At 67.9% G+C, this 55,589-nt stretch carries 58 protein-coding genes (2 of these 58 cut by a window edge); 39 read left to right on the top strand and 19 right to left on the bottom strand.

From position 1 onward, the window contains the following. The 5 genes from CDO46_RS22550 to CDO46_RS22530 all read left to right on the top strand — a co-directional run. A protein-coding gene (locus tag CDO46_RS22550) for a tripartite tricarboxylate transporter substrate binding protein (protein WP_087840832.1) crosses the window boundary here: on the top strand, positions 1–888 show its 3' portion. It extends 84 nt beyond the left edge of the window; the window shows 888 of its 972 coding nt (coding positions 85–972); its start codon lies beyond the left edge, outside the window; it ends in the stop codon at positions 886–888. Positions 889–898: 10 nt separating this feature from the next. Next, positions 899–1,924, top strand: a complete 1,026-nt coding sequence (locus CDO46_RS22545; RefSeq protein ID WP_087840831.1) for an alpha-hydroxy acid oxidase — start codon at positions 899–901, stop codon at positions 1,922–1,924. 72 nt (positions 1,925–1,996) lie between these two features. After that, positions 1,997–2,440 (top strand): tripartite tricarboxylate transporter TctB family protein, encoded by a 444-nt coding sequence (locus CDO46_RS22540; RefSeq protein WP_176400824.1) that lies wholly within the window; start codon positions 1,997–1,999, stop codon positions 2,438–2,440. A 12-nt stretch (positions 2,441–2,452) separates the two neighbouring features. After that, a complete protein-coding gene (locus CDO46_RS22535; RefSeq protein WP_087840829.1) occupies positions 2,453–3,970 on the top strand; it encodes a tripartite tricarboxylate transporter permease in 1,518 nt (505 codons plus the stop codon). A gap of 22 nt (positions 3,971–3,992) precedes the next feature. Further along, positions 3,993–4,973: a ketopantoate reductase family protein gene (locus tag CDO46_RS22530; RefSeq protein WP_087840828.1), complete on the top strand. Its 981-nt coding sequence runs from the start codon at positions 3,993–3,995 to the stop codon at positions 4,971–4,973. A gap of 8 nt (positions 4,974–4,981) precedes the next feature. Here the strand turns inward: CDO46_RS22530 and CDO46_RS22525 are convergent, their stop codons facing one another. From CDO46_RS22525 to bla, 3 genes are all read right to left on the bottom strand, one after another. Further along, positions 4,982–6,067, bottom strand: a complete 1,086-nt coding sequence (locus CDO46_RS22525) for an ABC transporter substrate-binding protein (protein ID WP_087840827.1) — start codon at positions 6,065–6,067, stop codon at positions 4,982–4,984. Between the two features lie 24 nt (positions 6,068–6,091). Continuing rightward, entirely contained in the window at positions 6,092–7,063 is a 972-nt protein-coding gene (locus CDO46_RS22520; RefSeq protein ID WP_087840826.1) for a tripartite tricarboxylate transporter substrate binding protein, read from the bottom strand. Positions 7,064–7,144: 81 nt separating this feature from the next. After that, entirely contained in the window at positions 7,145–8,059 is a 915-nt protein-coding gene (gene bla, locus CDO46_RS22515; protein ID WP_242621592.1) for a class A beta-lactamase, read from the bottom strand. Between the two features lie 143 nt (positions 8,060–8,202). Here bla and CDO46_RS22510 point away from each other — a divergent pair, with 143 nt between their 5' ends. From CDO46_RS22510 to CDO46_RS22500, 3 genes are read left to right on the top strand one after another with little or no spacing between them, the layout of a single operon-like run. Beyond that, a complete protein-coding gene (locus CDO46_RS22510) occupies positions 8,203–8,793 on the top strand; it encodes a chromate transporter (protein ID WP_087840825.1) in 591 nt (196 codons plus the stop codon). Next, entirely contained in the window at positions 8,790–9,317 is a 528-nt protein-coding gene (locus CDO46_RS22505; protein WP_087840824.1) for a chromate transporter, read from the top strand. The genes CDO46_RS22510 and CDO46_RS22505 overlap by 4 nt, the downstream gene beginning before the upstream one ends. A 40-nt stretch (positions 9,318–9,357) precedes the next feature. Then, positions 9,358–9,573: a hypothetical protein gene (locus CDO46_RS22500; protein WP_140416900.1), complete on the top strand. Its 216-nt coding sequence runs from the start codon at positions 9,358–9,360 to the stop codon at positions 9,571–9,573. Position 9,574: 1 nt separating this feature from the next. On the opposite strand, the gene CDO46_RS22495 is transcribed toward CDO46_RS22500, so the two are convergent. From CDO46_RS22495 to CDO46_RS22485, 3 genes are all read right to left on the bottom strand, one after another. Then, the gene (locus tag CDO46_RS22495; RefSeq protein WP_087840822.1) at positions 9,575–10,438 is read right to left on the bottom strand and encodes an alpha/beta hydrolase; all 864 of its coding nucleotides are present in this window, start codon (positions 10,436–10,438) and stop codon (positions 9,575–9,577) included. A 49-nt stretch (positions 10,439–10,487) separates the two neighbouring features. Continuing rightward, a complete protein-coding gene (locus CDO46_RS22490; protein ID WP_254914654.1) occupies positions 10,488–11,495 on the bottom strand; it encodes a tripartite tricarboxylate transporter substrate binding protein in 1,008 nt (335 codons plus the stop codon). Between the two features lie 335 nt (positions 11,496–11,830). Continuing rightward, positions 11,831–12,571, bottom strand: a complete 741-nt coding sequence (locus CDO46_RS22485) for an SRPBCC family protein (RefSeq protein ID WP_176400823.1) — start codon at positions 12,569–12,571, stop codon at positions 11,831–11,833. A 198-nt stretch (positions 12,572–12,769) separates the two neighbouring features. Here CDO46_RS22485 and CDO46_RS22480 point away from each other — a divergent pair, with 198 nt between their 5' ends. Beyond that, positions 12,770–13,495, top strand: coding sequence for a DUF2238 domain-containing protein (locus tag CDO46_RS22480; protein WP_087840820.1), 726 nt, complete (start codon positions 12,770–12,772; stop codon positions 13,493–13,495). Between the two features lie 37 nt (positions 13,496–13,532). On the opposite strand, the gene CDO46_RS22475 is transcribed toward CDO46_RS22480, so the two are convergent. The 4 genes from CDO46_RS22475 to prpF form a co-directional block, all read right to left on the bottom strand. Beyond that, complete coding sequence (locus tag CDO46_RS22475; protein WP_087840819.1) at positions 13,533–15,020, bottom strand: tripartite tricarboxylate transporter permease; 1,488 nt, start codon at positions 15,018–15,020, stop codon at positions 13,533–13,535. A 3-nt stretch (positions 15,021–15,023) separates the two neighbouring features. After that, complete coding sequence (locus CDO46_RS22470; protein ID WP_087840818.1) at positions 15,024–15,506, bottom strand: tripartite tricarboxylate transporter TctB family protein; 483 nt, start codon at positions 15,504–15,506, stop codon at positions 15,024–15,026. Positions 15,507–15,570: 64 nt separating this feature from the next. Next, entirely contained in the window at positions 15,571–16,524 is a 954-nt protein-coding gene (locus CDO46_RS22465) for a tripartite tricarboxylate transporter substrate binding protein (protein WP_087840817.1), read from the bottom strand. Positions 16,525–16,635: 111 nt separating this feature from the next. Then, a complete protein-coding gene (gene prpF, locus CDO46_RS22460) occupies positions 16,636–17,802 on the bottom strand; it encodes a 2-methylaconitate cis-trans isomerase PrpF (protein ID WP_087840816.1) in 1,167 nt (388 codons plus the stop codon). Between the two features lie 219 nt (positions 17,803–18,021). On the opposite strand from prpF, the gene fusA reads away from it, so the two are divergent. Beyond that, on the top strand, positions 18,022–20,133 hold the full coding sequence (gene fusA / locus CDO46_RS22455; RefSeq protein ID WP_087840815.1) for an elongation factor G: 2,112 nt from the start codon (positions 18,022–18,024) through the stop codon (positions 20,131–20,133). Between the two features lie 2 nt (positions 20,134–20,135). On the opposite strand, the gene CDO46_RS22450 is transcribed toward fusA, so the two are convergent. From CDO46_RS22450 to CDO46_RS22435, 4 genes are all read right to left on the bottom strand, one after another. Further along, a complete protein-coding gene (locus CDO46_RS22450; RefSeq protein ID WP_087840814.1) occupies positions 20,136–21,203 on the bottom strand; it encodes a mandelate racemase/muconate lactonizing enzyme family protein in 1,068 nt (355 codons plus the stop codon). Between the two features lie 3 nt (positions 21,204–21,206). Next, positions 21,207–22,601, bottom strand: a complete 1,395-nt coding sequence (locus CDO46_RS22445; RefSeq protein WP_176400822.1) for an MmgE/PrpD family protein — start codon at positions 22,599–22,601, stop codon at positions 21,207–21,209. 13 nt (positions 22,602–22,614) lie between these two features. Then, positions 22,615–23,595 carry a tripartite tricarboxylate transporter substrate binding protein gene (locus CDO46_RS22440; protein WP_087840812.1) on the bottom strand — a complete coding sequence of 327 codons (981 nt, stop codon included), beginning with the start codon at positions 23,593–23,595 and terminating at the stop codon, positions 22,615–22,617. A 102-nt stretch (positions 23,596–23,697) separates the two neighbouring features. Then, positions 23,698–24,696, bottom strand: coding sequence for a DUF4105 domain-containing protein (locus CDO46_RS22435; protein ID WP_207958611.1), 999 nt, complete (start codon positions 24,694–24,696; stop codon positions 23,698–23,700). 108 nt (positions 24,697–24,804) lie between these two features. Here CDO46_RS22435 and CDO46_RS22430 point away from each other — a divergent pair, with 108 nt between their 5' ends. Then, entirely contained in the window at positions 24,805–26,016 is a 1,212-nt protein-coding gene (locus CDO46_RS22430; protein WP_087840810.1) for an AI-2E family transporter, read from the top strand. A gap of 197 nt (positions 26,017–26,213) precedes the next feature. Here the strand turns inward: CDO46_RS22430 and gdhA are convergent, their stop codons facing one another. Next, complete coding sequence (gene gdhA, locus CDO46_RS22425) at positions 26,214–27,557, bottom strand: NADP-specific glutamate dehydrogenase (protein WP_207958610.1); 1,344 nt, start codon at positions 27,555–27,557, stop codon at positions 26,214–26,216. A gap of 320 nt (positions 27,558–27,877) precedes the next feature. Here gdhA and sugE point away from each other — a divergent pair, with 320 nt between their 5' ends. From sugE to CDO46_RS22375, 10 genes are all read left to right on the top strand, one after another. Continuing rightward, positions 27,878–28,192: a quaternary ammonium compound efflux SMR transporter SugE gene (gene sugE, locus CDO46_RS22420; protein WP_087840868.1), complete on the top strand. Its 315-nt coding sequence runs from the start codon at positions 27,878–27,880 to the stop codon at positions 28,190–28,192. 15 nt (positions 28,193–28,207) lie between these two features. Then, positions 28,208–29,014 carry a glutamate racemase gene (gene murI, locus CDO46_RS22415; protein WP_087840808.1) on the top strand — a complete coding sequence of 269 codons (807 nt, stop codon included), beginning with the start codon at positions 28,208–28,210 and terminating at the stop codon, positions 29,012–29,014. A gap of 149 nt (positions 29,015–29,163) precedes the next feature. After that, on the top strand, positions 29,164–29,709 hold the full coding sequence (gene folE / locus CDO46_RS22410) for a GTP cyclohydrolase I FolE (RefSeq protein ID WP_087840807.1): 546 nt from the start codon (positions 29,164–29,166) through the stop codon (positions 29,707–29,709). A gap of 370 nt (positions 29,710–30,079) precedes the next feature. Then, on the top strand, positions 30,080–30,865 hold the full coding sequence (locus CDO46_RS22405; RefSeq protein WP_087840806.1) for an ABC transporter ATP-binding protein: 786 nt from the start codon (positions 30,080–30,082) through the stop codon (positions 30,863–30,865). Between the two features lie 62 nt (positions 30,866–30,927). Further along, positions 30,928–31,923 carry an ABC transporter substrate-binding protein gene (locus CDO46_RS22400; RefSeq protein WP_087840805.1) on the top strand — a complete coding sequence of 332 codons (996 nt, stop codon included), beginning with the start codon at positions 30,928–30,930 and terminating at the stop codon, positions 31,921–31,923. Further along, positions 31,923–32,771, top strand: coding sequence for an ABC transporter permease (locus tag CDO46_RS22395; RefSeq protein ID WP_087840804.1), 849 nt, complete (start codon positions 31,923–31,925; stop codon positions 32,769–32,771). Before CDO46_RS22400 ends, CDO46_RS22395 begins: the two co-directional genes overlap by 1 nt. 21 nt (positions 32,772–32,792) lie before the next feature. Next, entirely contained in the window at positions 32,793–33,563 is a 771-nt protein-coding gene (locus CDO46_RS22390; RefSeq protein ID WP_243724445.1) for an SDR family oxidoreductase, read from the top strand. Between the two features lie 83 nt (positions 33,564–33,646). After that, positions 33,647–34,477: an IclR family transcriptional regulator gene (locus CDO46_RS22385; protein ID WP_087840802.1), complete on the top strand. Its 831-nt coding sequence runs from the start codon at positions 33,647–33,649 to the stop codon at positions 34,475–34,477. Positions 34,478–34,496: 19 nt separating this feature from the next. Further along, complete coding sequence (locus CDO46_RS22380) at positions 34,497–35,747, top strand: TIGR03862 family flavoprotein (protein ID WP_087840801.1); 1,251 nt, start codon at positions 34,497–34,499, stop codon at positions 35,745–35,747. A gap of 56 nt (positions 35,748–35,803) precedes the next feature. After that, on the top strand, positions 35,804–36,013 hold the full coding sequence (locus CDO46_RS22375; RefSeq protein WP_087840800.1) for a heavy-metal-associated domain-containing protein: 210 nt from the start codon (positions 35,804–35,806) through the stop codon (positions 36,011–36,013). Here CDO46_RS22375 and dinB read toward each other — a convergent pair. Both dinB and CDO46_RS22365 read right to left on the bottom strand, forming a co-directional pair. Next, positions 35,980–37,056, bottom strand: a complete 1,077-nt coding sequence (dinB, locus tag CDO46_RS22370; RefSeq protein WP_087840799.1) for a DNA polymerase IV — start codon at positions 37,054–37,056, stop codon at positions 35,980–35,982. The two genes, CDO46_RS22375 and dinB, sit on opposite strands and share 34 nt — an antisense overlap. Before the next feature lie 27 nt (positions 37,057–37,083). After that, positions 37,084–37,818 (bottom strand): glycosyltransferase family 2 protein, encoded by a 735-nt coding sequence (locus CDO46_RS22365; protein WP_087840798.1) that lies wholly within the window; start codon positions 37,816–37,818, stop codon positions 37,084–37,086. A gap of 182 nt (positions 37,819–38,000) precedes the next feature. On the opposite strand from CDO46_RS22365, the gene CDO46_RS22360 reads away from it, so the two are divergent. Beyond that, positions 38,001–39,401, top strand: coding sequence for a DEAD/DEAH box helicase (locus CDO46_RS22360; RefSeq protein ID WP_087840797.1), 1,401 nt, complete (start codon positions 38,001–38,003; stop codon positions 39,399–39,401). 43 nt (positions 39,402–39,444) lie between these two features. On the opposite strand, the gene gluQRS is transcribed toward CDO46_RS22360, so the two are convergent. Next, entirely contained in the window at positions 39,445–40,335 is an 891-nt protein-coding gene (gene gluQRS, locus CDO46_RS22355; protein WP_087840796.1) for a tRNA glutamyl-Q(34) synthetase GluQRS, read from the bottom strand. A 256-nt stretch (positions 40,336–40,591) separates the two neighbouring features. On the opposite strand from gluQRS, the gene CDO46_RS22350 reads away from it, so the two are divergent. The 12 genes from CDO46_RS22350 (at position 40,592) to CDO46_RS22295 (ending at position 50,915) form a co-directional block, all read left to right on the top strand. Further along, on the top strand, positions 40,592–41,521 hold the full coding sequence (locus CDO46_RS22350) for a DnaJ C-terminal domain-containing protein (RefSeq protein ID WP_087840795.1): 930 nt from the start codon (positions 40,592–40,594) through the stop codon (positions 41,519–41,521). A 2-nt stretch (positions 41,522–41,523) separates the two neighbouring features. After that, positions 41,524–41,841 carry a chaperone modulator CbpM gene (locus CDO46_RS22345; RefSeq protein WP_087840794.1) on the top strand — a complete coding sequence of 106 codons (318 nt, stop codon included), beginning with the start codon at positions 41,524–41,526 and terminating at the stop codon, positions 41,839–41,841. A gap of 146 nt (positions 41,842–41,987) precedes the next feature. Next, positions 41,988–42,830 carry an IclR family transcriptional regulator gene (locus CDO46_RS22340; RefSeq protein ID WP_087840793.1) on the top strand — a complete coding sequence of 281 codons (843 nt, stop codon included), beginning with the start codon at positions 41,988–41,990 and terminating at the stop codon, positions 42,828–42,830. Beyond that, positions 42,830–43,627: an SDR family oxidoreductase gene (locus CDO46_RS22335; RefSeq protein WP_087840792.1), complete on the top strand. Its 798-nt coding sequence runs from the start codon at positions 42,830–42,832 to the stop codon at positions 43,625–43,627. Before CDO46_RS22340 ends, CDO46_RS22335 begins: the two co-directional genes overlap by 1 nt. Next, positions 43,620–45,299, top strand: coding sequence for a thiamine pyrophosphate-binding protein (locus tag CDO46_RS22330; RefSeq protein WP_087840791.1), 1,680 nt, complete (start codon positions 43,620–43,622; stop codon positions 45,297–45,299). The genes CDO46_RS22335 and CDO46_RS22330 overlap by 8 nt, the downstream gene beginning before the upstream one ends. Before the next feature lie 6 nt (positions 45,300–45,305). After that, positions 45,306–46,781, top strand: coding sequence for an aldehyde dehydrogenase (locus CDO46_RS22325; protein WP_087840867.1), 1,476 nt, complete (start codon positions 45,306–45,308; stop codon positions 46,779–46,781). 129 nt (positions 46,782–46,910) lie between these two features. Continuing rightward, positions 46,911–47,870 (top strand): VOC family protein, encoded by a 960-nt coding sequence (locus tag CDO46_RS22320; protein ID WP_087840790.1) that lies wholly within the window; start codon positions 46,911–46,913, stop codon positions 47,868–47,870. A gap of 9 nt (positions 47,871–47,879) precedes the next feature. Beyond that, a complete protein-coding gene (locus tag CDO46_RS22315; RefSeq protein ID WP_087840789.1) occupies positions 47,880–48,203 on the top strand; it encodes a hypothetical protein in 324 nt (107 codons plus the stop codon). Further along, positions 48,200–48,430 (top strand): recombinase-like helix-turn-helix domain-containing protein, encoded by a 231-nt coding sequence (locus tag CDO46_RS22310; protein WP_207958609.1) that lies wholly within the window; start codon positions 48,200–48,202, stop codon positions 48,428–48,430. The genes CDO46_RS22315 and CDO46_RS22310 overlap by 4 nt, the downstream gene beginning before the upstream one ends. Positions 48,431–48,440: 10 nt before the next feature. Then, the gene (locus tag CDO46_RS22305) at positions 48,441–49,460 is read left to right on the top strand and encodes an aromatic ring-hydroxylating dioxygenase subunit alpha (RefSeq protein ID WP_087840787.1); all 1,020 of its coding nucleotides are present in this window, start codon (positions 48,441–48,443) and stop codon (positions 49,458–49,460) included. Positions 49,461–49,518: 58 nt separating this feature from the next. Continuing rightward, positions 49,519–49,938 (top strand): RidA family protein, encoded by a 420-nt coding sequence (locus tag CDO46_RS22300; protein ID WP_087840786.1) that lies wholly within the window; start codon positions 49,519–49,521, stop codon positions 49,936–49,938. Between the two features lie 20 nt (positions 49,939–49,958). Further along, positions 49,959–50,915 carry a PDR/VanB family oxidoreductase gene (locus tag CDO46_RS22295; protein ID WP_087840785.1) on the top strand — a complete coding sequence of 319 codons (957 nt, stop codon included), beginning with the start codon at positions 49,959–49,961 and terminating at the stop codon, positions 50,913–50,915. 457 nt (positions 50,916–51,372) lie between these two features. On the opposite strand, the gene CDO46_RS22290 is transcribed toward CDO46_RS22295, so the two are convergent. Next, a complete protein-coding gene (locus tag CDO46_RS22290; protein WP_242621595.1) occupies positions 51,373–52,104 on the bottom strand; it encodes a GntR family transcriptional regulator in 732 nt (243 codons plus the stop codon). A gap of 205 nt (positions 52,105–52,309) precedes the next feature. On the opposite strand from CDO46_RS22290, the gene CDO46_RS22285 reads away from it, so the two are divergent. The 5 genes in view from CDO46_RS22285 to CDO46_RS22265 are tightly spaced (at most 38 nt apart) and all read left to right on the top strand, a layout consistent with a single transcriptional unit that may run on beyond the window. Then, entirely contained in the window at positions 52,310–53,173 is an 864-nt protein-coding gene (locus CDO46_RS22285) for a VOC family protein (protein WP_087840783.1), read from the top strand. Beyond that, entirely contained in the window at positions 53,170–53,871 is a 702-nt protein-coding gene (locus CDO46_RS22280) for a class II aldolase/adducin family protein (RefSeq protein WP_207958608.1), read from the top strand. The genes CDO46_RS22285 and CDO46_RS22280 overlap by 4 nt, the downstream gene beginning before the upstream one ends. A gap of 10 nt (positions 53,872–53,881) precedes the next feature. After that, entirely contained in the window at positions 53,882–55,336 is a 1,455-nt protein-coding gene (locus tag CDO46_RS22275) for a 2-hydroxymuconic semialdehyde dehydrogenase (protein ID WP_087840782.1), read from the top strand. Between the two features lie 10 nt (positions 55,337–55,346). Next, positions 55,347–55,538 carry a 2-hydroxymuconate tautomerase gene (locus tag CDO46_RS22270; protein WP_087840781.1) on the top strand — a complete coding sequence of 64 codons (192 nt, stop codon included), beginning with the start codon at positions 55,347–55,349 and terminating at the stop codon, positions 55,536–55,538. Between the two features lie 38 nt (positions 55,539–55,576). Further along, on the top strand, positions 55,577–55,589 hold the 5' portion of the coding sequence (locus CDO46_RS22265; RefSeq protein ID WP_087840865.1) for an ABC transporter substrate-binding protein. 1,148 nt of this gene lie beyond the right edge of the window; only the first 13 of its 1,161 coding nucleotides appear in the window; its start codon is at positions 55,577–55,579; its stop codon lies off the right edge, out of view.

Here is a 55,589-nt window from a genome sequence, read left to right as displayed (position 1 = left end):
GCGCAGGACTATCCGTCCAAGCCCGTCACGCTGGTCATCCCCTACCAGGGCGGCATCACCGAACAATTGGGACGGCTGTACGCCACCGAACTCGAGAAGGTATTGGGCAAGTCCGTCATCGTCGAGGTCAAGCCGGGCGCGGGCGGGGTGATCGGCGGCAAGTACGCGGCGCGCGCGCCGGCCGACGGCTATACGCTGGTCGTGACGTCCGGCCTGACGCAAGAGACCGCGCAGGGGCGGTTCGATACCTTCGCCGAACTGGAGGCGATCACCGCCATCACGTCGCAGGCCTTCCTGCTCTATGTCAAGCCCGACAGTCCGATCACGACGCTCAAGGACTACGTCGAGTACGCCAAGCGCCATCCCGGCAAGCTGTCCTACGGCAGCGTGGGGCCCAACACCTCGGCCCACATCATCGGCCAGACGCTGGAGAAGAGCGCCGGCATCAAGCTGGTCCACGTGCCCTACAAGGGCGGCGGCGCGCAGGCCCTGGCCGTGATGTCGGGTGAACTGGCCTCTGGCTATCTCACGTCGGCCTTCATCAAGCCTTATGTCGAAGGCAAGACCCTGCGGCCCATCGCGATCGTGTCGGACCAGCGCAGCGAGATCTATCCCGACGTGCCGACCATCGTCGAGGCCGGCTATCCCGATCTCGCGCCGGTCGGTTCGTCGTGGTTCGGCATCTTCGCGCCCAAGGGGCTGCCCGCGCCGGTCAAGGATGCGCTGGTCAAGGCGGCCGGCACCATCCACGATGCCGGTCCGGTGGCCGCCTTCGTGCGCAACTCCGGCGGAGTCCTGTTGACCGCCGGCCCGGCCTACGCGACGAAGAAGACCCAGGAGGACATCGACTTCTGGAAAACCTTCTACCGGACGCACGGCACGAAGTGAGTGCGCGGACGTGAACGGGGACCCCGCACCGGATCGCAGCTTCACCGAGGATCGCGCCGAGCGCGCGCGCCGGACGCTGCCCGCCGAACTTTGGGCCTATCTGTCGGGAGGCGCGGAGACCGGCGCGGCATTGCGCCGCAATCGCGACGCGTTGGATGCCGTGGCGCTGGTTCCCCGCGTGCTGGTGGATGTGACGGACATCGCGTGCTCGGCCTCTTTGCTGGGCCGCGAACTGTTGCTGCCGGTCATGTTGGCGCCGGTGGGGTCGCTCCACCTGGTGCATGAGCAGGGCGCGGCGGGCGCACAGCGGGCGGCCGAGTCGGCGGGCATCGCCTATGCGCTCGGCTCGGCCCTGCCCGACGCGGGTGCGCTGCGGGTGCCGCCGCGGGCCTGCGGTTTGTTCCAGCTTTACGTGGACGGCAACCAGGTCTGGCTGGACGAGCAATGCGCGGCGGCCGTCGACCGGGGGTACTCGGGCCTGATCGTCACGGTGGACGCGCCGGTGTTCCCGGTCCGCCCCGCCGATGTGGAAACCGGTAATCATGCCGCGCTGCGCAGCGTACGCGACACCAGCGCGCATCGCCGCTCCTTCGATTGGACCGCGCTGCGGCGGCTGATCGCCGCCCATCCCGGCATTCCGTTCTTCATCAAAGGCATCCAGGATCCCGACGATGCCGTTCGCGCCCGCGACCTGGGCGTGGCGGGCGTCTATGTCTCGAACCACGGGGGCCGGCAGTTCGACCAGGGCGCCGGTACGCTGGCCCTGCTCGGCCCGATCGCGCGGGCGCTGGACGGCAGCGCGACGCTGGTCGTGGACGGGGGCTTCGAGACCGGCAACGACGTGCTCAAGGCGCTGGCGCTGGGAGCGGACGTGGTGGCTCTGGGGCGCGCCTGTCTGTACGCCTATGCCCTGGACGGCGAAACCGGCCTGGCGGCCTATCTGTCCGCGCTGCGGCGGCAGATCCTCACCAATATGGCCCTGCTGGGCACGCCCACGCTGGCGGACCTGCGGGGCCTGAGGGTCCTCAAGCGCTGACGCGGCCGGGCGGCGCGCGGCGATCCAGCCATCACCTTTCAAGGCAGTCGAGTGGAAAGAGTCTATGTAGCGGTGTTTCTGGTCCTCGTGGGGGCGGGGGCCGTTCATTTGTCGATCGGCTACGGCATCGGCGATTCGCTGGAGCCGGGGTCGGGCTACTTCCCGATGATCCTGGGCGTGCTGCTGGCGCTCCTGGGCACGGCCATCGCCGTGCGCGAGTTCCGGGGGCGGCGGGAGGCGGCCGCCATCGGCCGGTGGCCGGTGCGGCCGCTGGCCTGCATCATCGGCGGCCTGGTCGTGTTCGCGGTGCTGCTGGGGGGCGGCGGGTCATCGGGATTCCGGGGCGCTGGGCTGGTGCCCGCCATGTTCGTGCTCGTGTTCATCACGGGGCTTGCCAATCAGCAACTGTCGTTCCGGGAGAATCTGCTGCTCTCGGCGCTGCTGACCGCGATCTCGCTGGTGATTTTCGTCGCTTTGTTCGGCCTGGCCATCCCGCTGTGGCCGTGGTCGTACTGAACCGGACTATCCATGGACCTGCTGCACAACATCGCCACCGGTTTTTCGCTGGCCCTTTCCGCCTCCAATCTGATGTACGCGTTGGCAGGGTGCCTGCTGGGCACGCTGGTGGGCGTGCTGCCGGGGCTGGGGCCCGTGGCCACCGTCGCCATGCTGCTGCCGGCCACCTACGCGCTCGATCCGATTCCCGGACTCATCATGATGGCGGGCATCTACTACGGCGCGCAGTACGGCGGTTCGACCACCGCCATCCTGATCAAGCTTCCCGGCGAGTCGTCGTCGCTGGTCACGACGCTGGACGGCTACGAGATGACGCGCCAGGGCAAGGCCGGAACGGCGCTGGCGCTGGCGGCCGTCGGATCGTTCTTTGCCGGCTGCGTGGGCACGTTGATCCTGGCGGCTTTCTCGCCGCAACTGGCCAAGGTGGCCTTCCACTTCGGGGCGCCCGAATATTTTGCGCTCATGTGCCTGGGCCTGATCGGCGCCATCGCGCTGTCTTCGGGCGACATGCTCAAGGCCCTGGCGATGACGGTGCTGGGCCTGCTGTTCGGCATGGTGGGCAGCGACGTCACCTCGGGCGAGACCCGCTTCACGTTCGGCTTGCTGGATCTCGAGGATGGACTGGAGTTCGCCATCGTCGCGATGGCCTGGTTCGGCTTCGGCGAAATCATCTGGAACCTGCACAATGCCGATCCCTCCCGGCACGTCGCGCCGCAGCGGGTTTCCCGGCTCAGGATCTCTCGGGAGGACATGAAGGCCGCCATGCCCGCCATTTTCCGCGGGTCGGCCATCGGTACGCTGTTCGGCGTGCTGCCCGGTGGCGGCGCCGTGCTGGCGTCCTTCGCGTCCTACACGGTCGAGAAAAAACTCGGCCCCAAGCCGGGCGAGCCCGATTTCGGCAAGGGCAACCTGCGTGGGCTGGCGGGACCGGAGTCCGCCAACAACGCCGGGGCGCAGACGAATTTCATTCCCATGCTGACGCTGGGCATCCCGTCGGGTCCCGTCATGGCGCTGATGATCGCTGCCCTGTCCATCCACGATATCCAGGCCGGGCCGCAGATACTCACCCGCAACGCCGACCTGTTCTGGGCGCTGGTGGCGTCGATGTGGATCGGCAATTTCATGCTGCTGATCCTGAACTACCCGCTGATCGGCATCTGGATACGGCTGCTGACCGTGCCGTACAAATGGCTGTTTCCCGCCATCGTGCTGTTCTGCACGATAGGCGTCTATTGCATCTCGAACAGCGCGTTCGCGGTCCTGTTGCTGGCCTTCTTCATTTTCTTCGGCTATGCCGCACGCAGGCTGCAGTTCGAGGGTGCGCCGCTCATGCTGGGTTTCATCCTGGGCGGCGACATGGAAGAATACCTGCGCAGGTCGTTGACGCTGTCGGGCGGCGACTGGTCGGTGTTCGTCCAGCGCCCGCTGTCGGCGACGTTCCTGGCCATCTGCGCGGGCACGCTTGCGCTGATGAGCCTGTCGTTCATCAAGGCCAGGCGGCGGCAGGTCTTCGTCGAGGCCGAGGCATAGATTCTCTGGATACTTTTTCATCATGAACAAGGTTTGCATCTTCGGCGCCGGGGCGGTGGGCGGATACATGGCGGCTCATCTCGCCCGGGCTGGCGTCGACGTGTCGGTCGTCGCCCGCGGCGAGCACCTGGCGGCCATACGCCGCGACGGTCTGAGGCTCATCGGCCACGACGGCGAGTTCACCGTGCGCGTGGCGGCCAGCGACCGTCCCGCCGACCTGGGGCCGCAGGATCTGGTCATCTCCACGCTCAAGGCCCACGGTCTGCCGCCGGCCGCGTCATCGATGCGGGCCCTGCTGGGACCCGATACGCCCGTGGTCTTCGCGGTGAACGGCATTCCGTGGTGGTACCTGGCGAACCTGCGCGGCGGTGCTCCCTCCGCGTCCAGGCTCGATCCCGACGGCACGCTGGCGCGCGAACTGGGCCTGGCGCGGACGCTGGGCTGCGTGATCCGTTCGCCCAACGAGGTCGTCGCGCCCGGCGTGGTGCGCAACAATTCGCGCGCCAGCAGTTTCGTGGTGGGCGAGCCCGGCGGCGCGCTGTCGCCGCGGCTCGAGCAGGTGGTGGCGCTGATGCGGCGCGGGCTGCCGGGCGCGGCGGCCACCGGGGACATCGGCCGGGAGATCTGGGGCAAGCTCCTGCTCAACGTTCCCAGTTCGCTGCTGTCCAGCCTGACCCACTCGCCATCGTCGGCCCTGTTTGCGGATCCCGCCACGCGCGAACTGTATGCCCGCCTGGCCCGGGAGGCGTGCGCGGTGGCGGCCCGCCATGGCGTCGCCATGGCGTTCGACCTGGAGGGGCAGGTGGCGGCCACGGGATCGAACCCGCATCCGCCCTCCATGTTGCAGGACCTGCTGGCCGGACGTCCGCTGGAGTTGGACGCCCAGCTATTCGCGGTCCAGGACCTGGCCCGGTCGGCCGGCGTGGACACGCCCATGCTGGACGTGATGCTGGCCCTGCTGGCGCACCGCGCGCACGCGCGGTCACCCGCCGCGCACGGATGACGAAGGCCTCAACGCCCGGCGGCCGCCAGCGGTTCGGTCCGGCGCAGCAGTTCGCGTGCCTGGGCGAGCGGCGCCGGATCGATCCAGTCGTCCACGGAAAAATCGTGGCGGATGAATCCGTGGCGATGGAGAAAATCCTTGCGGATCGACAGTGCCTCGATCAGGTCCGGGGCCAGGCTGGGTTCGAGGTTTTCATACAGGCTGGCGTCGAACGCCGCCGGCACCCACTCCTCGACCACGGACACTTCGCGCGCGATGATGCCGGCCGCTTCGGCGCGGTGCTCGCGCGCCCACTGCGCGGCGCGCAGGACCTGGGCGAGGTAGCGCGCCACCAGGTCAGGACGGGTGCGTACCAGTTCGCCGCTGACCGACAGCACGTTGGGCGTGCCGTTGTTGATGGCGACCCGCCGGTCGGCGTGGTGGCCGATGTCGACCACGATGTCGGCGCCGAGGAATTCGCGCAGGGCGGGACCGTGCGCGCCGTAGACGTACAGGGCATCGGCCTGGCCGCGGATCAGCGCCAAGGCCTCGGCCCGCGACTGGCTGGCGGTCTGGCGCGCGTCGAACAGCGGGCCGGACGATGAGGCGGCCTGGTCGCCTATGTACGGCGCCTCGACCGGCAGATCGATGAAACTGACATCGTCGGCGCCCAGGCCCGCCGCGGCCAGAGACTGCAGATAGCCTTGCAGCGCCGAGGCGCGCCAGAAATCGATCTTTTCATTCACCCGCCGCGGCAGCGCCAGGCGCTTGCCCTTCAGGTCGCGGACATCGCGGATGCCGGCGCCGGGCAGGGCCAGGATGGCCTGGTACTGGGGCAGCCAGGTCAGGCCGACGACCACGACGTCCTGGCCTTCCGAGCGCGACCAGATGGGTGGCGCGTTGCCGCCCTGGCGGAAGGAGTTGGCCTGGCGGTGGTTGAAATGCGATTCGCGCACGGCCCGGCTGGGCGAGGCGCGCAGCGACGAGACGGCGATGCCGTCCGGCGCGAATTCGGCATCGATCCAGCCGTGGTGGATGGCGATGCCCGAGGCGCTGGGCACCGGGCAGCGGGTGTACCACAGGCGGTCGATACGGGAGATGTCCGGGCTGGGCATGTTCTTGCTCCTGTCGGCGGTGCGTTACTCGACGCGGATGTCGTGAGCCCGGATGACCTTGCCCCAGTTGACGATTCCGTCGTCGATCACCTTGCGCAGCGCATCGGGAGAGCCGCCGGCCGGATCGAAGGCCTGGGCCTGCAATTGCCTGCGGATCTCTGGTTCCCGCAGGACGGCATTGAAGGCGCGGTTGAGCCGGTCGATGATCTCGGGGCTGGTGCCTGCCGGCGCCACGAAACCCTGCCACGAGTCGAAGACGAAATCGGGCAGGCCCTGTTCGGCGAAGGTGGGCACGTCGGGCAGGGCGGCCGAACGCCTGGCGGTGGAGACGGCCAGCGCGCGTAGCCGGCCTTCGCGGATGAAGGGCAGGGCGGGCGCGATGGTGACGATGATGCCATCGGCGTGGGCGCCCAGCACGTCGGTCAGCGCGGGCTGGGCGCTGCGGTAGACCACCGGCTTGACTTCGATGGCGGCCTGGCTTTGCAGCAGCAGCACGCCCAGCTGGCCGGTGGTGCCGATGGCGGGCGAGGCAAGCGAATACTTGCCTGGCGCGGCCTTCGCCAGTTTCAGGAATTCCTGCACGCTACGCGCGGGTACGGCCGGGTTCACCGCGAAGACCTGGGGCGAAGAGATGGCGTGGACGATGGGCGCGAAACTGGTGCGCGCATCGAACGGCAGTTTGGTGAACAGCGACTGGTTGATCGAGATGATGTCGGTGGCCAACAGCAGCGTGTAGCCGTCCGGCGCGGCGCGCGCCACGTGTTGCGAGGCGATGTTGCCCGCGCCGCCGGGCCGGTTCTCGATGGTGATGGGCTGGCCCAGTTGCGCGGCCAGGGACGGCGCGAGCAGGCGCACGAGAATGTCGGGACTACCGCCCGGCGCCGCCGGGACGACGATCTGTATGGGTTTCGAGGGATAGGTTTGCGCGTGTCCGGCTGCCGGCGCGATCAGGCCGGCGAACGGGACGAGCAGCGGGATGAGCCGCGGGAGATGCATGATGAAGAAAAGCGTGGCGTGGGAAGGGCGCCACTATAGGCATGCACCCCCTGGGCGGGGAACCAATGAATTCGAGTTAGCTTATCTGTTTTCCGGCCGGCCGTAGAGCCGCCCCGCCAGTTCCGCCACCTTGGCGATGACCTGGTCCTTGACCTCGTCCGATACCCGCGTGCTGGCGACGTAGACCGACATCAGGATCGCGGGCCGTGCGGGCGGCCAGGCGAGCCCGATGTCGTTGGCGCCCACCTTGGAGTAGGTGCCGGTCTTCTCGCCGATGCGCCAGCCGGCCGGTATGCCCGCGCGCAGCCGCTTGTCGCCCGTCGTATTGCCGACCAGCCATGCCTGCAGCCGTTCGCGCGACGCGGGCGACAGGGCCTCGCCCACCGTCAGCCTGCCCAGCGTGCGCGTGATGGCGTGGGGCGTGGTGGTGTCGAGCATGCCGGTGGCATGGGGCACGTTCAGCTCGGGTTCGTAGCGGTCGCAGCGCGTGACGCCGTCGCCCAGGCCCCGGATGAAACGCGTCAGCGCCTCCGGGCCGCCGAAGCTGCGCAGGATGAGATTGGCGGCGGTGTTGTCGCTGGTGGTCATGGTGGCATGGCAGAGTTCGGCCAGGGTCATGCCGCGATCGCCCACGTGTTTCCCGGTCACGGGCGACCAATTGACCAGGTCCTGCCGGGTGTAGCGGATCCGCCGGTCCAGCGAATCTTCGCCCCGGTCATGCCGGGCCAGCACGAATCCGGCGGCCAGCAGCTTGAAGGTGCTGAGCATCTGGAAGCGTTCGTCGGCGCGGCGGCCCAGTTCCTCGCCGGAGGCGGTATCGACGATGCACACGCCCAGCCGCCCGTCGATCAGCCGCTCCAGGCGCGCCAGCTCGTCCAGGGCGGCGTTGCGCGCCGCGACCGGCAGGGTGCCCGCCGGCTGGCCGGCCCAGGCGCCGCGTGCGCCGCAGGCGAGGCTGGAAAGGACGAGGGCATGGAACGAGCGGCGAGTGGTCAAGGACGTTTCCTCCTAGGCAGGGAATGGCTGCCCGCGCGAAGGCGGGGCCGTATTCTAGCCTCCGGTGGCGGACCGGTCCGGGCGTTAAGCTATTCGACAACCCGGATCCGTAATATGACGGTACTTCCCGCGATAGGCCCGCCATGCCCCAGACCTTGCCGCCCGTTTCCGTCGACAGTGGTTCCCCGCCTCCTTCCGTGCTCCAGATCTTCCTTGCCTTCGCCAAGATCGGCCTGACCAGCTTCGGCGGCGGGCTGAGCGGCTGGATGCTGCGGGAGTTCGTGCAGCGCCGGAACTGGCTGTCGGAGGCCGAGTTCCTGAGCGGCCTCGCGCTGGCCCAGGCGTTTCCGGGCGTCAACGTGGTCAACCTGGCGATCTGGGTCGGTTTCCGGCTGCGGGGCGGCGTGGGCGCGCTGGCCGGCGCGCTGGGGCTGGTGGTGCCCGCCATGGTGCTGGCGCTGGTCGTGGTGGCCGCGTTCGCGACGATGGCGAAGTCCGACTCGGTGCACCTGGCGCTGGCCGGCGTGGCGGCCGCGGCCGTGGGGCTGTCGCTGCAGACGGGACTGCGGGCGGCGCGCCGGGCCGCGCGGGGTCTGCCCGCCCTGGCCGTGATGGTCGTCACCTTCGTGGCGATCTTCCTTTTGAAGCTGCCCCTGCTGTGGGTGGTCGGCGCGATGGCGCCGCTGTCCATCGGGCTGGCCTATCTGCGCCTGCGCGCGGGCGGGCAGGCATGAGGTTCGCGCAACTGGTGGAAGTGGTCCTGGTCTTCGCTCCGCTGTCCTTCCTGACGGTGGGCGGCGGGCAGAGCATCGTGGCCGACATCCACCGCCAGTCGGTGGACGTCTATGGCTGGGTGACGAATCCGCAGTTCATGGACCTGTATGCCCTGTCGCGCATCATTCCCGGTCCCGGCGCGCTGCTGGTGACGCTGGTGGGCTGGCAGGCGGCGGGGCTGGCGGGCGCGCTGGTGGCGTCGGCCGCGATCTTCATTCCGAGTTCGCTGCTGGTGTACGCCCTGGCGCATCTGTGGACCCGGTTCAAGGGCACGCGGTGCATACGCGCGATCGAGGCGGGCCTGGTGCCGGTGGCGGCGGGCATGGTTCTGGCTGCTTCGTGCACCGTGCTGCGCGCCGCCGAGGGCGGCGCCTGGGCCTGGGGCGTGGCGGCCGCCTCGACGCTGACGCTGATGTACACGAGGCTCAGTCCGTTCCTGATGCTGGGAATAGGTGCCCTGGTGTTCCTGGTGGCGCTGGGTTGACATGGATGAAGGCGGCGGATGCCGCCACAAGGAGTCGAAGGTGGAAGACTGGACGTTGCAGGCAAGAGGCTGGGTCAATGAACGCAATTTCGAGATCGATACTTCGCCGGGCGAGGACGGCTACCGGTTCCAGGTGCGGGTGCTGGGTTTTCCGCTGATGCGGGACAGCGAGGTCTTCGCTTCCGCGGAGCAAGCCCGGGCGGGTGCGGTGGCGTTCCTGGAACGGCAGTTCCAGGCCCCGGTCGAACTGGAATGAATCAGCCCGGATAAGCCTGCCGGACCGAGCGGATGAAGCCGCGCACGGCGTCGTCGTAGGCGGCGCCGCTGCGGCTGGTACCGGAGTGCGAGGCGCCTTCCAGCCAGACCAGCCGCTTGTGCGGCGATTGCCGTGCCGCCGCCAGCAGCGCGTCGCTCATGGCGGGCGGGACGACCCGGTCCCCGGTCCCGTGCAGCAGCAGGAGCGGCGTGCGCAGCTTGCCGATGGCGTCGCGCGAATCGAAGGGCTGCGTGACCAGCAGGCCGAAGCCGGGGATGCCGGCCCAGCGCGTGGTGGCGATCATGTCGCGGATACTGGTGAAGGTCGCTTCGACGATCAGGCCGGCCACCGGTATCGGCGGGTCGAGGCGGGCCATCAGGTCGATCGCGATGGCGCCGCCCAGGCTGTGGCCGTAGACGAAACGGCGGGCGGGATCGGGCTGGAGCCGGGCCAGTTCGCGCAGGGCTGCCTGGGCGTCCTGCCTGACGCTCGCCTGGGACGGCAGGCGAGGCGACGAGGCACCGAAGCCGCGATAGTCGATGGCGAGCATCGAATAGCCCAGCCCCGCCCAATGCTCCATGCGGAACGCGCTGCCGTTCAGGTTCCAGCGCGAGCCGTGCAGATACAGCACCGTGGGGGCGCCGGGATCCGGATGCCGCCAGTACCAGGCACGCAGGGTGTCGCCGCCGGGCAGGGGCAGGTCATAGACCTGGGTGCCGGCCGGCGGGTCGCGCCACCACGAGCGTTCGCCCAGTTCGACCGAGAAGATCATCCCGCGCTGCCAGCGGTCGAGCGCGACATAGCCCGCGCTGGCAAGCGCGAGCACGCAGGCGAGGGCGGCAAGGCGGCGGATCCACATGCTCATTCCGAGCGCCGGACCCGCCGGAGGTTCCCGCATGGGGCGGGCAAGCCGGTCAATCGGCCTGGATGCCGAATTCCTTGACGACCTTGCCGAAGAACGCGTATTCGTCGGCGGTCAGCTTGCCCAGGGCCTCGGGCGTGCTGGCCTTGGCGAAGGCGCCGAAGACGCGCATCTTGGCCACCACGTCGGGCATTTTCAGGATTTCGGCCATGTGCCCGTTCAGCGTGCGCACGACCTCGGCCGGCGTGCCCTTGGGCGCGTACAGGCCCTGCCAGGCGGCGATGTCGATGTTCTTGTATCCCAGTTCGGCCATCGACGGCGCGTCCGGGGCGAGCGGGGTGCGCTCCGCCGCGCCGTTGGCCAGGATGTGGATCTTGCCGGAGGCAAGATACGGTTCGACCGGGCCGTAGGTCATCCAGCTCAGCGCCACGTGCCCGCCCAGCAGGTCGTTCACGGCGGGGGCGACGCCCTTGTAGGGAACGTGGGTGATCTTGACGCCGGCGGCCTGGTTGAAGAGCTCGCCCAGGATGTGCATGGGCGAGCCCGAGCCGGGGCTGGCGTAGGTCAGCGCCTTGCCCGCCTTGGCATCCTTCAGGACCTGGGCGACCGAGGTATAGCCCGAGGCCTGGCCGGCCACCAGCAGCAGGGGCTGGGATGCGGTCTGGGTGATGGGAGCGAAGTCGCGGGCGGGATTGTACGTGTCGGCCGAATTCGTCTTGACCACGTGGGTGGCCATGGAGAAGGTGCTGGGAGCCAGCAGCAGCGTGTAGCCGTCCGGCTTGGCGCGCGCGACGTAGTTGCTGCCGATGATGCCGCTCGCGCCGGCGCGGTTCTCGACGATCACGGGCTGGCCCAGGCGCTGCGTCAGTTTTTCGCCGAACAGGCGGGCCATGGCGTCGGTGTCGCCGCCGGCGCCGTAGGCGACGACGATGGTGATGGGCTTGGCCGGGTAATTGGCCGCCATGGCCGGAAAGGAGGTGGAGAGCGCGCCGGCGGTCGCCAGCGCGGCAGCCAGCGCGAGCGTGGCGCGCCGGCTGGATTGGAGTTGCGTAAACATCATGATGACCATCTGTGTAGAAAGGAGAGTGGCCGACGGGCGGGGACGGGGCTCGTGGCCCAGCCGGGGGGCCGGCCGGCGGCGCATGCGCGTGCATGCGTGGCGAGGTTATACCGCAGCCGTCCGCGGCGCGGCTCCCGGCTTTGTATCTTCCAGGGAAAGCGATAGGTTGGGCGGGAGCAACATGCCAGGGGTGAAACGGCGCTGAAACGCGCGGACCCGGCGCAAGGGCAAAAAGAAGGCGGTCCAGCCATGAAGGCGAGGACCGCCAAGCTGCCGGAAGGCTCGTCCTGGGGGGGAGGCGCGGGCCTGTGTCCGTCCGGCAGCGACCCCGTGGATCAGACCGGGGACAGGGGAATCTCCGCCGCACCCGCTTCCAGGTAGCGCTTGAGCTCGCGCAGGTCCTCGGCCATCTGGCGCGCGGGCTCCTCGCGCGACAGGCGCGCCAGGAGCCGCCCCGCCTGGCCCAGCGGCGGCTGGTAGGCGATCGTCGCGGTCACCACCGTGCCGGTGCTATCGGGCGCGTCGTGGAATTCGACCTGGCCGTGATTGGGCACGTCGGCGGTGGCTTCGGCTTCCCAGGCGATGCGTTCGCCCGGAACGTCGTCGACCACGTGGGCGATCCATTCGACCAGCCGGCCCAGCGGCGCCTTGACGGTCCAGCGCGACCGGCGGTCGTTGATGACGTCGATGGAGACGATGTGGCGCATGAAGCGGGGCAGGTTCGAGAAGTCCCGCCAGAAGCGGTAGATTTCCTGGCGCGGGCGGTCGATGACGATGGCGTGGGTGGCCGCCGCGGCGGACAGCCATCCCTGTTCGCGCGCGATGCGCCGTTCCAGGGGCGAGGGAGCGACTGCGCGCTTGACGGGACAGTCGCCCGTGGCGGCGCGCCACAGCAGTCCGGCGGCGATGGCGCTGGCCAGGTCGCCGGCCAGCCCGCCGCGGCGCAGGCCCCAGAGTAGAAGCAATGATCCGCCGGCCGCCGAGCCCAGCCGCTCGGCGGATCCGAGGTTGCGGTCCGGATCGCGTTGCGCGGCAAGGGAAGAAGAGGCGGGGGGCAGGCTCGTCTGGTCGTCCATGCGGTCCTCCATGGCAGCGTGCTGCCGACCCAGCAAGCGGCGTGCCTCGGCGGTCCGGCCCGCGTCCGCGAGAAGCGGCCGCGCAACGTGTAAAAGTTGCCGCTCCACATCGGTAAAAAGGGGGCGCTCCGGTCCGGGCGTGCCGATGGCGTAGACTGGCTGCTCCGCGTGGCCGCAGGAGGCAAGATGGAGACAGGCATGGGTACGGGGTATCGGCGCTACGTGACGTCGCTGGCGCTGGCGTTCGCGGTGATCTGGGTGGCGCTGGCCATCGATCCGCTCGACCGTTCCGACTGGGCGCTGGAAAACGTGCTGGTGATCGGATTCTGCGCCGGGTTGGCCGCGAGCTGGCGGCATTTCCGGTTCTCGCGCCTGTCGTACACGCTGATTTTCGTTTTCCTGTGCCTCCATGCGATCGGTGCGCACTACACCTATGCGAAAGTGCCCTACGACGCATGGTGGCAGGCGCTGGCCGGCCGCAGCTTCAACAGCCTGTGGGGCTGGGAGCGCAACAATTTCGACCGCGTGGTGCATTTTTCGTACGGGCTGCTGCTGGCCTACCCGATACGCGAAGTGTTCCTGCGGGTGGCCGACGCCCGGGGGTTCTGGGGCTACTTCCTGCCGCTGGAGTTCACGCTGGCGACCTCCGCCATGTTCGAGCTGTTCGAGTGGATCGCGGCCGAGGTCTTCGGCGGCGACCTGGGCGTGGCCTACCTGGGCACGCAGGGCGACGTCTGGGATGCGCACAAGGACATGGCCCTGGCCGCCTGCGGCGCCGTGGTGGCGATGATCGCCACGGCCGCCGTGAACCGCTGGCTGCAGCGGGATTTTTCGCGGGAATGGTCGGACAGCCTGCGGGTCAAGGACCCGCGTCCCTATGGCGAGGAGGAAATCGCCCGCATGATCCGGCAGGGGCAGGACTAGCGGCGCCGCCGCGGGTCTGGGCCCGCGGCGGCCGGACTCAGGCTTCGCGCTTGAGGCGGCGCAGCAGCAGGGGCAGCACCAGCGCGGCCGCGGCCAGGGCGAGCAGCGTGGCCGAGGTCGGGGTCGACACCAGGATCATCGGATTGCCCTCGCCCACGGCCAGGGCGCGCCGCAACTGGGTTTCCGCCATGGGCCCGAGGATCAGCCCGATCAGGACCGGCGCGATGGGGAAGTCATAGACCCGCATGACGTAGCCCATCAGGCCGATGCCGAACATCAGCGCCATGTCGGTCCACGAGGTCGCCACGCCCCAGATCCCCACCATGGCGAAGATCAGGATGCCCGCGTACAGATAGGGCCGGGGAATCAGCAGCAGCCGCACCCACAGGCCGACCAGCGGCAGGTTCAGCACCAGCAGCATCAGGTTGCCGATGTACAGCGAGGCGATCAGGCCCCAGACCAGTTCGCCGCTGTTGGTGAAGAGGAAGGGGCCGGGCTGCAGGCCATAGCTCTGGAACGCGGCCAGCAGCACCGCCGCCGTGGCCGAGGTGGGCAGCCCCAGGGTCAGCAGCGGCACCAGCACGCCGGCGGCCGCGGCGTTGTTGGCGGCTTCGGGGCCGGCCACGCCTTCGATGGCGCCCTTGCCGAATTCCTCGGGATGCTTGCAGAGCTTGCGCTCGATCGTATAGGACAGGAAGGTCGGGATCTCGGTGCCGCCGGTGGGCAGCGCGCCGATGGGAAAGCCCAGCGCGGTGCCGCGCACCCAGGGTTTCCATGACCGCTTCCAGTCCTGGCGCGTCATCCAGGTGCCGCCCGCGAGCGGGTTGATGCGCGGCGGGGCCTTGCTGTAGCGGCTGGCGACATACAGGATCTCGCCCACCGCGAACAGCGACACCAGCACCACCGTCAGTTCGATGCCGTCGAGCAGGTCGGCCGAACCGAAGGCCAGCCGGGCCTGCCCGGTCTGGCCGTCGATGCCCACCACGCCCATGGCCAGGCCCAGGAACAGCGCGATGAAGCCGCGCACGCGCGAGGTGCCCAGCACCACCGAGACGGAGGTGAAGGACAGCACCATCAAGGCGAAGTAGTCGGCCGGGCCGAACACGAAGGCCAGTTCGGCGATGGCCGGCGCCACGAAGCTCAGGGCCAGCGTGGCGATGGTGCCGGCCACGAAGGAGCCGATGGCCGCGGTGGCGAGCGCGGCGGCGCCGCGTCCGGAGCGGGCCATCTTGTTGCCTTCGAGCGCGGTCATCATGGAGCCGCTCTCTCCGGGCGCGTTGAGCAGGATGGAGGTGGTCGAGCCGCCGTACATGGCGCCGTACAGGACGCCGGCGAACATGATGAAGGCGGCGGTGGGGGCGATCTGCACGGTAACCGGCAGCAGCAGCGCGATGGTCAGGGCCGGGCCGATGCCGGGCAGCACGCCGATGGCGGTTCCCAGCACGGAGCCCAGGAAGGCCCAGAACAGGTTCATCGGCTGCAGCGCGACGCCGAAGCCGGACAGCAGGGCGTTGAAGGTATCCATGGATCACCACCCCGCCGGAGGAAAGGCCGGGCCGAGGCCGACGCCCAGCCGGGAGAAGCCGAGCCAGCAGATCACGCCCAGCGCGAGGCCGATGGCACAGTCGAACACCAGGCGCCGCGAGCCGAAGGCCCGGGTGACCAGGGCGAAGGACCCCATGGCGGTCAGGGGAAAGCCGAGCGGCTGCATGGTCAGCAGGGGCAGGGCGGCGCCGGCGGCGGCCCACAGCAGGGCCGGCCAGGAGGCGCCGGCATCGGCCTCGGCGTTTTCCACTTCCTGGGGCGAGAAGGTCTCGCCGCGGGCGATCTGCACCAGCAGCAGGATGCCCAGGACGATCAGCGCCGCGCCGATGGCGCTGACGAAGAAGCCCGGGCCCAGCGCGGCATAGCCGCCGATCTGGGGCAGGGTGCCGCCTTCATAGAGCCAGACCGCGCCTATGGCCATGACGGCCAGGCCCAGCCACCAGGGGCGCCTTGAGGGTGTTGTCATCGTGTCGTCTCCGATGGGCGCCGGCGGCGGCGCCGGTGCCTTCTCGCTGATGTCGGCCTGGGCCTTACTTGACCAGTCCGACGTCCTTGAGCACTTCGGCCTGGCGCGCCTTCTCCTTGGTCAGGAAGGCGGCGAAGTCGTCACCGGCCAGGTAGGCGTCGTCCCAGCCGCGATCGGCCAGCGCCTTCTTCCATTCGGGCGAGGCGTGCAGCTTGGCATAGCGCTGCAGCCACATGTCGCGGCCGGCCTTGCTCATGCCGGGCGCGCCGATGATGCCGCGCCAGTTGCCGATGACGACGTCGTAGCCGCTTTCCTTGAGCGTGGGGGCGTCGATGCCGGGCAGGCGCTTCTCGGAGGAGACCGCGATGATGCGGATGCGGCCCTGGTCGACGAAGGTCTTCAGCTCGGACAGGCCCGAGATGCCGATCTTGGCTTGCCCGCTGGCCAGCGAGGTGACGACTTCCGCGCCGCTGGTGTAGGGCAGGTAGTTGACCTTGGTCGGGTCGAACTTGGCCGCCTTGGCGAGCAGCGCCGCGGTGACGTGGTCGGTGCCGCCTATCGAACCGCCGGCCACGGCGGTGCCGCCAGGGTTGGCCTTCATCGCCTGGACCGCGTCGGCGATGGTCTTGATGGGCGAGTTGGGCGCGACCACGATCGCGCCGGCGTCGTCGGTCAGCCGCACCAGCGGCACGGTCTGGTCCAGCGTTACGGGAGACTTGTTGGTGATGATGGCGCCGACCAGGATGGCGCCCATGGACATGATGGCGTTGTCGTCGCCCTTGCCGGTGCGCACGAACTCGGCCAGGCCGATGGTGCCGCCCGCGCCGCCCTTGTTGGTGACCTGGAAACCGTCGGTGAAGATGCCGGTCTGCTGCATGACCTGCAACGGCACGCGCGCGGCGCCGTCATAGCCGCCGCCGGGGCCGCCGGGGGCCATGACCTTGGCGGGGGCCGCGATGCCGGCCAGCGGCGCGGCGGCGATGGCGAGGGCTGCAACCGTTTTCTTGACGAACTTCATGCATGTCTCCTTGCTGCGAGGGGCGGCGGGCAGGCCGCCTGATAAGAGGGAACGGCAAGGGGCCGTTCCGCTACGAAGACAGTATCCGTCCAAACGCGCGCGGGCGGAAAGTCATTCCCATGGCGGCAACAGCACCACGCCGTCCATCAGCCGGCGCGCCGTGCGGCTCATGGCCACCAGCGCGACGCTCCAGCGCCCGTCCTGGCTGCGTGCCTGGGCGCCCACTTTCAGCGTGCCCGACGGGTGGCCGAAGCGCAGTTCGCCGCGTGGGCCGCCCAGCACGTCGGCCAGCACCGTGCCGGGCACGGCGGCGGTGGCGGCGATCGCGACGGCACCGGTGCCCGTCATGGCGTGGTGCAGCTTGCCCATGGAAAAGATGCGCACGTTCAGGTCGATGTCGCCGGCGGCGACGGCGCGGCCGCTTGAAGCGGTATAGGCCGCGGGCGGGGCGGCGAAGGCGAGCTTGGGCGTGTGCTGGCGGTGCGCGGTGGCATGGGCGGCGTCGGGCGCCAGCCCCATGGCCACGGCGGCATGGGCGCGGATGGCCTCGGCCCGTGCCAGCAGGTCGGCGCGGCTGTTCACATCGGGTTGCAATTCCGTGCCGGCCAGTCCCAGGGACGAGGCGGCGACGAAGACGGTGGGGTTGCCGGCGTTGACCAGCGTCGCGCGGATTTCCCCCACTCCTGGAATGGTCAACACGTCGGCCGTGCGGCCGGTGGGGAACATCGCGCCTTCAGGCCCGTCGCCACCGCCCGGATCCAGGAATTCCAGCCGGACTTCGGCCGCCGGGAAGGTCACGCCGTCCAGTTCGAAGTCGCCCAGTTCCTGGACCTGCCCGCCCCGCACCGGCACGTGGGCGATGATGCGCTTGCCCAGGTTGGCCTGCCAGATGCGGACCACGGCGATGCCGTCGCCGGCCGGCCGTACCAGTGCGCGGTGGATGGCGAAGGGGCCGACGGCGGCGCTGAGGTTGCCGCAGTTGCCGCTCCAGTCGATGACGGGCTGGCCGATGGCGACCTGGCCGAACCAGTAGTCGACGTCGCAGTCGGGGCGGGTGCTGGGGCCGACGATGACCACCTTGCTGGTGCTGGAGGTGGCGCCGCCCATGCCGTCTATCTGCTTCTCGTAGGGGTCGGGGCTGCCGACCACCCGCATCAGGACGCGGTCGCGGGCGGCGGGATCGGCGGGAAGGTCCGAGGGCAGGAAGAACACGCCCTTGCTGGTGCCCCCGCGCATGTAGAGGGCGGGAATGGCACGTTGTCTGTCGAGGGTGGTCATGGCGGATCGGATTGCCAATTTCAGATTGTTTTCAGGAAACGCGCCCATATTTACGAGGTTACTACGAGGCGCGCGGGAATGCCCGGGCTGCCGGCAGGGGTGTGGCGCGTTGGCCCTCCCGGCCCGGCCCGAATCGGTGCAAACTAGCTTCCTTTGCCGTTTCCCCCGGGAACCGGCGCGGCTCGCGTTTCGTTCCCTCAACCTTTCGACGAGATAGCCATGACCCGCAAGACCCCCATCGAGCGCTACCGGAACATCGGCATCAGCGCGCATATCGACGCCGGCAAGACCACGACTACCGAGCGCATCCTGTTCTACACCGGGGTCAATCACAAGATAGGGGAAGTCCATGACGGCAATGCCACCATGGACTGGATGGAGCAGGAGCAGGAGCGCGGCATCACCATCACCTCCGCCGCCACGACGGCGTTCTGGAAGGGGATGGCGGGCAATTATCCCGAGCATCGCATCAACATCATCGACACGCCGGGGCACGTGGACTTCACGATCGAGGTCGAGCGCTCCATGCGCGTGCTCGACGGCGCCTGCATGGTGTACGACTCGGTCGGCGGCGTGCAGCCGCAATCCGAGACGGTCTGGCGCCAGGCCAACAAGTACGGCGTGCCGCGCATCGCGTTCGTCAATAAGATGGACCGCGTCGGCGCGGATTTCTTCCGCGTGCAGCGGCAGATCGTGGATCGCCTGAAAGGGCGGGCCGTCCCCATCCAGATCCCGGTGGGCGCCGAGGACCATTTCGAGGGCGTGGTGGACCTGGTCAAGATGAAGGCGATCATCTGGGACGAGGCCAGCCAGGGCGTGCGCTTCGAATACCGCGACATCCCGGCCGCGCTGCAGGCCACGGCCGCCGAGTGGCACGACAAGATGGTGGCCGAGGCGGCCGAGGCCGACGACGAGCTGATGGACAAGTACCTGAACGGCGACACGCTGACCGAGGACGAGATCAAGCGCGGGCTGCGCAAGCGCACCGTGGCGGGCGAGATCGTACCCATGCTGTGCGGCAGCGCGTTCAAGAACAAGGGCGTGCAGGCCATGCTCGATGCCGTCATCGACTACCTGCCGTCGCCGGTGGACGTCCCGGCCATCAAGGGCGTGGACCAGCACGACCGCGAGATCGAGCGCCACCCCTCGGACGACGAGCCTTTCTCGGCGCTGGCCTTCAAGATCATGACGGATCCCTTCGTGGGCCAGCTCATCTTCTTCCGGGTGTATTCGGGCATCGTGCGCTCGGGCGACACGGTCTTCAACCCGCTCAAGGGCAAGCGCGAGCGGCTGGGCCGCATCGTGCAGATGCATGCCAACGAGCGCCGCGAGATCAAGGAAGTCTACGCGGGCGACATCGCGGCCGCCGTGGGGCTGAAGGAGGCCACCACGGGCGATACGCTGTGCGAGCCCGACCACCCCATCATCCTCGAACGCATGGTGTTTCCCGAGCCGGTCATTTCGCAGGCGGTGGAGCCCAAGACCCAGGCCGACCAGGAAAAGATGGGCCTGGCGCTGAACCGGCTGGCCCAGGAAGATCCGTCCTTCCGCGTGCGCACCGACGAGGAATCGGGCCAGACCATCATCTCCGGCATGGGCGAACTGCACCTGGAGATCCTGGTCGACCGCATGAAGCGCGAGTTCGGCGTCGAGGCCACGGTGGGCAAGCCGCAGGTCGCCTACCGGGAAACGGTGCGTTCCTCGGTGCGCGACGTCGAGGGCAAGTTCATCAAGCAGTCCGGCGGCCGGGGGCAGTACGGCCACGTGGTGATCTCGCTGGAGCCGCAGCCGGCCGGCTCGGGCTACGAGTTCGTCGACGCCATCAAGGGCGGCGTGGTGCCGCGCGAGTTCATTCCCGCGGTCGACAAGGGCATCCAGGACACGCTGGGTTCGGGCGTGCTGGCGGGCTATCCGGTGGTGGACGTGAAGGTCACGCTGACCTTCGGCTCCTATCACGACGTGGACTCGAACGAGAACGCGTTCCGCATGGCCGGCTCGATGGCCTTCAAGGAGGCCATGCGGCGCGCGAATCCGGTGCTGCTGGAGCCCATGATGAGCGTCGAGGTCGAGACACCCGAGGACTTCATGGGCAACGTGATGGGCGACCTGTCGTCGCGGCGGGGCATGGTGCAGGGCATGGAGGACATCGCCGGCGGAGGCGGCAAGCTGGTGCGCGCCGAGGTGCCGCTGGCCGAGATGTTCGGCTATTCCACCACGCTGCGTTCGCTCACGCAGGGGCGTGCCACGTACACCATGGAGTTCAAGCACTACGCCGAGGTGCCGCGCCAGGTAGCCGAGGCCGTGATCGGCGCCCGCAAGCAAGGAGGCTAGGGCTAGGCAGCCAGTTCGACGCCGCAGCCCGGCGTGCCGGGAAGCGTCAGGACGCCGTTTGCGATGCTCAGTCCCGTGCAGGGATCGTCCAGCAATTGCTCGTGTTCGGACAGTTCGCAGGCGTAGGGCAGGGCGCCGATCGTGCTGGCGGCCTGGGCGTTCATGGCCTGCATGAGCGCCGGGCCGAACGCGGCGCCCACGCGGCATGTCACGCAGCCGGCTTCGCAGATGTGGACCGCTTCCATGAAGTGGCGAAAGCCGCCCAGTTTGGTGACCTTGAGGTTGACCGCGTCGACGACCCGGTCGGCGACGAGCCTGTGGATGTCCTGGACGGTGACGGCGCTTTCGTCGGCTTCGATGGCCGTGGGCAGGCTGCGCGCGAGCAGCGAGAGGCCTGCCCAGTCATGTGCCGGAACAGGCTGTTCGATCAGCGCGATGTCGTACCGCTCCATGCGCGCGAACGCGGCCATCATCTGCTTGGCGTGGTATGACTGGTTGGGGTCCAGCGTCAGCACGACCTCGGGCCCGACCGCCCCGCGGACGGCGGCGACGCGCGCGATGTCGAGTTCGGTATCGCCGGACAGCTTGAGCTTGAGTTGCCGGTATCCGCCCGCCACCAATGCGGCGGCGTTGGCCGCCATCTCCGAAGGCGGCTTGATGGAAAGAATGCGGGACAGCCGCAGCTCGGCACGGACCTGCCCGCCGAGCAGGGCGCTGATCGGCACTCCCAGGCGCCTGGCCAGCAGGTCGTGCAGCGCCATGTCGATGGCGGCCTTGGCGCTGTACTGGAAGGCCAGTTTGCGATCGACGTCGTTCATGATCGCGGCGATCTCGCCCAGCCGCCTCCCCGTTACTACGGGTGCCAGCAGCTCGAGCGCGGTACGTACGCCTTCGCCATGGGTGGTGATGGCCGGAATGGCATGGGCGTAGCCCAGTCCGGTCGTGCCGATGTCGTCGGTCAGCGCCAGTAGATAACCCTCTATCGACGGTACCGAGGCGCGGGCGAACTTCCAGGAGGCGTCACGCATGCGCTGGGGGCAGGGTATGACGGATACGTGGGCGACGTGCATGGCTTACTCGGAATGTACGGTTGGCGTTGCAAGGGCGTCGAATACCGCAGCGACGTCATCGATCGCATCGAGCCGCATCAAGCGGTGGATGGCCTCGTCGATTCTGCCGGGAGCGATGACCCCGTCGGCATTCGAGCGGAATTTCCGGATGTAGTCTTCTTCCGAGATGGGGTTGGCGCGCGTGCCGCGCACACTCTCGATGACCTGCTCGAGGCATGAGCCGTCGTTCAGCCGGATGCGGACGTGGGCGCCCGCCTTCTTCGGGTCGGCGCTTTGGGAGGCATGGGCTTCGTACACCACCTTGTCGGCCAGGGCGTTGATGACCGGGTCCGCAAGCGCCTCCGGACTGTAGGCGTGCTTGTCCATGCCGCCGCGCACCAGGGCCTCGGCCAGCGAGTGCTGCAAGCTGATGCGGCCATGCCAGGAGGTCAACGGCCGCAGCTTCTCGGCAGCCGGTTCGCAAAGCGTCGCCACGGAGCTGGGGGCGATCCGGCACCGGATCTCGGCAATGTCGGCGGGCGCTATCGCATGCGCCGCCTTGAGGGCGAGCACCGCGTCGACATAGGGATGAATGGTGAATGCGCTGGGGTAGGGCTTGGAGGCGACGTTGAGCAGTTCCCACCGGCTGCCGAGGCCGTCTGTCGCCAGGGCGTAGCGGAAGGCCGACGGGTCGGCTTTCTGGACGTGCGTCTGGAACCAGCCGAAGCGCCCTTCGAATACCAGGCGCGGACCGCTGATCCCCTCCCGGCCCAGCGCGACCGCGCGCGCGGCCTGGCTCGCCGCCATCCCGACGTGGAGCGTCTTGGTCGACGCGCCGTCTTCCCATGACGCCATCAGGCCGCCGCACATGCTGGCGCAATGGCCGATGGCATCGACGACTTGCCGGCAATCGAGATGTTCCAGCCAGGCGAGCGCGTATACGGCGCCGAACGCACCCATGATCGCGGTCGGGTGTATGCCTACGCTATGAAGGCGCATGGGAGGGACCAAGCCGAGCCGGCAACTGAGTTCGCTGCCGATGATCACCGCCTGCATCAGCCGCGCGCCGGACAGATGCGATGACTGGCAGTAGGGAAGCGCGATCGAGAAGGGAGCCACGGTCGGGTGGACGAAAGACTCGATGTGCGTATCGTCGAATTCCAGCAGCGAAGACATGACGCCATTGACGAACGCGGCACCCGAGAGCGACAGCGATTGATCGAAACCGAGGCTCTTGGCCTGCGAGCCGGCGTCGGTCCGCGCCATGGCGCGGACCGCGGCATGGACGGGCTCCAGCGGCCTGGCCGCGAGCATGACGCCGACCGCATCGAGGATCTGCAGCCGGGCGAGATCCTTGACGTCGCGGGGAATGTCGGTCCATGACAGGTTCGTGGCCCAGTCCGCGAGCCGTTCGCTCATTCCATGCATGGCTCTAGTCCATTTTGATGGTGATGGATTGGCCCAGCCGCGACCATTGGCCGTACTCGGCGCGCAGGAATTCGACGAACTTCGCCCCGCCCAGCGCACTGGGCGTCGAGCCCTGGTTTTCCAGGGTCTGCTTGAAGGCCGTGTCCCGGAATACGCCGTCCACGGCCCGGTCCAGCGCGGACAGGATCGCCGCCGGCGTGCCCCGCGGCGCGAAGATGCCGTACCACCCGGCCAGCTTGACCTTGCCGAGTCCGCTCTCGGCGAGCGTCGGTACGTTGGGCAGCATGGACGAGCGTTGGGACGAGGTGACGGCGAGCGCCGTCGCCTGGCCGGACTGGACGTAGGGAAGTCCCACCTGGAGGTCGGAGAACAGCAGATCGATATGCCCGGCGTGAAGATCGATCAGCGCGGGGCCCGCACCCTTGTACGGTACATGGACCAGATTCGCGCCGGTCTCGTGTTTGATGAGTTCGGCCGCAACGTGAGGGAGCGTACCCGTGCCCGAGGACCCGATGTTCAGGCCGGCGGAGCCGGCTTTCGCGCGCGTGGAGATGTCGCCCAGCGTCCCGATGCCCGATTTCTTGCTGGCCATCAATATCATCGGAGAGGTGGCGATCATCCGTACCGCGATCAGGTCGCGGAACGGATCGTAGGGCACTTTGGTCAGTGCCGGATTGATGGTGATCGGGCCCTGCAGGCCCAACAGCAGGGTATATCCGTCCGGCGCTGCGTTCACGACCGAACTGGCGCCGATGACGCCGCCGGCGCCGGCCTTGTTCTCGACCACGACAGGCTGGCCGAGCTGCCGCGCAAGCGCTGCCGCCAGGGAGCGCCCTACCAGATCGGTGGGGCCGCCAGGCGCGTAGGGAACGACCAGCTTGATCGGCTTGGCAGGGTACCGGGTATCTTCGGCATGGACGCCGGGCGCGCAGCACAGGCCGGCAAACGCCAGGCAGAGCGCGCGGATGCGATAGGTCAACGCCATGAGTCTCCTCGTTTTTTTCGTGCTCTTGAAGCGTGGCACCGGGTGCGAGGATTACATCACAGCGCTGTTTCGCTGGGCGAAAAGTCCGGAAATAAGTGCCGGCTACCGCGCCGCGATGCCTGGCACGCCGCGCCGTATGGCCTGGGAGAAGTCCGGGTCCGCGTCGGCATCCCGCGCCCGCTGGGTGATACGGCCCAGCCGTTTCAGGTCCGCCAGCGTGTGCGAGGTGTCCAGCCCGCGCACATCGTAGATGTAGCCGGGCAGGTAGCCGGCCAGGACCAGTCGGTAGTCCATGGGCAGGCCCGGAATGATCCGGGTCATCATGTGGTAGACGATGGTCGTGCAGTTGGCCGTGATGGTGTGGTAGAAACGCGGCTTCGACACGAGCTTGTTGGCCTCGTCCACGTAGGCCAGGAACAGGGACATCATGGCCTCGCGAGGCATGGACACCCGGTACAGGTAGTCGTCTTCGCCCCGGATGTTGGTGCGTACCCGGACGATGTCGCGCTCGTCCGCCGCCACGACGCTGGTCTCGAACTCCTTGAAGAAACCGCCGATGGACGAGAATTTCTCGTGCCGTTCCTTGCGGATCTCGACCGAGAACACCAGTTGCCGGCCATCCTCGAAGCCGAACGAAACCAGGGTGTGGGCGATGGCCTCGATGGTCCAGTAGGACAGGATCAGGTCCACGCTGGCCAGCCTGGTCAGGTCGTAGCTGCGTGTCTCCCAGCGCGGGGTGTAGTCGTTCGGGCCGCGCCAGTCGAAGTTGCGCACGTTGCGCAGCGTGACCACGTGGCCGTCGACCTGGCCCGTGGTCATCTGCGCGACGTCGTCCGCCCAGACCCTGTCGTTCGACGGCGCGATGCTGTGCCACCAGGCCAGCAGCAGGCCGAAGGCCACGACGTACAGGCCCACGCCCCAGGCGGGGCGACCCGCCAGCGCCAGCCACAGCATGCCCAGGCCGAAGGCCGCGCCGGCCACGGCCGCCGCGATCTTGACGGGCAGCGGACCGGGCACCTGATAGCGCAGGGCGAAGGCCGCCCAGAGCGTGGTGGGAAGAAAGACCAGGACGGCCAGGGCCGACAGTAGAAATGTGCGCATGGGCCGGAACATACCACCGCCGGCCATCCGGCGGCAGTCCCCCGCAATGCGCCTGCCAACTGGTACAGTTGTCGGCGACGTTCCTCGGCTCACCGCTCGCGACCATTCATGACGCTTCCTGTCTTTTCCGCCCGCCTCGTGGCCCGCTGGCTGCTGATCCTGATGCTGCTGGCCGGCGCCTACTTCTTCAGCGGGTTCCTCGTTCCCGGCCTGGCGGCGCTGATCATCGGCCTGGCCAGCTGGCCCCTGTACCGGCGCTGGGTCCGCGTCTGCGGCGGGCGCACGACGCTGGCGGCCTCCGGCGCGCTGCTGGTCATCGTGGTCGGGCTGATCGTGCCCTTCGCCTACGGGCTGTCCTATGCCATCCAGGAGGCCAGCAACCTCATCCGCTGGCTGCTCGAGGCCAATCGCGAAGGCCTGGCCGTTCCGCACTGGGTGACGGGGCTGCCGCTGATCGGCGAGCGCCTGGCGGGATACTGGGAAGAACACCTGTCGCGGCCGCATGCGCTGGGCGCCTGGGTACAACTGATCAGCGGCGAGCACCTGGGCAACATCTACCGCGTGGTGCTGTCCACCACGGGCAATGTCTTCCACCTGGCGCTGACGGTGGTGTTCATGCTGATCATCCTGTTCTTCGTCTACAAGGACGGCGAGCGCATGGTCGGCCAGCTCGATACCGTGGGCGAACGGGTACTGCCGGTGCGCTGGACCCGGCTTTCGCGCGTGGTGCCGGCCACCATCAGCGCGACCGTGACCGGCATGGGCCTGATCGCCATCGGCGAAGCCGTCGTGCTGGGCACGGCCTACTGGATAGCCGGCGTGCCGTCGCCGGCCCTGCTGGGGCTGATCACCGGCTTCATGGCCCTGGTGCCCGGCGGCGCTCCGCTGGCCTTCACCATGGTCTCGCTGTACCTGGTCGGCTCGGGCAAGCTCATCGCCGGCATCGGGTTGTTCGCCTGGGGCACGCTGGAACTCTTCATCGTCGACAAGACCCTGCGCCCCCGCCTGGTGGGCGGCCCCGTCAAGCTTCCCTTCCTGCCTACCTTCATCGGCCTGGTGGGCGGCGTACAAACCATGGGCCTGGTCGGCCTTTTCGTCGGCCCGGTCCTGATGGCCCTGCTGGTCGCGATCTGGCGCGAATGGCTACGAGAGGAAAGCCCCCCTAGAGGAAGCCCCCCCCTACGCGCTTACGCGCGCCCCCCAGGGGGCGGCACTGGCGGACCGGAAGGAAAGCCCACCCCCATGCGGCCTCCGGCCGCTCCCCCTCAAGGGGGCGGCACTGGCGGACCGGCGAAGCCGGATCCGCGGCGCCCTGGGTAGGGGGCAAAACAAAATGGCCTCGCTTTCACAAAGCGAGGCCATTTTTTCTTCATTTCCAACTGCTGGCAGCCAGCGAAGCATCACTGCTCCAAACCAGGATAACCGTACTAGACCCAGGATGCGGAGGATCCGGCTCCGCCGGTCCTCGCGCATCGCCCCCTGGGGGGGCGCCCGTAAGGGCGTAGGGGGGGACTGAATTAATACACCCCTTGCGCCAGCATCGCGTCGGCCACCTTCACGAAGCCGGCGATGTTCGCGCCGTCTACGTAGTTGATGGAGCCGTCGGCGCGGCTGCCGTGGCGCACGCAGTTCTCGTGGATGTCCTTCATGATGGCGCGCAGGCGCTCGTCGACTTCGGCGTGGTGCCACGACAGGCGTTGCGAGTTCTGCGCCATTTCCAGGCCCGACACGGCCACGCCGCCGGCGTTGCTGGCCTTGCCGGGGGCGTACAGGGTGCCGGCCCGGGTGAAGACGTCCACGGCTTCCAGCGTCGAGGGCATGTTCGCGCCTTCGGCCACGCACAGGACGCCGTTGCGGACCAGGGTCTCGGCGTCGTTGTGGTCGAGTTCGTTCTGGGTGGCGCAGGGCAGGGCGATGTCGACCGGGATGTGCCAGGGGCGCTTGCCGGCTTCGAACGACAGCTTGTTGCGCGAGGCGAAGTCGGCCAGGCGGCCGCGTTGGACGTTCTTGAGGTCCATGATCTCCTTGAGCATGTCGACGCCGATGCCGTCCTTCACGTACAGCGTGCCGTCGGAGTCGGACAGGCTCACGACCTTCGCGCCCAGGTCCAGCGCTTTTTCGGCGGCGTACTGCGCGACGTTGCCCGAGCCGGAGATCGACACGGACTTGCCGTCGAAGCTCTGGTTCTTGCGATACAGCATCTGCTCGGCGAAATAGATGGTGCCGTAGCCGGTGGCCTCGGGACGCATCAGGCTGCCGCCGAAGGCCAGGCCCTTGCCGGTGAACACCGCCGACGCGCTGTTGGACAGCTTCTTCATCATGCCGGCCATGAAGCCCACTTCGCGCGCACCCACGCCGATGTCGCCGGCGGGCACGTCGGTGTCGGGGCCGAGGTGGCGGTACAGTTCCGCCATCAGGGCCTGGCAGAAGCGCATGACTTCGCCGTCGCTCTTGCCCTTAGGGTCGAAGTCGGAGCCGCCCTTGCCGCCGCCCATGGGCAGGGTGGTCAGCGAGTTCTTGAAGGTCTGTTCGAATGCCAGGAAGCGCAGGATCGACAGGTTGACCGACGGGTGCAGCCGCATGCCGCCCTTGAACGGGCCGATGGCCGAGTTGTGCTGGATGCGGAAGCCGCGGTTGACCTGGGTCTGGCCCCGGTCATCGACCCAGCAGACGCGGAACTGGATGATGCGCTCGGATTCCACCAACCGCTCCAGCAGGCCATGTTCGGCGTAGCGCGGGTGTTTCTGCAGGAAAGGCCAGAGGCTGGTCATGACCTCCTTGACGGCTTGCAGGAACTCCGGCTGGTGAGGATCGCGCAGGGCGACCTGCGAGAGAAAGCTGTCTAGGCTGGCGTGTTTCAATATCGGCTCCGTTGAATGTCCGGGCGCTTGGGGTCGTCCTGCCGCAGCGAGCTGCGAGCGGCATCGAGGGCTGCACCTTTTGCGTGCGGCAATTGCTCTGATGTGGTGCGTTGCACCGAAAAAACGCGGCATTGTAATCGCGTTTTTCCGTCATCATGTCGGTAAACGACGACTTTATGCACGTATTTAGTGCGATTTTTAAAAAGGGACGGAGCATGGTGCTGAAGCGTTTCCCGGCGTTTAAATAGGGACGGAGCGACGCGGGGACGACCCCGCTGGTCATGACGAATGGGGACGGCCCCGCAACCAGGAAGAAAATGATGGCTTGGACCCTTTTGATCATCGCCGGACTGATGGAGGTCGGCTGGGCGATCGGCTTGAAGTACACGCATGGATTCACGCGGCTGTGGCCGTCGGTGGGCACTGTCACCGCCATCGTCGTCAGCATGGGATTGCTGGGCGTGGCGATGCGCACGCTGCCCGTGGGAACCGCCTATGCCATCTGGGTGGGGGTTGGCGCCGTGGGGACTGCCGCCCTGGGCATCCTGCTGTTCGGCGAGGCTGCCAGCCCGGCGCGCCTGGTCAGCCTGGGGCTGATCGTCGCAGGTATCATAGGGCTGAAACTGGCTTCCTAGCGTGCATTTCATCCCATGACCCTCGCCGTTCACGACGGACCCCTGGGCATCTTCGACTCCGGCGTGGGCGGCATCAGCGTGCTGAGCGCCATCCGGCAGGCGTTGCCCCATGAAGACCTGCTGTACGTGGCCGATAGCGGCCACCTGCCCTATGGAGAGAAGACGCCGGCCTACATCGTGGCGCGCGCCTTGCGCCTGGCGGAGTTCTTCCTTTCGAATGGGGCCAGGGCGGTGGCCATCCCCTGCAACACCGCCACGGCGGTCGCGGTGGATGCCCTGCGCGACCGCTACCCGGAACTGCCCATCGTCGGCATCGAGCCCGCTGTCAAGCCGGCCGTGCGGTTGACCCGTTCCGGGGTGATAGGGGTGCTGGCCACCACGGGCACCCTCCTGAGCGACCGCTTCCACGCGCTGGTCCGGCGCGAGGCGCCCGGCGTGGATGTGCTGCTCAAGCCTTGTCCCGGCTGGGTGTCGCTGGCCGAAGAAGGCTGGACGCCGGACCGCGACCATCTGGTGGCCGAGCCGCTGGCCGAACTGGTCGAGCGCGGCGCCGACGTCCTGGTGCTGGGCTGCACGCACTTTCCCTTCCTGATCGAGCCGATCCGGCGCCACGTGGGGCCGGACGTGGCGGTGCTGGAGACGGGCGTGCCGTTCGCCCGCCAGTTGCAGCGGCAATTGCTGGCCCATGGGTTGGCGCGCGAGGCGGGCGAGGGCGGCGTGGCCTTCATGACCAGCGGGGATCCGGCCGAGGTCGCGCGGCGCATCGCCCGCCTGACCGGGCGGGAGACCACGGTCGAGCGCCTTCCCCTGCAATATTGCTGAGACCGCACGGCGGCCCCGACTCGGGAGCGGGGTAGGGCCTTTCCGGCTCCGTCGCAGGCGATGGGGTATCCTCACGCCTTCCGCGGGCCTTCGCGCCGCGCCCGGCCGGTCCCAGCGCCGCCGTCTTCACGGATACCTCGGGAACCTTCATGTCGCTCGAACAGCACTACACGTCCATACTCGAACAGCTCGGCGAGGATCCGCGCCGGGAGGGCCTGCGCGATACGCCCAAGCGCGCCGCCAAGGCCATGAAATACCTGTGCCAGGGATATACGCAGAACCTCGACGAGATCGTCAACGGCGCCCTGTTCTCGTCCGACACCAATGAAATGGTGCTGGTCAAGAACATCGAACTGTATTCCCTGTGCGAGCACCACTTGCTGCCCTTCATCGGCAAGGCCCACGTGGCCTACCTGCCCAACGGCAAGGTGCTGGGGCTATCCAAGGTCGCGCGCATCGTCGACATGTACGCCCGCCGCCTCCAGATTCAGGAAAATCTGTGTCTGCAGATCGCCGAGGCCGTCCAGCAGGTGACCGATGCCCTGGGCGTGGCCGTGGTCATCGAGGCCCAGCACATGTGCATGATGATGCGTGGCGTCGAGAAGCAGAACTCTTCCATGGTCAGTTCGGTCATGCTGGGCGCATTCCGCGAAAACCCCTCGACGCGCGCCGAATTCCTCGAACTGATCCGCTGACCGGGTCGGCCGGTCCGCCATGGCCGCGCACCGGACGGGTGCGCCCCCACTGTTTCTCTGACCATGGATGGTGCAAGGCCGCACCGCCATGGCGCGTCCTGCTCGGTACAGGGGCCGGTCTTGGACCTGGCCCGGTGTTTGCTAGGCCTTAGGTAGTGGTTTACCCCAGTCGCGCCTCCAAAATCGAGGCGCTATATTTTTGCCACTGTTCCGTATATGAGATGAGGTTTCGTATTTAAGACGACGAACGATGCCGGCCCAGCGATGGAATAACACTATCGCAGTGTCCGGCCCCCCGCAACCGCGGGGGCGGGGCGGTTCCGTTCCCGTTCGCCGCTGAATCGAGACCCGGTTCCTACAGGCCCGCAACATGAATGAAATCGAGTTCCGCAAGGTTGGCAAGCGCTTCATGGACCGCCAGACGGGACAGCCCCGTACCGCGGTCACGGACGTCAATCTCAGCATACGCAGCGGCGAGGTGGTGTCCATCATCGGTCCGTCCGGCTGCGGCAAGAGCACGTTGCTGAACATGGGCGCGGGCCTTTACCTGCCCAGCGAGGGCGAGGTCTACGTGGGCGGCGAGCGCGTCACCAAGCCCGTGCGCAAGGTGGCGTTCATGCTGCAGAAAGACCTGCTGATGCCGTGGCGCACCATACGGGCCAACGTCGAGCTGGGGCTGGAGATCGACGGCGCCCCCGCCCGCGAGCGCAGGGTGATCGCGGACGAACTGCTGGCCAAGTGCCATCTGAAGGGATTCGAGGAACACTTCCCCTACCAGTTGTCGGGCGGCATGCGCCAACGCGCCGCCCTGGCCCGGACGCTGGCCGTCGACCCGCAGGTGCTGCTGCTGGACGAACCTTTCTCGGCGCTGGATGCGCAGACCAAGATGGTGCTGCAGCAGGACCTGGCCAAGATGGTGTACGAGAAACGCAAGACGGCGCTGTTCATTACCCACGACCTGGTGGAGGCCATCGCGCTGTCCGATCGCCTGCTGGTGATGAGCGAGCGCCCCGGCACCATCATCGAGGAAATCATCGTCGACCTGCCCATGCGGGACAACCCGCTGGAGCGGCGCAAGCTGCCGGAAATCGGCCCGCTGCAGGGGCGGTTGATGGAACTGCTGAAAGTGGGCAAGGAAACCGCCGAACTGCATTGAACCGCCCGTCCCCCCGATCTCGCACGTCGCGCCCGTGGGCGCCCATTCTTACAGGAAGCCCTATGAAAAACGCTCTGGTCTCGTTCAGCTTCAAACTGGCCGCCGTCGCCGTGGTTGCCGCGTCGCCCTTCGCCGTCCACGCCGCGCCCGAGGAAGTGAACTATCTGTTGCCCGCCCCGCCCACGCTGCCGGCCTTCGCCCCGTGGATGATCGCGCAGCAGCGCGGCTACTACGCCGATGAGAACATCAAGGTCAATTTCGTGCTCGGCAAGGGCGGCGTCGACGTCGCCAAGCAGATCGGCGCCGGCAACGCCGTGATCGGCGGCGCCATCGGCGACACGCCCATCATCGTCCGCGCCAACGGCGTGCCGGTGAAGGCCGTCGCCGTGCTTGGCGCCGGTTCGCTGTCGGCGCTGGCGGTCAAGAAGGACGGCCCGATCAAGTCGGTGGCCGACCTCAAGGGCAAGACCCTGACCGTGATTTCTTACAGCGACACGACCTACTACGCGCTGCTGGGCACGCTCAAGAAGTACAACCTGAGCAAGAACGATGTGTCCATCCAGGCAGCCGGCCCGGCCGGCGTCTGGCAGTTGTTCGCCGCCGGCAAGTCCGAGGGCATGGCCGCCACGCCCGACTGGCTGGTCGATGCCGACGAGGCCACCAACGGCAACGTCGAATACCTGAAGATCGACAAGCCTTTCAACAGCATGGCGCAGGCCATCATCGCCTCGGACGAGACGATCAAGAAGAATCCGGACCTGATCAAGCGCCTGGTGCGCGCGACCCTGCGCGGCATGCAGGACGTGATGAAGGATCCCAAGAGCGCCGCCGCCACCTACGCGCAGGCCGCGCCGGCCTTCAAGGGCAAGGAAGAGAAGCTCGAGCGCATCCTGCGCCTGTACAACAAGTACGTGTACGCCGACCAGAAGGTGCTGGGCCAGATGGATACCGCCCGCCTGGCGGAGGTGCAGAAGTTCTACGTGTCGGAAGGCATCGTGTCCAAGGCCGCGCCCTTGACCGATCTTTATACGAACCAGTTCGTCGGGGTTGAGCGGTAATGTCTGTATCCGTATCCAATGAAAACGCGCCCGCCGTGGCGGGCGCCGCCAAGCCGGCGGCCCGGCCGTTCTTCTCGGGCAAGGTCGCCACGGCCAGCGGCAGCGTGCTGGTCCTGCTGGTGTTCCTGGCCGCCTGGGAATGGGGCCCCGGCCTGCTCAACATGCCGGAATTCATCCTGCCCCGCTTCAGCCGGGTCGTCCAGGAGTTCGGCCACATGTGGCAGAACAGCGAGCTGCTCATGCACAGCGGCATCACCGCGTTCGAGGTGATCGTCGGCTTCATCCTGGGCGCCCTGCTGGGCCTGGTGGTGGGCGTGGTGCTGGGCCTGTCGCCCACCACGGAATCGATCCTGTCGCCGTACATCCTGGCGCTGCAGATCGCGCCCAAGGTGGCGTTCGCGCCGCTGTTCGTGATGTGGCTGGGCTATACCATCTATCCGAAGATCCTGGTGGCGATCCTGATCGTGTTCTTCCCGGTCATGATCAACGTGCTGTCGGCCGTGCGCACCGTGGATCCCGACATGGTCAACCTGGTCCGCACGCTCAATGCCAGCCGTTGGCAGATCTTCCGCCTGGTCGAGTTCCCGTCGGCGCTGCCGGCGCTGTTCTCGGGACTGCGCATCGCCTCGACGCTGGCCGTCATCGGCGTGACCGTGGGCGAACTGGTCGGGGGCAATCTGGGCCTGGGCTTCCTGCTGGTCGACGGCGAGGGGCAGGGCAACACTTCGGCCGTGTTCGTCACGATCGCGGTGCTCACGCTGATCGGCATCGTCGCCTACGCGGGCGTCGTCTGGGCCGAGAAGCGGGTACTTCACTATCTGCCGCGCGCGGCCACCACCACGGTCTGAGCGCGGGTAATGGGAGCAAAGTTGGATTCAAGCACTATCGGTAATCTTCTGCGGGGCCGCCGCGTCCTGGTGACGGGCGCGGCGCGCGGGCTGGGCTACGAGTTCGCGGTGGCGTTGTGCCAGGCCGGCGCGCAGGTGGCCATGGCGGACATCCTGGCCGACACGCTGAAGCAGGCGGTGGAGTCGCTGCAGGCGCGCGGTTTCCCGGTGCACGGCATCGAGGTCGACCTGGGCGACAAGGCGTCCGTCGAGCGGTGCGCGGCGCGCGCCGTCGAACTGCTGGGCGGGCTGGACGGGCTGGTGAACAACGCTGCCATCACCAACTCGGGCGGGCGCACCGCGCACCAGCTCGATGTCGAGGTGTGGGACAAGGTCATGCAGGTCAACGTGCGCGGCACCTGGCTGATGTCCGTCGCCTGCCATGCGGCGCTGAAGGCGTCGGGGCGCGGCGCCATCGTCAACCTGGCGTCCGACACCGCGCTGTGGGGCGCGCCCAACCTGCTGGCCTACGTCGCCAGCAAGGGCGCGGTCACGGCGATGACGCGGTCGCTGGCGCGCGAGTTCGGCGCCGACGACATCACCGTCAACGCCATCGCGCCCGGACTGACCCTGGTCGAGGCGACGGAGTACGTGCCCGAGGCCCGGCACCGGCTCTACCATGACCAGCGCGCGATCAGCCGCGAGCAGGTGCCCGAGGACGTGAGCGGTTCGGTCCTTTTCGCCCTGTCCGACCTCGCGCGCTTCGTGACTGGACAACTGCTTCCGGTCAACGGTGGATTCGTGATGAATTGAAAAAAGGCCAGCGGTGTGGCCGGCGCCGCTTGTCGGGACCGGTATCATTCCGTCCGCGAGCCATACAGACAGTCGGTCACACCATGAGCAAAGGGAACATTTCGGAGGTCGCGCAGGACAAGTATCTGGTTCCGGCGCTGGAGCGCGGCCTGTTGCTGCTGGGACAATTCAGCCATGTCGACCGCAAGCTGTCGGCGCCCGAGCTGGCGCGCCGCCTCAGCCTGCCGCGGTCCACGGTCTTTCGGTTGCTGATGACCCTGGAATCCATGGGCTTCGTCCAGCGCGCCGAGGGCGGGCACGATTACCGGCTCGGGCTGGCGGTGCTGCGCCTGGGCTTCGAATACCTGGCCTCGCTCGAATTGACCGAGCTGGGGGCGCCGCTGCTGGAGCGCCTGCGCGGCGAGATCGGATTCTCGTGCAACCTGGTCGTGCGCGACGGCCGCTCCATCGTCTATGTCGCCAAGTCGTCGGCGCCCACGCCCTTCACCAGTTCGGTCCACGTCGGCACGCGGCTGCCGGCGCATGCCACGGTGCTGGGCCGCGTCCTGCTGGAAGACCTCACGCTGGACGAACTGCGCGAGCTGTTTCCCGAGAAGCACCTGGAAAGCTATTCCTCCAGCACGCCCACGACCGTGATGGAACTCTACGAGCTGGTGCAGAAGGATCGCCAGCGCGGCTATGTCCTGCAGGAGGCCTTCTTCGAGGCCCGGGTCTCGACGATCGCCGCGCCGGTGCGCGACGCCACCGGCCGCATCGTCGCCGCGCTCGGGGCAACGATTCCCTCGTCGCGCTTCGAGCCCGAGCGCATCGACGACCTGGTGGCGCGGGTGCGCAGCACCGCCATGGAGTTGTCGCGCCTCCTGAATTATTCGCCCGAGAAAATGCAGGCCATGGGCCGGGTCGCCAACCTGTGACCGGGGCGGAATGCCGGGCATGGCGGCGCCATTGACCGTGTCTGCCCGCGCCGCGGTGGTGGGGGCCGGGCCCGCCGGCCTGATGGCGGCCGAGGTGCTGGCCGGGGCCGGCATCGCCGTGGACGTCTACGACGCCATGCCGTCGGCGGGCCGCAAGTTCCTGCTGGCCGGCATAGGCGGCCTGAACATCACCCATTCCGAACCCCACGCGGCGTTCCTGTCCCGCTACGGCGACCGGGCCCGCGTGCTAGCTCCCATGCTCGAGGCGTTCGGCGCCCAGGCCGTACGCGATTGGACCGAAGGCCTGGGCATAGATACGTTCGTCGGATCCTCGGGCAGGGTCTTTCCGAAAGAGATGAAGGCCGCGCCGCTGTTGCGCGCGTGGCTGCATCGCCTGCGGGAACGGGGCGTGCGCCTGCACATGCGGCATCGGTGGCTGGGATGGGAGGCGGACGGCGCGCTGGCCTTCGATACGCCCGGTGGCCGCACGGCCCATCGCCATGACGCGGTGGTGCTGGCCCTGGGCGGGGCCAGTTGGCCGAGGCTGGGCTCGGATGCGGCCTGGGTGCCGTGGCTGGCCGGGCGCGGCGTGCGCGTCGAGCCGCTGGTGCCGGCCAACTGCGGTTTCGAGATCGATTGGAGCCCGCACTTGCGCGAGCGCTACGCTGGGCAGCCCGTGCGCGCCGTCACGCTCTCCATGTCCGATGACCAGGGCGACTGGTGCCGAAGCGGCGAGTTCGTCGTGTCCGACTATGGCGTCGAAGGCAGCCTCATCTACGCCGCGTCCGCCCGCCTGCGAGAGGCCATTGCCCGGCACGGCCGCGCCGAGCTGAGGCTGGACCTGGCGCCCGGGCTTGGCCTCGAGCGCGTCGCGCGGGAACTGGCGTGGCCGCGCGGCAGCAAGTCCATGGCCAACCATCTGCGCGCGCGCATCAAGGTGGATGGCGTGAAGGCGGGCCTGCTGCGCGAAATCGTGCCGGCCGCCGATTTCCAGGATCCCGTCCGGCTGGCCGCCTGGGTGAAATCGCTGCCGTTGACGCTGCGCGCGCCGCGCCCGATCGACGAGGCCATCAGCAGCGCGGGCGGCGTGGCGTTCGAAGGCATGGACGAGCACGGCATGCTGCGTGCGCTGCCCGGTGTCTTCTGCGCCGGCGAAATGCTGGACTGGGAGGCGCCCACCGGGGGCTATCTGCTCACGGCCTGCCTGGCCAGCGGCCGTTGGTCGGGGCTGGGCGCGGCCCGTTGGTTGGCGCGGCGCAACGGCGCTTGACCTTGCCATCGTGGGAAGGGAAATACTGGCTACACCATCACGAAAGGAGTCATGCCATGTTTGAATTCCAGGTGCAGGGAATGAGCTGCGGACACTGCGTCAAGTCCGTTACCCAGGCGGTGCAGTCCGCCTATCCCCAGGCCCATGTCGAGGTCGACCTGGGTGCCGGGAAGGTGCGCGTCGACCAGGCCGGCGATGCCGCGCGCATCGCCAAGCTGATCGAAGAGGCCGGCTATACGGTGTCGGGTTCCGAAACCGTAGGCTGATCGCCGAACAGCGCGAGCTGTCCGCCGGGCGTGCCCAGGCGCACGCCCAGTCCCATCAGCCGCACGGCGCGGGGGTTGCGGCGAAAGGCCGTGGCCAGCAGGATGCGAAACTGTTCCTCGTCCAGCGCCGCGCCCACGCCCTCGGCGGTGGTGCGGTTGAAGTCCGAGAAGCGCAGCTTCACGAACAGCTTCTGGATGTGGTTCTGGGCGTCGGCGCGGCGCACGCGCGCGTCGAGCTGGTCCAGCATCTCGCGCAGGAGTTCCTGGCACGCCTCCAGGGTGTGCAGGTCCGTGACGAAGGTCTGTTCCACGCTTACCGACTTGCGCTCGCGGGTGGGCGAGACCTCGCGGTGGTCGATGCCGCGGCACAGGTCGTACAGGCGTTCGCCGAACGCGCCGAATTCCTCGCGCAGCCGGTCGTGTTCCCACGCTCTCAGGTCGGCGCAGGTTTCCACGCCCAGCGTCTTGAGCCGCGCGCCGGTCACCTTGCCCACGCCGTGCAGCTTGGACACGGGCAGGGCCGCCACGAAGGCGTCCACGTCCTGGGGGCGTACCACGAACAGACCGTCCGGCTTGTTCCAGTCGCTGGCGATCTTGGCCACGAACTTGCTGGGCGCGACGCCCGCCGAGACCGTGATGCCGACGGTCTGCGCCACGCGTTGCCGGATCTCGCTGGCGATCAGCGTGGCGCTGCCCCGCAGCCGGTTGCTGCCGGTCACGTCCAGGTAGGCCTCGTCCAGCGACAGCGGCTCGACCAGTTCGGTGTAGTCGCGGTAGATGTCCATGATCTGCGCCGAGGCCACGCGATACATCTCCATCCTGGGCGGAATGATGAGCAGGTCCGGGCACAGCCGTACCGCGCGTGCCGACGACATCGCGGAATGGATACCGTACTTGCGCGCCTCGTAGTTGCAGGTGGCCACCACGCCGCGGGTCTCGGGGCGCCCGCCCACGGCCAGCGGCCGGCCGCGCAGGCTGGGGTCGTCGCGCATTTCTATCGACGCGTAGAAGCAATCGCAATCGCAGTGGATGATCTTGCGCATGGCCGCTCGCCGGTTTTGCCTCCGCGCCTACTTCAGGCTGAGCTTCGCGTAGCGATAGAAACTGCCGGCGGCCGCGGTGGCCGCGAGCAGGAACCCATGGCGGCCGTCCAGGAAGCCGCGCTTGAAGAGGTACAGCCGCACGAAGGTCCAGGCGCCATGGCCGATCGCCGCGCCCATGCCGGCGCGCCGGCCGCGCGCGTGTAAAGCCTGCGCGCTGTCGGTGGAATAGCGGTTCATCTTCGCGATGGCGCTGTCCAGGTCGGGATAGGTGTAGTGCAGCAGATGCGGCGCCAGGTGCCCCACCTCGCCGTCGGCGACCACCTTCTCGTGCACCAGGTCGTCGCTGAAGCGCGCCGTGCCGCGCCGGAACAGGCGCAGCACGCGATCGGGCCACCAGCCGCTGTGCCGGATGAAGCGGCCGCAGAAGCTGGACAGCCGCGGCATGTCGTACGCATCGTGGCGCGGAGCGCGCAGGGTGTCGGCGATGGCGGCGGCCAGTTCGGGCGTCACCCGCTCGTCGGCGTCCAGCGACAATACCCAGTCGCCGGTGGCCAGGGCCAGCGCGCGGTTCTTCTGCGGGCCGAAGCCCGGCCAGTCCGAGGTGACCTCGACCCGGGCGCCAAGGCTGCGCGCGATGTCCACCGTCTCGTCGGTGCTGCCCGAGTCGACCACGACGATTTCGTCGGCGAAGCGGACCGATTCCAGGCAGTCGGCCAGATTGCGGGCCTCGTTGCGGGCGATGATGATGACGGACAGGCGCATGGCGCATGCGGAGCAGGGTGGCGATGCCGCCATTACAGCATGGTGGGGCGAGGCGGCGGGCCAGGTCGCCGCCGTTTTTCTTCCTGGCTGACAGGGCGGCTTTTGGGGTAAAATCTAAGTCTTTGATTTTTCTGGACTATTGATACGCATCATCGTGTTGCGGCATTGGTGGTCCGCCCACCATGACAGATACAGCGGCATCAGGGCCCAGTTCTTTTGCCGATTTCGGCCTGCACCCCGACATACTCAAGGCGGTCGTCGCCACCGGGTACACCATTCCGACGCCTATCCAGGCGCAAGCGATTCCGGTCGTCACCAGCGGCCGCGACGTAATGGGCGCAGCGCAAACCGGAACCGGAAAGACCGCGGCTTTCACCCTTCCCATCCTCCATCGGCTCATGCCCTTGGCCAACCACAGCGCCTCGCCGGCACGGCATCCCGTCCGCGCGCTGATCCTTACGCCCACGCGCGAGCTGGCCGACCAGGTGGCCGACAACGTCAAGCGCTACAGCCAGTTCACGCCCCTGCGCGCGGCCGTGGTCTTCGGCGGGGTCGACATCGGCCCGCAGAAGGAAGAAGTGCGGCGCGGCTGCGAGGTGTTGATCGCGACGCCGGGGCGCCTGCTCGACCACGTCGAGCAAAAGACCATCAACCTGGGCCAGGTCGGCATGCTGGTGCTGGACGAGGCCGACCGGATGCTCGACATGGGCTTCCTGCCGGATCTCGAGCGCATCATCCGCCTGCTGCCCCAGCAGCGCCAGACGCTGCTGTTCTCGGCCACCTTCAGCAACGAGATCCGCAAGCTGGCGCGCTCGTACCTGACGCAGCCGGTCGAGATCGAGGTCGCGGCACGCAACGCCACCGCCGACACCGTCAGCCAGATCGCCTACAAGCTCAGCGGCGACGCCAAGCGTGCAGCGGTCGTGCACCTGGTCAAGTCGCGCGGCCTGAAGCAGGTCATCGTGTTCTCCAACACGAAGATCGGCACCGCCCGCCTGGCGCGGCAGCTCGAGCGCGACGGCGTGCGCGCCGAATCCATCCACGGCGACAAGACCCAGGCCGATCGCATGAAGGCGCTCGAGGCCTTCAAGGCCGGCGAGCTGGAAGTGCTGGTGGCGACCGACGTCGCGGCCCGGGGCCTGGACGTGGCCGGCGTGCCCTGCGTGATCAACTACGACCTGCCCTATAACGCCGAGGACTACGTGCACCGCATCGGGCGCACCGGCCGCGCCGGCGCCACGGGCGAGGCCATCGCGCTGTTCACGCCCGAGGAAGAGAAGTTCCTGCTCGACGTCGAGAAGCTGATCAAGCGCCAGATCCCGCGCGGCCAGCTGGACCTGCCCGCCTCGCTGCTGGCCTCGTCGCGCGGCGAGCGTCCGGTCCGTGGCCATGGCGGACGCGGCGAGCGCGGCGAACGCCATCGCTACGAGCCGCCGTCCAAGCCCGTCGACGATTTCTTCTTCCGTCCCTACGTGCCCGCGGCCGGCGCCGAGCCTGCCCGCACCGAGGCGCCTCCCGTGCCGGCGCGCACCTCCGCCAAGCGGCCGCTGGCCGTGCTGCTGGGCGGCGGCAAGAAGGACTGAGTTTCTCGCCGCGCATGATCGGGGCGCCGGCCGCGCCCCGGCCTCACCCCCCGCGTATTTCCCATCGCCGCGCCCAGCGGTCCGTGGCCTCGGCCAGGAAGGCCGGGGCGTCCGCCGCCGGCAGCGGCTCGAATTGCAGGTGGCGCCATGCCTCCTGCAACGCGGCCAACGGCCGGCGCGTATCGATCGCCGCGGCGCCGGTCTGCTTCGACAGTTTCTGCCCGTCGGCATTGACCACCACCGGCACGTGCATCCAGCGGGGAACCGGCAGGGACAGCAGCGTCTGCAGGACTTTCTGCCTGGGCGTCGATCCGAGCAGGTCCTCGCCGCGGACGACGTCGGTGACGCCTTGCCAGGCATCGTCCACCACCACGGCCAATTGGTAGGCCCACATCCCGTCCGCGCGAAAAAGCACGAAGTCGCCCACGTCGGCCGCCACGTCCTGCTCGATCACCCCCATCCAGCGATCTTCGATGCGCACGTCGCCCGGCGGCACGCGCAGCCGCCAGGCGCGCGCCGGCTTGCCGTGCAGCCCGTCGCGGCAGGTGCCCGGATAGGGCAGCTCGCCGGGCGGGAGGTAGCCGCGCGAGTTCAGGATGGAGTCGGCGATTTCCTTGCGCGTGCAGCCGCAGGCGTAGACCATGCCCTGCCGCCGCAGCGCATCGAAGGCGTCGCGGTAGGCCTGGTGGCGCGAGGACTGGTGGAGGACCTCGCCGTCCCAGTGCAGGCCCAGCGCGCGCAGTTGCTCGAGGATGACGCGGTCGGCGCCTTCCACGACCCGGGGAGCGTCCAGGTCCTCGATGCGCACCAGCCAGCGCCCGCCGTGGGCGCGGGCGTCCAGGTAGCTGGCCAGCGCGGCCACCAGCGAGCCCTGGTGCAGGGGGCCGGTGGGGCTGGGGGCGAAGCGGCCGACGTAGTCCGATGGCGCGTGCATGAGGGACGCCGTTCCTTGAGTTCGAATGAAGTCCTCGAAGGATACGGCACAAATCAACGAGGTTCTGCTGTCCGGCCCGCCCTGATAGACTGGAAACGGACGAAGGCCGGTCTTCGCCCCCGACGATTGAAATCGGTCGGCGTGTCCCACATATAAGACAGTAACTGGCCGGCCCGGCGGTGTGCCGGGCCGGCGTCTTCGGCCGCCGGGTCCATCCCACGGCAGGGGGCGCACTTTACTTTGCGAGACCGCGGCTATGGAGTTCAAGGACTACTACGCTACTTTGGGCGTCGAGCAGGGGGCGTCGGACGACGATATCCGGCAGGCCTACCGCAAGCTGGCCCGCAAGTACCATCCGGACGTCAGCAAGGAGGCCGACGCCGAGCAGCGCATGCGCGACGTCAACGAGGCCTACCAGGTGTTGAAGGATCCCGAGAAACGGGCCGCCTACGACAACCTGGCGGCCGGCGTCTCGCCCGGCGGCGATTTCCGGCCTCCGCCCGACTGGGACAGCGGATTCGAGTTCCGCGGGGCCAGTCCTCGCGACGACGCCGCGTTCAGCGAGTTCTTCTCGTCGCTGTTCGGCGCGCGCCATCGTCCGGGCGGCGCGCAGATGCGCGCCCGGGGCGAGGATCATCACGCCGCCATCGAGATCGACCTCGACGACGCCCTGCACGGCGCGACCCGCGACATCTCGCTGCGCTCCATCGGCCACGACGAGAACGGCCAGCCCCGGCTGCAGACGCGCACGCTGAGCGTCCGCATCCCGGCCGGGATTCGCGAGGGACAGTTCATCCGGCTGGCGGGGCAGGGCATGCCCGGCCTGGGTGGCGGCGAGAATGGCGACCTCTATCTCGAGGTCCGGATCAAGCCCCACCCGCGCTATCGGGCCGAGGGCCGCGACCTGTACATGAACCTGCCGGTGGCCCCGTGGGAAGCCGCGCTGGGCGCCACGGTGCGGGCGCCCACGCCGCACGGCCCGGTCGAGGTCGGCGTGCCGGCGAACTCGCGCAACGGCCGCAAGCTGCGCCTGAAGGGCAGGGGCATCCCGGGCGACCCGGCCGGCGACCTCTATCTGGTGCTGGAGATCGCCTGGCCGCCCGCCGATACCGAAAAGGCGAAGGCCGCCTATAGACACCTGGCGCAGGAAATACCCTTCGACCCGCGCCGGAACCTGGGAGACTGACGATGAAGACGGTGGCCGTCACCGCCACATTGGTGGGCAAGGACCAGCCGCTCAGCACCGGGGACCTGGCCCGGGCCTGCGGCGCCGAGGAAGCCTGGGTGCTGCAATTGGTCAAGGTCGGCATCATCGAGGCCAGCGGCCGTCCGGCCGACTGGTGCTTCGACAGCGCCGCGCTGCGGCGGGCGCTGGCTGCCCGCGACCTGCAGCGCGATTTCGATGCCAGCCTGGACGCGGCGGCGCTGATCCTCGACATGAGCAACGAGATACGGCGGCTGCGCGCGCGGCTGCGTGTGCTGGGCCTGGACGCCGAAGCCCGCTGAATACCACGATTTCGGGTTTACCCTAGTGCCGACGAAGGGGCGGAGCGGCTATATTTCGTTCTGTTCCGTGTATGGATTGTCAGTTCATATTTGAAACGATATCCATGCGCATCCCTTAGCCACTCGTCCGAACCCCAGCGCGCGCCGTGAACCCGCTTTCCCCCCAGGAAACCCCGCAGGACAAGTACGTCGTTCCCGGCCTCGAGCGCGGCCTGCGGGTGCTGTGCGAGGTCGGCCAGGCCCAGGGCGCCATGAACGCGCCCGAACTGGCGCGTCGGCTGGGCGTGCCCCGCACCACGGTATTCCGGTTGCTGGCCACGCTCGAGCGCATGGGCTTCATCCATCGCGCGGACAACGGCCGCGACTATTCGCTGGGCATGGCCGTGCTGCGCCTGGGCTTCGAGTACCTCGCCTCGCTCGAGCTGACCCAGTTGGGGGCGCCCCTGCTGGAGCGGGTGCGCAACGAATTCAATCTCTCCTGCCATCTGGTGGTGCGCGACGGCGCGGACATCGTCTACGTCGCCAAGGCCGCCGCCAACACGCCCCTCGCCAGCTCGGTGAACGTCGGCACGCGCCTGCCGGCCCATGCCACGGTGCTGGGCCGGGTGCTGATGGCCGACATGTCCCTGGAAGCGCTGCGCGAGCTGTACCCGCAGGGGACGCTGCCCGTCGTCAACGCGTTCACGCCCCGCTCGGTGGAGCAATTGCACGCGCTGCTGGTGCAGGACCGCCGGCGGCCCTATCTGTTGCACGAAGGCTTCTTCGAGTCGGGCATCTCCACCCTGGCCGCGCCGGTGCGCGAGCAGGGCGGCGCCATCGCCGCCGCGCTGGGCGTGGCGATGCCCGCCGTGCCGCTCGAGGCCGGACGCCTGGAGCGCCTGGCGCGCAGCGTCTGCGAAAGCGCCGCCGAACTTTCTTCTTTGCTCAACTACCGTGGGCAGGATGCCGCCTACGGTCTCGATGAAAAACTGAACGGAATGGTTGCCTGATGACTATGTATAAGCTTGACGGGAAGGTCGCCGTCGTCACGGGGGGAACCTCGGGCATCGGACTCGCGACGGTCGGCTTGCTGCTGGAAGCCGGCGCTGCAGTCGCCTTCTGCGGCCGCAACGAGGACAAGCTCGACCAGGCCAGGGAAGGCCTGCTGGCGCGCTTTCCCGGCGCCCGCATCCTCGCGGCCCGGTGCGACGTGCTGGTGCCCGAGCAGGTCGAGGCTTTCGCCGCCCAGGTGCAGAAAGAACTGGGAACGGCGTCCATCCTGGTCAACAACGCCGGCCAGGGCCGCGTGTCCACGTTCGCCAGCACCGAGAACTCGGCGTGGCTGGACGAAGTCCAACTGAAGTTCTTCTCGGTCATCAACCCGACCCGCAGCTTCATCCCGCAGCTTTCACTGAGCGAGGACGCCGCGATCGTGTGCGTGAACTCGCTCCTGGCGATCCAGCCCGAACCGCACATGGTGGCCACGTCGGCCGCGCGCGCCGGCATCCATAACCTGGTGCGCTCGCTGGCCTTCGAACTGGCCCCCAAGAAGATCCGCGTGAACGGCATCCTGCTGGGACTGGTGGAATCGGGCCAATGGCGCCGCCGCTACGAAGAGCGCAAGGATCGCTCCTTGACCTGGGAACAATGGACGGGCCGCATCGCCGCCGAGAAACAGATCCCGCTGGGCCGCCTGGGCCGCCCCGAAGAGCCCGCGCGGGCCATTTTCTTCCTTGCCACGCCCTTGTCTTCCTACACGACGGGCAGCCATATCGATATTTCCGGAGGGGTTTGCCGTCATGCCTAATGTCAACCGTATCACCGTCGGCGCAGCCATTGCGCAGTTCCTGGAGAACTGCGGCGTCAAGGCGGCATTCGGGGTCATCTCGATCCACAACATGCCCATCCTGGACGCCTTCGGCGAACGCGGCAACATCCGCTTCGTCATGGCCCGGGGCGAGGCGGGCGCGACCAACATGGCCGACGCCTATGCCCGCACCACCGGCGGCCTGGGCGTGACCGTGACCAGCACCGGCACCGCCGCCGGCAATGCCGCGGGCTCGATGGTCGAAGCCATCACCGCCGGCACGCCGCTGCTGCACCTGACCGGCCAGATCGACAGCCCCTACCTGGACCAGAACCTGGGCTTCATCCACGAAGCCAACCATCAGCTCGACATGCTGCAGGCCGTCTCCAAGGCCGCGTTCCGCATCCGTACGCCCGAGACCGCCATCGGCATCGTCAAGCGCGCCGTGCAGATCGCCATGACCGCGCCCACCGGCCCGGTCAGCATCGAGATTCCCATCGACGTGCAGGCCGCGCTGATCGACGAACCCGCCGACCTGAATCCGCTGCCCGTGGTGCCCCTGGCGCCGTCCGAGGCCGCGCTGGACGAACTGGCCAACCGCCTGGCCCAGGCCAAGCGCCCGCTGCTGTGGCTGGGCGGTGGCGCCCGCCAGGCCGGCGAACAGGTGCGCCGTCTGGTCAAGATGGGCTTCGGCGTGATCACCAGCACGCAGGGCCGCGGCGTGATCCCGGAAAACGACCCGGCCTGCCTGGGTTCGTTCACGGTCGCCAAGCCGGTCGAGAACCTCTACCAGACGGTGGACGCCCTGCTGGTGGTCGGCTCGCGCCTGCGCAGCAACGAGACGCTGAAGTACGCGATCAAGCTGCCCGCGACCCGGTACCGCATCGACGCCGATTCGCAGGCGGACGGCCGCGCCTATACCACCGATTTCTTCGTCAACGGCGACGCGACGCTGGCGCTCAAGGGCCTGGCCGACCGCCTGGAAGGCAAGATGTCGGTCGATCCCAAGTTCCTGGACGACATCCGGTCCGCCAAGCAGGCCGCGATGGCCAAGCTGCGCGATGACGTCGGCCCGTACACCCGGCTGATCGACACCTTGCAGTCGGTGGTGGGCGAGTCCTTCAACTGGGTCCGCGACGTCACGTTGTCCAACAGCATCTGGGGCAACCGCCTGCCCTGCCTGCACGAGCCCAAGGCCGGCGTGCATGCCCTGGGCGGCGGCATCGGGCTGGGCCTGGCCATGGGCGTGGGCGCCGCCGTCGGCGCGGCCGTGACCGGCTCGGGCAAGAAGACCTTCACGCTGGCCGGCGACGGCGGCTTCATCCTGAACCTGGGCGAGTTGGCGACGGCCGTGCAGGAACAGGCCGACATGCTCATCGTCCTGATGAACGACCAGTCGTACGGCGTCATCAAGAACATCCAGGACGCGGTCTATGGCGGGCGCAAGCATTACGTGCAACTGCATACCCCCGACTATGCGCTGCTGACGCAGTCCATGGGCCTGGGCCATGCCCGCGTCAAGAACCTGGACGAGCTGGAAGGCGCGCTCAGGCAGGGCCTGGCCGCCAAGGGCCCGTTCATCGTCGAGATCGACATGTTGTCGGTCGGCGGCTTCAACACCAAGTTCGCGGGTCCCCCGGTCAAGGCCGCGACCGACAAGGCGGGAGCCTGAACCATGCTGATTTCCGACAAGAATCTTCCCATCTGCGTCGCCGGCGTCTGGCGCGAGGGCGGCGGCGACCGCTACGCGACCGTGTATCCGGCCACCGGCGAGCCCGTGGCCTACCTGAACGCGGCCAGCCTGGACGACGTCGAAGAGGCGATCCAGGGCGCGCACAAGGCTTTCCGCACCAGCGGCTGGGCCCAGCGCAAGCCGCACGAGCGCGCCGCCGTGCTGTACCGGATCGCGCAATTGATCCGCGAGCGCGCCGAGGACCTGGCCCAGCGCCAGCGCCTGGACAACGGCAAGCCCATCAGCGAGACGCGCGCGCTGGTGGCCAGCGCCGCGGGTACCTTCCAGTTCTTCGCGGCCGCCTGCGAGACGCTGGAGGAAGTGATCACGCCGTCGCGCGGCGACTACGTTTCCATGAGCGTGTACGACCCCATGGGCGTGGTGGCCGCCATCACCCCCTGGAACTCGCCCATCGCCAGCGAGGCCCAGAAAATGGCCCCGGCGCTGGCCGCCGGCAACGCCCTGGTGGTCAAGCCCGCCGAAGTCACGCCGTTGATGGCCCTGGACCTAGCCGCCATCTGTGAAGAGGCCGGCGTGCCCAAGGGCATCATCAGCGTGCTGCCGGGCAAGGGCTCGATCATCGGCGACGCCATCACCAAGCACCCGCTGGTCAAGCGCGTGTCCTTCACCGGCGGCACGACCACCGGCCGGCACATCGCCCACATCGCGGCCGACAAGATGATGCCGGTGTCTCTGGAACTGGGCGGCAAGTCGCCCACCATGGTGTTCGAGGACGCCGACCTGGACCATGCCGTCAACGGCGTGCTGTACGGCATCTTCAGTTCGTCGGGCGAATCCTGCATCGCCGGATCGCGCCTGTTCGTCGCCTCGTCCATCTACGAGCAGTTCCTGGACCGCCTGACCAAGGGCGCCGCGGCGCTGCGCGTGGGCGACCCTGCCGACGAGCGTACCCAGATGGGCCCGCTCATCACCGGCCGCCATCGCGAATCGATCGAGCGCTACGTCGAGCTGGGCGTGTCCGAGGGCGGCCGCATCCGCACCGGCGGACATCGTCCGGAAGGCGGCATCTACGACAAGGGCTATTTCTATCGCCCCACCATCATCGAGGGCCTGGACAACCGGGCGCGCATCAGCCAGGAGGAGATCTTCGGGCCGGTGCTGGTGGCGATGCCGTTCGACAACGAAGAGGACCTGATCGAGCAGGCCAACGACAGTGTGTACGCGCTGGCCGCCGGTATCTGGACGCGCGACTACAAGCGCGCCTGGCGCGTGGGCCGCGCCGTGCAGGCCGGCACGGTGTGGATCAACACCTACAAGTTCTTCTCGATTTCCACGCCGTTCGGCGGCTGGCGCGACAGCGGCCTGGGTCGCGAGAAGGGCCGACTCGGCATCCTGCAGTACATGGAACAGAAAGGCATGTACTGGGGCATGAACCAGAATCCTTTGCCTTGGGCAGTGTAGGGCTCCCCCCTACGCGCTTACGCGCGCCCCCCAGGGGGCGGGCGGCGAAGGACCGGCGGAGCCGGATCCTTCGTGCCCTGGTCTAGGTGGGGCGTCTTGGTGCGGAGCACCAAGTTTTGGAGAGATATGATGGACGTATTGGGTATAGACGAAATCACCTACGGCGCCGACGATCTGGCCGCGTGCAAACAGTTCCTGTCCGACTGGGGCTTGACGCTGGCCGAGGAAACCGACAAGTCGCTGGTGTTCGAGTCGATGAACAAGTGCCGGGTGATCGTGAAGACCACCGATTTCCCGGGCCTGCCGCCGGCGATCGAGGATGGCCCGACGCTGCGTGAAGTGGTGTGGGGCGTGTCCAGCGACGAAGTGCTGGAGCGCTTCGCCGCTCGCCTGAAGGACAAGCCGGGCTACGTGAACGAAGGCGGGCGGGTCGGTTGTACCGACCCCAACGGCCTGGCGGTACGTTTCCAGACCACCCGCAAGATCGACATCGACCTCGACAGCCCGGGCATGAACACCTGGGGCACCAAGGCCCGCCGCAACCAGCGCAGCCCGATCTACGAGCGCGCCACGCCCATCGAGGTCGGCCACGTAGTGTTCTTCGTGAAGGATGTGAAGGCCTGCGAGCAGTTCTACACCGAGAACTTCGGTTTCGTGGCTTCCGACCGCTATCCGGGCAAGGGCGCCTTCCTGCGCTGCGCGCCCGAGGGCGGCCACCATGACCTGTTCCTGTTGCAGCCGCCGCAGCCGCGCGCCGGCCTGAACCACGTGGCGTTCGCCGTGCGCGACATCCACGAGGTGTTCGGCGGCGGCATGGCGATGGCCCGCCATGGCTGGAGCACGCAGCTCGGCCCGGGCCGCCATCCGATATCGTCGGCCTACTTCTGGTATTTCAATTTCCCGGGCGGCGGCCTGATCGAGTACTACGCCGACGACGACTACCTGGACGCCGAGTGGGAAGCCCGCGATTTCGAGCCCGGTCCCACGGTGTTCGCCGAATGGGCGATCGACGGCGGCCTGGACGGCAACACCCGCCGCCAGAAGAACGCCAAGGCGCCCGACGGCAAGTTTCTTACCGAGAAGAAATAGGGGCGACGTATGGCCGAGCCGGCGAATGTGATGTTGACCGTGCTGCTCAAGCACGATCAGTCGAACAATCTGGACGCGGTCCAGACCAAGCTGAAAGAAGCCGACTGGTGGGAACGGTTCCCGCCCGAGGGCGTGAAGATCGTGTCCTGGACCGTGGCGATGGGGCTGGGGCAGATCGTGACGCTCGAGGTGCCGCCGCATCTGCTGGCCACGGTCAATGTCGAGCTCGAGCGCTCGGCCTGGGGCGTGTTCCGCACCGAGTGCTATCCCACTTATGACTTTGTTCCCGTTCGCGAACGCATCCGCGAACGCGTACGCAACGGAGGTAAATGATGCAAGAAGACCGTTATCTGGAACCGCATCAGGCGCGGCGCCGTACTCCCACGGAATGGGAAAGCCTGCTGGGCGATTCGCTCGAGCGCGCGTTCGCGGCGGGCAAGCATGAACTGGCTCCCATCGTCGACTACCTGAACCATGCCGGCCCCCCGGCCCCCAACGGCGTGCCCTGGACCGAGGAACTGCTGCAATCCGAACTGGCCCGCCTGGCCGAGACCGCCTGAGGAGTCCGCCATGATCAAGATCGATAGCCCCGACACCCTGCTCGCGAACGGCCTGAAAGACACCTGGTACGCGATCTGTCCGTCCAATTTCATTACCGACAAGCCCGTGTCGCTGCGCCGCCTGGGCATGAAGCTGGTGTTCTGGCGCGACGAAGCCGGCAAGCTGTACGCGCTGGAAGACCACTGCCCGCACCGTGGCGCGCCGCTGTCGCGCGGCATCCTGCTGGGCGACCGCATCGCCTGCGGCTACCACGGCGTGCAGGTGCGCGCCGACGGCGTGGTGACCAACGTGCCGGGCAGCCCCGGCTGCAGCCTGGAAGGCAAGCGCGCCGCGCGTTCCTTCCACGTGGTCGAGCGCAACGGCGCGGTGTTCCTGTACAACTCGGCCAACAACGTGGACGAGGCTCCCGATTTCACGCTGCCGGAAGAACTGGTCTCGGACGAGTTCGCCTCTTTCCTGTGCTACACCGAGTGGCGCGGCGACTATCGCTACGTCATCGACAACGTCATGGACCCGATGCACGGGACCTACCTGCACAAGCAGTCGCACTCGATGGCCGAAGGTTCCTCGGTGGCGGAGTTCGGCGTGCGCGACACCGAGCACGGCTTCGTGTTCGAGAAGAAGGGCCAGCGCGGCGTGAACTTCGACTGGACCGAGTGGGCCAATACCGGCCTGCACTGGCTGCGGCTCGAGATCCCGTATCCCGCCACCGGCGGCCCCGGCGGCAGCTTCGCCATCGTCGGCACCTACACGCCCATTTCCGAGAACCTGGCCGCCGTGTTCCACTGGCGCTGCCGCAAGGTCTCGGGCTGGCAGCGCCATGCGTGGCAGTTCCTGTACCGCAACCGGCTGGAAGCGCGCCACTGGGCGGTGCTGGAGCAGGACCGCGAAGTGCTGGAAGTCATGGAACCGGACGCCAACCAGCGCGAGAACCTGTACCAGCACGACATCGGGCTGGTCCGCCTGCGCCGCCACCTGCGCAACCTGGCGACCGAGCAGTTCGAGCAACTGAAAGGAAAGACGGCGTGAGCCGCCGTGCCGGGCATGGATTCCCCGTCCGGGGAATCCGCGGCGCCTGGAGGCGGCGATGAGCGGCGGCGCGGCGGCGCGCCGCGTCATCGCGCCGTCGGTGCCCGAGCGCGAGACGGCCACCTGGTCCAATTGCCTGGTCCTGGGCAATGAAATCTCGATGTCGGGCATGACGGCCAACCCTGAATCCACGGCCGCCGCACCGCTGGGCACCTACGAACAAACCCTGATTGTGCTAGGCAAAATCCGCGCTTTGGTCGAGGCCGCTGGCGGAGGGGTGCAAAATATTTATAAACTGGTGATTTACGTGACGAACATCCAGGACAAGGATGAAGTCGGAAGGGCCCGCAAGGAGTTCTTCCGGGCGCCTTATCCGTGTTCCACGTTGGTCGAGGTGCGTGGCCTCGTTTTTCCCGGTCTGACCGTGGAGATCGATGCGTTTGCGCGGCTCGACATCGCCCTGCGTGCCGACGCATAACCGTTTTTTCCGACCTTTTCATGAACAGCAGCTCACTCCTTACGGTACTGGTTCACGCCATCCGCCTTGAAGCGCAGGGCATCATCAGTGTCGAGTTCCGCTCGCCCACGGGCGAAGAACTGCCTGCCTTCGCCGCGGGCTCCCACATCGACCTGCATCTGCCCAACGGCCTGGTGCGCAGCTATTCGCTGTTCAACTCGCCCGAAGAGCGGCATCGCTACGTGGTGGGCGTGCTGAACGACCGTAACAGCCGCGGCGGTTCGCGCTTCGTGCACGAGCAGCTGCGCGTGGGCTCGACCATCAAGATCGCGCCGCCGCGCAACAACTTCGAGCTGGACGAGTCGGCGGCCAAGTCGGTGCTGCTGGCCGGCGGCATCGGCGTGACGCCCATCTTCTGCATGTACAACCGCCTGCGCGCCATTGGCAAGCCGGTGGAACTGGTCTATTGCGCGCGCACCAAGAGCGAGGCGGCGTTCGTCGACGAGCTGGTGGCCTCGGGCGGCAAGGTCACGACGCGCTTCGACGACCAGGCCGGCGGCCCGCCCAACCTGCGCGAGCTGCTGGGCTCGCAGCCGGCGGACACCCATTTCTACTGCTGTGGCCCCACGCCCATGCTGGACGCCTTCGAGGCCACCTGCAAGGAACTGGGCTACCAGAACGTGCACATCGAACGCTTCGCTGCCGCCGGCGAAGTCACGGCCTCGCAGGAAGGCAGCTACCAGGTCGAGCTGGCCAAGTCGGGCAAGACCATCGACGTGCCGGCCGGGATGTCGCTGCTCGATGCGCTGCTGGAAGCCGGCGTCGACGCCGACTACAGCTGCCGCGAAGGCGTGTGCGGCGCGTGCGAGACCGCCGTGCTGGAAGGCACGCCCGAGCATCGCGACTCGGTGCTGACCGAGCGCGAGCGCGAGTCGAACAAGACCATGATGGTCTGCGTGTCGGGCTGCAAGGGCGCCAAGCTGGTGTTGGATATTTGACCCCCCCTACGCGCTGACGCGCGCCCCCCAGGGGGCGATGCGGGTGGACCGGCGGAGCCGGATCCACCGCATCCTGGGTCTAGTACCCGTTTCTTGGGTTGTGGCAGCCGTGCTTCGCTGGCTGCCAGCGGTAGTAACGGTGTGGCGTACCAAAAAACCGGTACTAGATCCAGGGCGCCGCGGATCCGGCTTTGCCGGTCCGCTAGTGCCGCCCCTTGAGGGGCGCGGCCATAGGCCGCGTGGGGTGGGCTCTCCTGCCGGTCCGCTAGTGCCGCCCCTTGAGGGGCGCGGCCGAAGGCCGCTTGGGGGTGGGTTTCCCCGACCGGCGGAGCCGGATCCACCGCATCCTGGGGCCGAGGGGGGCGGGAGTCGGGCGGTGTCTTTGGGCACCGCCTTTTTTATGTCCGTTTGATAGGCAGGCGTAATACGGGGGAGGGCAAAGTCCCCGGGCGGAGCCCTACGGCGCCGCCGCGCCGTCGGCGATGGGCGTGACGTTCGTGAACAGGTCCGCCGGCAGGTGCTTGACCGCCTCGTAGGTCGTGCTGATGTGCTCGGACAGCAATTGGCCGGCGCGTTCGCCGTCCCGCGCCAGCGAGGCCTCCAGGATGTTGCGGTGCTCGTCGTGCACGTCGCGCGGAATGGGCTTGCGCGTGACGACCAGCCGCCGGTAGCGCTCCGCCTGCTGGTACAGGATGCCCAGGAAGTGGTGCATCCAGCGTGACGTACAGGCGCTGATCAGCGCCTGGTGGAACTCGCGGTTGCGGTCTTCCCACTCGTCGAAGCGGTTGACCGGATTCGTGGCAAGGCGTTCCTCGGCCCGGCTCAGGCGGTGGAAGGCGGCGATGATGCGGCTTTCCCAGACGTCGTCGCCGGCCTGGATGGCCTGCCGCAGCGCTTCGCACTCCAGCAGGATGCGATTGCGGGTGATGTCCAGGAAATCTTCCATGGAGATGGGCGTGACATGGAAGCCGCGCTGGCCGTGGGAGACCACCAGCGCATCGGACACCAGCAGCGACAGCGCCTCGCGCAGCGTGCCGGCGCCGACTCCATAGGAATCCTTCAGGTGTTCCACGCGCAGGCGCGAGCCCGGCGCAAGCTTGCCTTCGATGATGTCGCGCCGCAGGGCGGCATAGGCCGTGCCCACGAGCGTGGTGGGGGCGGCTGCGTGGGCCAGGGGCGGTAGTTCCAATGGGATTCCAGGCATGCGTCTCGGGCGGCTGGGTGCCCCCTCTCATGAGCGATGGCTAGATTCTAGTCGATTCTCGATGAAATCCCCGGGCATTAGGGAAATCCATAAAATCTCGATAAAAATATTTCCAACCGATATTTTGTGGCGTATCGTGTCCGCCTACGAAAGTGCAGGGGGCTTTCACGGCCCCCAGCTGGAGACACCGGTGATTCATCTACACGACATCCGCTACGTGCGGCTGGGCACGCCCGACCTGGAAGGTTCGGTGCGCTATGCAACCGAAGTCCTGGGTCTGGAAGTGGCCCGCCGCGTCGGCAAGGCGGTCTACCTGAAGTCCGACAGCCGCGATCACACGCTCTGCTATTTCGAAGGTGATCCGCGTGACCACACCTCGGCCTTCGAGGTCGACACGCCCGAAGAACTCGACCAGGCCATGGTGCTGCTGGAGCAGTCGGGCTACGCGGCCACCCGCGGCAGCGTCGAGGAAGCCGAGAAGCGCCACGTGCGCGACTTCATCAACTTCAAGGACCCGTCGGGCAACAGCGTCGACCTGGTCCATGCGCCGCACCATAGCGGCCGCCGCTATTTCCCGTCGCGCGACGCGGGCATCACGGGATTCAGCCACATCGGCCTGCGCACCCTGAATCCCCGCCGCGACGAAGCCTTCTGGACCCAGCTGCTCAGCGCCAAGGTCAGCGACCGCATCGGCGAAGCGCCCCTGCTGCGCATCGACGAAGTGCATCACAAGATCGCGCTGTTCCCGTCCAGCTACCCCGGCGTGCAGCACATCAACCATCAGGTCGAGAGCATCGACGACGTGATGCGGGCCTATTACATCCTGCTGGAGAAGCGCATCCCCATCCGCTTCGGCCCGGGCCGCCATCCGACCTCGGGCGCGATGTTCCTGTATTTCGAGGGACCGGACGGCATGATCTACGAATACTCGACGGGCGTGCGCCTGATCACGGAAGAGGACGAGAAGACCTACCGTCCCCGCACTTTCCCTGCCATCCCGTCGTCGTTCTGCATGTGGGGATCCAAACCCGATATTCCGGAGTTCAAGACTTGAGCCAGCACGACAACGCACCGACCGCCCGGCAGCAGAGCCTGGTGCGGGCGGCTGCCCGCGCCCTGGCGCGCGCCAACCTGGTCCATGCCTACGGCCATTGCAGCCTGCGGCTGGATGCCGACCGTTTCCTGGTGTGCGCCGCCAAGCCCATGGGCATGATCGGTCCGCACGAGGACGGCACCGTGGTCCCGGTTCGCGGCGAACTGCCCGAAGGCGTGCTGGGGGAAGTCCGCATCCACCAGCACATCTATCGCTTGCGGCCCGAGGTCGGGGCGGTGATCCGCAGCATGCCGCGCGACGTGATGACCCTGTCGTCCGCGCGCGTGACGCCGGCGCCGCGCCATGGCATGGGCTCGTATTTCTCGCCGGCCGTCCCGCTCTGGGACGATCCGCAACTGATCCGCACCGACGAGCAGGCCGCCGGCGTGGCCGCGAAGCTGGGCACCGCCGCGGCCGTGGTCATGCGCGGCAACGGCGCGGTGGTAGCCGCGCCCAATATCGAGCAGGCGGTGGTGCTGAACTGGTACCTGGAAGACGCCGCGCGCATCGAGCTGCAACTGCGCGCGGCCGGATTGGCCGACGGCCCGACGCTGTCGCCGGAAGAGGCGGCCCGCCGTGCCACCGGCGCAGGCCGCATCTTCGAACGCATGTGGGAATACCTGTGCGACGGCGATCCCGAATTTGCAAACGTCATCTGAGAATACAGCCATGAACGAATTCAAGAATTTCATCAACGGCCAGTGGGTCGCCACCGGCAAGACCTTCGAGAACCGCAACCCCGTCGACAACAGCCTGATCGGTCCCGTGCACGAGGCCGGCCGTGCCGAAGTCGATGCCGCCGTCAAGGCCGCGCGCGCCGCCCTGTCGGGCCCGTGGGCGACCATGAAAGTGCAGCAGCGGGTGGAAATGCTGCACGCCATCGCCGACGGCATCAACCGCCGGTTCGACGATTTCCTGGCGGCCGAGATGGCCGATACCGGCAAGCCCCACGTGCTCGCCAGCCATGTCGACATCCCTCGCGGCGCCGCCAACTTCAAGGTCTTCGCCGACCTGATCCGCAATGTGCCGGGCGAAAGCTTCGACATGGAGACTCCTGACAACGGCTTCGCGCTGAACTACGCGGTACGCGTGCCGCGCGGCGTCATCGGCGTGGTCTGCCCGTGGAACCTGCCGCTGCTCCTGATGACCTGGAAGGTCGGCCCGGCCCTGGCCTGCGGCAACACCGTCGTGGTCAAGCCGTCCGAGGAAACCCCGGCTACCGCCACGCTGCTGGGCGAGGTGATGAACGAGGTCGGCGTGCCGCCCGGCGTCTACAACGTCGTCCACGGTTTCGGCCCGGACTCCGCCGGCGAATTCCTGACCCAGCATCCCGACGTGGACGGCATTACCTTCACCGGCGAGACCCGTACCGGCGAAGCCATCATGAAGGCCGCCGCCAAGGGCGTGCGCCCGGTGTCGTTCGAACTGGGCGGCAAGAACCCCGGCATCGTGTTCGCCGACGCCGATTTCGACAAGGCTGTCGCCGGCATCGCCCGTTCCGCGTTCGAGAACAGCGGCCAGGTGTGCCTGGGTACCGAGCGCGTCTACGTGCAGCGCCCCATCTTCGAGAAGTTCGTTGCCGCGCTCAAGGCCAAGGCCGAGTCGTTCAAGCTGGGCGATCCGCACGACCACGCCACCAATTTCGGTCCGCTGGTCTCGCAGGTGCATCGCGAGAAGGTCCTGAGCTATTACGCCAAGGCCCGCGAGGAAGGCGCCACCATCGTCACCGGCGGCGGCGTGCCCGACATGCCCGGCAAGATGTCCGAGGGCGCCTGGGTGCAGCCCACGATCTGGACCGGCCTGCCCGAGACGGCCGCCGTGATCCGCGAGGAGATCTTCGGACCCTGCTGCCACATCACGCCCTTCGACACCGAGGAAGAAGTCATCAAGATGGCCAACGACACGCCGTACGGCCTGGCCGCCACGGTGTGGACGCAGAACGTGGGGACCGCCCATCGCCTGGGCAAGGCCTTGAACGTCGGTATCTGCTGGGTCAACTCGTGGTTCCTGCGCGACCTGCGCACGTCGTTCGGCGGCGCCAAGCAGTCGGGCATCGGCCGCGAGGGCGGGGTGCACTCGCTGGAGTTCTACACCGAACTGCGCAACGTCTGCGTGAAACTGTAAGGAGCTCGCCATGCCCCTCATCCAGGTGCAAATGATGGAGGGCCGCACCGACGAACAGCGCGCGGCCCTGATCGAGGAGTTGACCGAAGCGACCCACCGCGCCATCGGCGCTCCCCGCGAGTCCGTGCGCGTGGTGCTGGTCGAAGTGCCCAAGACGAATTTCGGGATAGGCGGCAAGACCGCCAAGGCGCTGGGGCGCTGATTTCCCGCTATTTCCCGACGAAGGAGACATAGTCGATGATGAAGAAGCAAA

The sequence above is a fragment of the Pigmentiphaga sp. NML030171 genome (assembly GCF_002188635.1).
In the GTDB taxonomy this organism is placed as follows: Bacteria; Pseudomonadota; Gammaproteobacteria; order Burkholderiales; family Burkholderiaceae_B; genus Pigmentiphaga; species Pigmentiphaga daeguensis.
Note: the sequence above shows the minus strand (reverse complement) of the source record. Positions and strands in the feature narration are given on the sequence as shown.

Coding starts and splice junctions, on each gene's coding strand:
- CDO46_RS22535 (WP_087840829.1), top strand. CDS start 2,453: ATGGACCTGCTGCACAACATCGCCACCGGTTTTTCGCTGGCCCTTTCC.
- CDO46_RS22530 (WP_087840828.1), top strand. CDS start 3,993: ATGAACAAGGTTTGCATCTTCGGCGCCGGGGCGGTGGGCGGATACATG.
- CDO46_RS22525 (WP_087840827.1), bottom strand. CDS start 6,067: ATGCCCAGCCCGGACATCTCCCGTATCGACCGCCTGTGGTACACCCGC.
- CDO46_RS22520 (WP_087840826.1), bottom strand. CDS start 7,063: ATGCATCTCCCGCGGCTCATCCCGCTGCTCGTCCCGTTCGCCGGCCTG.
- CDO46_RS22510 (WP_087840825.1), top strand. CDS start 8,203: ATGCCCCAGACCTTGCCGCCCGTTTCCGTCGACAGTGGTTCCCCGCCT.
- CDO46_RS22505 (WP_087840824.1), top strand. CDS start 8,790: ATGAGGTTCGCGCAACTGGTGGAAGTGGTCCTGGTCTTCGCTCCGCTG.
- CDO46_RS22495 (WP_087840822.1), bottom strand. CDS start 10,438: ATGAGCATGTGGATCCGCCGCCTTGCCGCCCTCGCCTGCGTGCTCGCG.
- CDO46_RS22490 (WP_254914654.1), bottom strand. CDS start 11,495: ATGATGTTTACGCAACTCCAATCCAGCCGGCGCGCCACGCTCGCGCTG.
- CDO46_RS22485 (WP_176400823.1), bottom strand. CDS start 12,571: ATGGACGACCAGACGAGCCTGCCCCCCGCCTCTTCTTCCCTTGCCGCG.
- CDO46_RS22480 (WP_087840820.1), top strand. CDS start 12,770: ATGGGTACGGGGTATCGGCGCTACGTGACGTCGCTGGCGCTGGCGTTC.
- CDO46_RS22475 (WP_087840819.1), bottom strand. CDS start 15,020: ATGGATACCTTCAACGCCCTGCTGTCCGGCTTCGGCGTCGCGCTGCAG.
- CDO46_RS22470 (WP_087840818.1), bottom strand. CDS start 15,506: ATGACAACACCCTCAAGGCGCCCCTGGTGGCTGGGCCTGGCCGTCATG.
- CDO46_RS22465 (WP_087840817.1), bottom strand. CDS start 16,524: ATGAAGTTCGTCAAGAAAACGGTTGCAGCCCTCGCCATCGCCGCCGCG.
- prpF (WP_087840816.1), bottom strand. CDS start 17,802: ATGACCACCCTCGACAGACAACGTGCCATTCCCGCCCTCTACATGCGC.
- fusA (WP_087840815.1), top strand. CDS start 18,022: ATGACCCGCAAGACCCCCATCGAGCGCTACCGGAACATCGGCATCAGC.
- CDO46_RS22450 (WP_087840814.1), bottom strand. CDS start 21,203: ATGCACGTCGCCCACGTATCCGTCATACCCTGCCCCCAGCGCATGCGT.
- CDO46_RS22445 (WP_176400822.1), bottom strand. CDS start 22,601: ATGAGCGAACGGCTCGCGGACTGGGCCACGAACCTGTCATGGACCGAC.
- CDO46_RS22440 (WP_087840812.1), bottom strand. CDS start 23,595: ATGGCGTTGACCTATCGCATCCGCGCGCTCTGCCTGGCGTTTGCCGGC.
- CDO46_RS22435 (WP_207958611.1), bottom strand. CDS start 24,696: ATGCGCACATTTCTACTGTCGGCCCTGGCCGTCCTGGTCTTTCTTCCC.
- CDO46_RS22430 (WP_087840810.1), top strand. CDS start 24,805: ATGACGCTTCCTGTCTTTTCCGCCCGCCTCGTGGCCCGCTGGCTGCTG.
- sugE (WP_087840868.1), top strand. CDS start 27,878: ATGGCTTGGACCCTTTTGATCATCGCCGGACTGATGGAGGTCGGCTGG.
- murI (WP_087840808.1), top strand. CDS start 28,208: ATGACCCTCGCCGTTCACGACGGACCCCTGGGCATCTTCGACTCCGGC.
- folE (WP_087840807.1), top strand. CDS start 29,164: ATGTCGCTCGAACAGCACTACACGTCCATACTCGAACAGCTCGGCGAG.
- CDO46_RS22405 (WP_087840806.1), top strand. CDS start 30,080: ATGAATGAAATCGAGTTCCGCAAGGTTGGCAAGCGCTTCATGGACCGC.
- CDO46_RS22400 (WP_087840805.1), top strand. CDS start 30,928: ATGAAAAACGCTCTGGTCTCGTTCAGCTTCAAACTGGCCGCCGTCGCC.
- CDO46_RS22395 (WP_087840804.1), top strand. CDS start 31,923: ATGTCTGTATCCGTATCCAATGAAAACGCGCCCGCCGTGGCGGGCGCC.
- CDO46_RS22385 (WP_087840802.1), top strand. CDS start 33,647: ATGAGCAAAGGGAACATTTCGGAGGTCGCGCAGGACAAGTATCTGGTT.
- CDO46_RS22380 (WP_087840801.1), top strand. CDS start 34,497: ATGGCGGCGCCATTGACCGTGTCTGCCCGCGCCGCGGTGGTGGGGGCC.
- CDO46_RS22375 (WP_087840800.1), top strand. CDS start 35,804: ATGTTTGAATTCCAGGTGCAGGGAATGAGCTGCGGACACTGCGTCAAG.
- dinB (WP_087840799.1), bottom strand. CDS start 37,056: ATGCGCAAGATCATCCACTGCGATTGCGATTGCTTCTACGCGTCGATA.
- CDO46_RS22365 (WP_087840798.1), bottom strand. CDS start 37,818: ATGCGCCTGTCCGTCATCATCATCGCCCGCAACGAGGCCCGCAATCTG.
- CDO46_RS22360 (WP_087840797.1), top strand. CDS start 38,001: ATGACAGATACAGCGGCATCAGGGCCCAGTTCTTTTGCCGATTTCGGC.
- gluQRS (WP_087840796.1), bottom strand. CDS start 40,335: ATGCACGCGCCATCGGACTACGTCGGCCGCTTCGCCCCCAGCCCCACC.
- CDO46_RS22350 (WP_087840795.1), top strand. CDS start 40,592: ATGGAGTTCAAGGACTACTACGCTACTTTGGGCGTCGAGCAGGGGGCG.
- CDO46_RS22345 (WP_087840794.1), top strand. CDS start 41,524: ATGAAGACGGTGGCCGTCACCGCCACATTGGTGGGCAAGGACCAGCCG.
- CDO46_RS22335 (WP_087840792.1), top strand. CDS start 42,830: ATGACTATGTATAAGCTTGACGGGAAGGTCGCCGTCGTCACGGGGGGA.
- CDO46_RS22330 (WP_087840791.1), top strand. CDS start 43,620: ATGCCTAATGTCAACCGTATCACCGTCGGCGCAGCCATTGCGCAGTTC.
- CDO46_RS22320 (WP_087840790.1), top strand. CDS start 46,911: ATGGACGTATTGGGTATAGACGAAATCACCTACGGCGCCGACGATCTG.
- CDO46_RS22315 (WP_087840789.1), top strand. CDS start 47,880: ATGGCCGAGCCGGCGAATGTGATGTTGACCGTGCTGCTCAAGCACGAT.
- CDO46_RS22310 (WP_207958609.1), top strand. CDS start 48,200: ATGATGCAAGAAGACCGTTATCTGGAACCGCATCAGGCGCGGCGCCGT.
- CDO46_RS22305 (WP_087840787.1), top strand. CDS start 48,441: ATGATCAAGATCGATAGCCCCGACACCCTGCTCGCGAACGGCCTGAAA.
- CDO46_RS22300 (WP_087840786.1), top strand. CDS start 49,519: ATGAGCGGCGGCGCGGCGGCGCGCCGCGTCATCGCGCCGTCGGTGCCC.
- CDO46_RS22295 (WP_087840785.1), top strand. CDS start 49,959: ATGAACAGCAGCTCACTCCTTACGGTACTGGTTCACGCCATCCGCCTT.
- CDO46_RS22275 (WP_087840782.1), top strand. CDS start 53,882: ATGAACGAATTCAAGAATTTCATCAACGGCCAGTGGGTCGCCACCGGC.
- CDO46_RS22270 (WP_087840781.1), top strand. CDS start 55,347: ATGCCCCTCATCCAGGTGCAAATGATGGAGGGCCGCACCGACGAACAG.